This window comes from Olsenella phocaeensis (assembly GCF_048189965.1).
GTDB classification, from domain to species: domain Bacteria; phylum Actinomycetota; class Coriobacteriia; order Coriobacteriales; family Atopobiaceae; genus Olsenella_I; species Olsenella_I phocaeensis.
Genome location: NZ_DBEZHV010000005.1, coordinates 55553 through 113223, shown reverse-complemented (window position 1 = coordinate 113223; position 57671 = coordinate 55553). Strand labels below are relative to the sequence as shown.

Annotated in this window: 45 protein-coding genes and 1 pseudogene (1 of these 46 cut by a window edge); 37 read left to right on the top strand and 9 right to left on the bottom strand. The window is 68.3% G+C overall.

Annotated features, from left to right (window positions below; genetic code table 11):
* Positions 1-109: 109 nt before the first annotated feature.
* The 3 genes from ACMPH2_RS02030 to serC form a co-directional block, all read right to left on the bottom strand.
* Complete coding sequence (locus ACMPH2_RS02030; protein ID WP_417118485.1) at positions 110-1366, bottom strand: DUF1015 domain-containing protein; 1257 nt, start codon at positions 1364-1366, stop codon at positions 110-112.
* A 45-nt stretch (positions 1367-1411) separates the two neighbouring features.
* The gene (locus ACMPH2_RS02025) at positions 1412-2599 is read right to left on the bottom strand and encodes a phosphoglycerate dehydrogenase (RefSeq protein WP_062531355.1); all 1188 of its coding nucleotides are present in this window, start codon (positions 2597-2599) and stop codon (positions 1412-1414) included.
* 74 nt (positions 2600-2673) lie between these two features.
* Positions 2674-3774 (bottom strand): 3-phosphoserine/phosphohydroxythreonine transaminase, encoded by a 1101-nt coding sequence (serC, locus tag ACMPH2_RS02020; protein ID WP_417118484.1) that lies wholly within the window; start codon positions 3772-3774, stop codon positions 2674-2676.
* A gap of 190 nt (positions 3775-3964) precedes the next feature.
* On the opposite strand from serC, the gene ACMPH2_RS02015 reads away from it, so the two are divergent.
* The 3 genes from ACMPH2_RS02015 (at position 3965) to ACMPH2_RS02005 (ending at position 6916) form a co-directional block, all read left to right on the top strand.
* Positions 3965-4666, top strand: coding sequence for an HAD family hydrolase (locus ACMPH2_RS02015; protein ID WP_009279031.1), 702 nt, complete (start codon positions 3965-3967; stop codon positions 4664-4666).
* A gap of 101 nt (positions 4667-4767) precedes the next feature.
* Positions 4768-5157 (top strand): phasin family protein, encoded by a 390-nt coding sequence (locus ACMPH2_RS02010; RefSeq protein WP_009279032.1) that lies wholly within the window; start codon positions 4768-4770, stop codon positions 5155-5157.
* Between the two features lie 10 nt (positions 5158-5167).
* Complete coding sequence (locus ACMPH2_RS02005; RefSeq protein WP_417118483.1) at positions 5168-6916, top strand: ABC1 kinase family protein; 1749 nt, start codon at positions 5168-5170, stop codon at positions 6914-6916.
* A 385-nt stretch (positions 6917-7301) separates the two neighbouring features.
* Here the strand turns inward: ACMPH2_RS02005 and pflA are convergent, their stop codons facing one another.
* The 3 genes from pflA to pflB all read right to left on the bottom strand — a co-directional run bounded on the left by pflA (position 7302) and on the right by pflB (position 10576).
* A complete protein-coding gene (gene pflA, locus ACMPH2_RS02000) occupies positions 7302-8108 on the bottom strand; it encodes a pyruvate formate-lyase-activating protein (RefSeq protein WP_009279035.1) in 807 nt (268 codons plus the stop codon).
* A 3-nt stretch (positions 8109-8111) separates the two neighbouring features.
* Positions 8112-8363 carry an autonomous glycyl radical cofactor GrcA3 gene (gene grcA3, locus ACMPH2_RS01995; protein WP_009279036.1) on the bottom strand — a complete coding sequence of 84 codons (252 nt, stop codon included), beginning with the start codon at positions 8361-8363 and terminating at the stop codon, positions 8112-8114.
* Between the two features lie 62 nt (positions 8364-8425).
* Positions 8426-10576 (bottom strand): formate C-acetyltransferase, encoded by a 2151-nt coding sequence (gene pflB / locus ACMPH2_RS01990; RefSeq protein ID WP_072499507.1) that lies wholly within the window; start codon positions 10574-10576, stop codon positions 8426-8428.
* A gap of 349 nt (positions 10577-10925) precedes the next feature.
* On the opposite strand from pflB, the gene ACMPH2_RS01985 reads away from it, so the two are divergent.
* The 9 genes and pseudogenes from ACMPH2_RS01985 (at position 10926) to ACMPH2_RS01945 (ending at position 23963) form a co-directional block, all read left to right on the top strand.
* Positions 10926-14300: an ABC transporter ATP-binding protein/permease gene (locus tag ACMPH2_RS01985; RefSeq protein WP_417118482.1), complete on the top strand. Its 3375-nt coding sequence runs from the start codon at positions 10926-10928 to the stop codon at positions 14298-14300.
* Between the two features lie 174 nt (positions 14301-14474).
* Entirely contained in the window at positions 14475-15851 is a 1377-nt protein-coding gene (locus ACMPH2_RS01980; RefSeq protein ID WP_417118481.1) for an MATE family efflux transporter, read from the top strand.
* A gap of 76 nt (positions 15852-15927) precedes the next feature.
* A pseudogene (locus ACMPH2_RS01975) lies at positions 15928-16236 on the top strand (peptide chain release factor-like protein); the annotation flags it as partial.
* Between the two features lie 66 nt (positions 16237-16302).
* A complete protein-coding gene (locus tag ACMPH2_RS01970) occupies positions 16303-16884 on the top strand; it encodes a DJ-1 family glyoxalase III (protein ID WP_062531348.1) in 582 nt (193 codons plus the stop codon).
* A 5-nt stretch (positions 16885-16889) separates the two neighbouring features.
* A complete protein-coding gene (locus tag ACMPH2_RS01965; protein WP_417118480.1) occupies positions 16890-18278 on the top strand; it encodes a Y-family DNA polymerase in 1389 nt (462 codons plus the stop codon).
* A complete protein-coding gene (locus ACMPH2_RS01960; RefSeq protein WP_417118479.1) occupies positions 18271-18636 on the top strand; it encodes a hypothetical protein in 366 nt (121 codons plus the stop codon). Before ACMPH2_RS01965 ends, ACMPH2_RS01960 begins: the two co-directional genes overlap by 8 nt.
* Positions 18637-18755: 119 nt before the next feature.
* A complete protein-coding gene (locus tag ACMPH2_RS01955) occupies positions 18756-19520 on the top strand; it encodes an HAD family hydrolase (RefSeq protein WP_062531345.1) in 765 nt (254 codons plus the stop codon).
* Between the two features lie 92 nt (positions 19521-19612).
* On the top strand, positions 19613-20314 hold the full coding sequence (locus ACMPH2_RS01950) for an ABC transporter ATP-binding protein (protein WP_009279045.1): 702 nt from the start codon (positions 19613-19615) through the stop codon (positions 20312-20314).
* 4 nt (positions 20315-20318) lie between these two features.
* Positions 20319-23963: an FtsX-like permease family protein gene (locus tag ACMPH2_RS01945; protein WP_417118478.1), complete on the top strand. Its 3645-nt coding sequence runs from the start codon at positions 20319-20321 to the stop codon at positions 23961-23963.
* A 53-nt stretch (positions 23964-24016) separates the two neighbouring features.
* Here the strand turns inward: ACMPH2_RS01945 and ACMPH2_RS01940 are convergent, their stop codons facing one another.
* Entirely contained in the window at positions 24017-25546 is a 1530-nt protein-coding gene (locus ACMPH2_RS01940; protein WP_009279047.1) for an ATP-binding protein, read from the bottom strand.
* A gap of 70 nt (positions 25547-25616) precedes the next feature.
* Positions 25617-28409, bottom strand: a complete 2793-nt coding sequence (locus ACMPH2_RS01935; protein ID WP_417118477.1) for a DUF2201 family putative metallopeptidase — start codon at positions 28407-28409, stop codon at positions 25617-25619.
* Positions 28410-28489: 80 nt separating this feature from the next.
* Between ACMPH2_RS01935 and ACMPH2_RS01930 the strand changes: the two genes are divergently transcribed.
* From ACMPH2_RS01930 to ACMPH2_RS01920, 3 genes are all read left to right on the top strand, one after another.
* Positions 28490-29347 (top strand): HAD family hydrolase, encoded by an 858-nt coding sequence (locus ACMPH2_RS01930; RefSeq protein WP_417118476.1) that lies wholly within the window; start codon positions 28490-28492, stop codon positions 29345-29347.
* Positions 29348-29497: 150 nt separating this feature from the next.
* Complete coding sequence (locus ACMPH2_RS01925) at positions 29498-30202, top strand: DNA/RNA non-specific endonuclease (RefSeq protein ID WP_417118475.1); 705 nt, start codon at positions 29498-29500, stop codon at positions 30200-30202.
* Between the two features lie 471 nt (positions 30203-30673).
* Positions 30674-31366, top strand: coding sequence for a hypothetical protein (locus ACMPH2_RS01920; protein WP_417118474.1), 693 nt, complete (start codon positions 30674-30676; stop codon positions 31364-31366).
* Positions 31367-31744: 378 nt separating this feature from the next.
* Here the strand turns inward: ACMPH2_RS01920 and ACMPH2_RS01915 are convergent, their stop codons facing one another.
* Entirely contained in the window at positions 31745-32965 is a 1221-nt protein-coding gene (locus ACMPH2_RS01915; RefSeq protein WP_009279052.1) for an MFS transporter, read from the bottom strand.
* Positions 32966-33174: 209 nt separating this feature from the next.
* On the opposite strand from ACMPH2_RS01915, the gene ACMPH2_RS01910 reads away from it, so the two are divergent.
* From ACMPH2_RS01910 to ACMPH2_RS01805, 22 genes are all read left to right on the top strand, one after another.
* Complete coding sequence (locus tag ACMPH2_RS01910) at positions 33175-34146, top strand: hypothetical protein (protein ID WP_417118473.1); 972 nt, start codon at positions 33175-33177, stop codon at positions 34144-34146.
* A 21-nt stretch (positions 34147-34167) separates the two neighbouring features.
* Positions 34168-34680, top strand: coding sequence for a very short patch repair endonuclease (locus tag ACMPH2_RS01905; RefSeq protein ID WP_062531336.1), 513 nt, complete (start codon positions 34168-34170; stop codon positions 34678-34680).
* 69 nt (positions 34681-34749) lie between these two features.
* Positions 34750-35550, top strand: a complete 801-nt coding sequence (locus tag ACMPH2_RS01900) for a metallophosphoesterase family protein (RefSeq protein ID WP_062531335.1) — start codon at positions 34750-34752, stop codon at positions 35548-35550.
* Between the two features lies 1 nt (position 35551).
* Positions 35552-36127 carry a DNA-deoxyinosine glycosylase gene (locus ACMPH2_RS01895; RefSeq protein ID WP_009279056.1) on the top strand — a complete coding sequence of 192 codons (576 nt, stop codon included), beginning with the start codon at positions 35552-35554 and terminating at the stop codon, positions 36125-36127.
* Between the two features lie 108 nt (positions 36128-36235).
* Positions 36236-38230 (top strand): GNAT family N-acetyltransferase, encoded by a 1995-nt coding sequence (locus ACMPH2_RS01890; protein WP_417118472.1) that lies wholly within the window; start codon positions 36236-36238, stop codon positions 38228-38230.
* Positions 38231-38345: 115 nt separating this feature from the next.
* Positions 38346-39581: a deoxyguanosinetriphosphate triphosphohydrolase family protein gene (locus ACMPH2_RS01885; RefSeq protein WP_417118471.1), complete on the top strand. Its 1236-nt coding sequence runs from the start codon at positions 38346-38348 to the stop codon at positions 39579-39581.
* Positions 39582-39589: 8 nt separating this feature from the next.
* Positions 39590-40957, top strand: a complete 1368-nt coding sequence (locus ACMPH2_RS01880; protein ID WP_417118470.1) for a replication-associated recombination protein A — start codon at positions 39590-39592, stop codon at positions 40955-40957.
* 63 nt (positions 40958-41020) lie between these two features.
* Positions 41021-41635, top strand: coding sequence for a hypothetical protein (locus ACMPH2_RS01875; RefSeq protein ID WP_417118469.1), 615 nt, complete (start codon positions 41021-41023; stop codon positions 41633-41635).
* A gap of 78 nt (positions 41636-41713) precedes the next feature.
* Positions 41714-42097 carry an ATP-binding protein gene (locus ACMPH2_RS01870; RefSeq protein WP_009279061.1) on the top strand — a complete coding sequence of 128 codons (384 nt, stop codon included), beginning with the start codon at positions 41714-41716 and terminating at the stop codon, positions 42095-42097.
* Entirely contained in the window at positions 42090-42926 is an 837-nt protein-coding gene (locus tag ACMPH2_RS01865; RefSeq protein ID WP_417118468.1) for a SigB/SigF/SigG family RNA polymerase sigma factor, read from the top strand. The genes ACMPH2_RS01870 and ACMPH2_RS01865 overlap by 8 nt, the downstream gene beginning before the upstream one ends.
* A 17-nt stretch (positions 42927-42943) precedes the next feature.
* Positions 42944-44299, top strand: coding sequence for an AI-2E family transporter (locus ACMPH2_RS01860; protein ID WP_009279063.1), 1356 nt, complete (start codon positions 42944-42946; stop codon positions 44297-44299).
* A gap of 97 nt (positions 44300-44396) precedes the next feature.
* Positions 44397-47048, top strand: coding sequence for an alanine--tRNA ligase (alaS, locus tag ACMPH2_RS01855; RefSeq protein ID WP_417118467.1), 2652 nt, complete (start codon positions 44397-44399; stop codon positions 47046-47048).
* A gap of 4 nt (positions 47049-47052) precedes the next feature.
* On the top strand, positions 47053-47466 hold the full coding sequence (gene ruvX, locus ACMPH2_RS01850) for a Holliday junction resolvase RuvX (RefSeq protein WP_009279065.1): 414 nt from the start codon (positions 47053-47055) through the stop codon (positions 47464-47466).
* A gap of 7 nt (positions 47467-47473) precedes the next feature.
* Positions 47474-48736, top strand: a complete 1263-nt coding sequence (gene mltG / locus ACMPH2_RS01845) for an endolytic transglycosylase MltG (RefSeq protein WP_314638484.1) — start codon at positions 47474-47476, stop codon at positions 48734-48736.
* Entirely contained in the window at positions 48726-49232 is a 507-nt protein-coding gene (locus tag ACMPH2_RS01840) for a YqeG family HAD IIIA-type phosphatase (RefSeq protein ID WP_314638483.1), read from the top strand. The genes mltG and ACMPH2_RS01840 overlap by 11 nt, the downstream gene beginning before the upstream one ends.
* Before the next feature lie 57 nt (positions 49233-49289).
* Positions 49290-49835 (top strand): shikimate kinase, encoded by a 546-nt coding sequence (locus ACMPH2_RS01835; RefSeq protein WP_072499525.1) that lies wholly within the window; start codon positions 49290-49292, stop codon positions 49833-49835.
* The gene (locus ACMPH2_RS01830; protein WP_417118466.1) at positions 49832-50944 is read left to right on the top strand and encodes a 3-dehydroquinate synthase; all 1113 of its coding nucleotides are present in this window, start codon (positions 49832-49834) and stop codon (positions 50942-50944) included. The genes ACMPH2_RS01835 and ACMPH2_RS01830 overlap by 4 nt, the downstream gene beginning before the upstream one ends.
* A 72-nt stretch (positions 50945-51016) precedes the next feature.
* A complete protein-coding gene (locus ACMPH2_RS01825) occupies positions 51017-52138 on the top strand; it encodes a M24 family metallopeptidase (RefSeq protein WP_072499527.1) in 1122 nt (373 codons plus the stop codon).
* 187 nt (positions 52139-52325) lie between these two features.
* Positions 52326-55013, top strand: a complete 2688-nt coding sequence (locus tag ACMPH2_RS01820; protein ID WP_417118465.1) for a valine--tRNA ligase — start codon at positions 52326-52328, stop codon at positions 55011-55013.
* A gap of 150 nt (positions 55014-55163) precedes the next feature.
* Positions 55164-55778 carry a DUF47 domain-containing protein gene (locus ACMPH2_RS01815; RefSeq protein WP_417118464.1) on the top strand — a complete coding sequence of 205 codons (615 nt, stop codon included), beginning with the start codon at positions 55164-55166 and terminating at the stop codon, positions 55776-55778.
* Positions 55771-56760, top strand: a complete 990-nt coding sequence (locus ACMPH2_RS01810; protein WP_417118463.1) for an inorganic phosphate transporter — start codon at positions 55771-55773, stop codon at positions 56758-56760. The genes ACMPH2_RS01815 and ACMPH2_RS01810 overlap by 8 nt, the downstream gene beginning before the upstream one ends.
* A gap of 145 nt (positions 56761-56905) precedes the next feature.
* Positions 56906-57671, top strand: partial view of an ABC transporter substrate-binding protein gene (locus ACMPH2_RS01805; RefSeq protein WP_417118462.1) — the 5' portion only. The gene runs 200 nt beyond the window's last position; only the first 766 of its 966 coding nucleotides appear in the window; its start codon is at positions 56906-56908; the stop codon falls past the right edge of the window.

The window sequence follows — 57671 nt, the reverse complement described above, 5'->3', positions numbered from 1 at the left end:
CCCTACATGTTCAATCAATCTAACACGCAGAGCCCGCGCCTCTCCCCGGATTCGGTCGTTTTGGGGCGATTGCATAGGGTGCATACGGGGCGGCGGCTCTGGCCGGAGGCTAGATCCGGCGGATGAGGAGCCCGCTCCTGAGCTTGGGCTCGAACCAGGTCGACTTGGGGGGCATGAGGCGTCCCGCGTCGCTCACGGCCATGAGCTCGCCCACCGAGGTGGGGAAGAGCGAGAAGGCCGCCCCACCCGCGCCGGCGAGCTCCTCGAGCCTGCCCGTCCCCTCGACCCCGCCGACGAAGCGGATGCGTTCGCTCGTGCGCGGGTCGTCGATGCCCAGGAGCGGCCCCAGGACGCGGTCCTGGAGTATGCCGGCGTCGAGCCGCGCCACGGGGTCACCCTCCGGGAGCGTCTCGGGGTCCCTGAGCCTGAGGCCGTGCCAGGAGCCTCCCACGAAGAGGCCGAACTCGTGCCGCGCGCCCGGGACCGCGAAGGAGGGGCCCTCTCCCATGAGGTCGAAGCCGGCCTGGTCGAGGCCCCGGAGGAGGTCCTCCGGCGTGAGTCCGGCGGTGTCGAACAGGACGCGGTCGTAGGGAAGCACCCTGAGCTGGCTCGCGGGGAAGAGCACCGAGAGGAAGAGGTCGTAGGGCCTCTCGTCGCCCTTGGCGCAGGCACCCTCGGGGCGCCCGTCGGCGCGCCTGCGCTCGAGGCTCAGATGGACGGCGCTGGCGGCGCGGTGATGGCCGTCGGCGATGTAGGCGCAGGGCACGGTCTGGAAGCAGGCGCGCAGGGCCTCCACGGCAGCGGGCCGCGCGATGCGCCACATGGTCTGGCGGACGCCCTCTCCGTCCGTGAAGTCGTAGAGGGGGCTCGCCTGCGTGGCGGCGCGGACGAGGACGTCGATGGCGTAGTTGTCGCGATAGCAGAGGAAGATCGGCCCCGTCTGGGCGCCCGTCGCGCGGATGTGCTCGATGCGGTCCGCCTCCTTGGCGGCGGTCGTGCCCTCGTGCCGGCGGATGGTCCCATCGAGGTACTCGTCCACGGCGCACGCGCAGGCTATGCCGGTCTGCGCGTGCCCGCCCTGCTCCAGGCGCCAGACGTAGTAGCAGGGGGTCGCGTCGCGCAGGAGCGTGCCGTCCTGCGCGCGCGCCCTGAGGAGCTCGGCCGCCTTGGCGTAGACCTCGGGGGCGTACATGTCCTGGTCGGGCGGGAAGGCGGTCTCGGGCCTGTCGATGGCGAGGAAGGAGTCGGGGTGCGCCTCGACGTACGCCGCGGCGGACCTGCGGTCGAAGACGTCGTAGGGAAGGCTCGCGAAGCTGGCGGCGCGCTCCGGCGTGGGCCGCAGGCAGCTCATGGGCTCGGCTCTCATCTGCATTCCTCCTTGCAGCTCGTCAGGCGGTGCCCGCGTGGGCCGCTAGGCCTGGGCCGGCCTGATCACCCTGATGCGGTACACGCCGGGGATGGCGCGCAGGCGGTCGTAGGTCTGGCGGTCGAGGGGGGAGTCGGTGTCCACCAACGTGTACGCGTGCGCGCCCCGCGAGGCGTTGCTCATGCGCTGGATGTTGGTGCCCGTGCCAGCGAGCGCGGCGGTGAGCTGGCCGATCATGTTGGGGACGTTGGCGTGGAGCGCCGCGAAGCGCCCCTGGCCCTGGCAGGGGCCCATGTCGCAGTCGGGGTAGTTGACGGAGTTCCTGATGGTGCCGTCCTCGAGGTACGCCTTCATCTCGCCCACGGCCATGCGGGCGCAGTTCTCCTCTGCCTCGTCGGTGCAGGCCCCCATGTGGGGCGTGATGAGGGTGCGGGGCATCCGGGTGGTCTTGGGGGTCGCGAAGTCGCAGACGAAGCAGCCGAGCTTGCCCGACTCGAGGGACCTGGCCACGCCGTCCTCGTCCACGATGTCCGCGCGGGCGTAGTTGAGGAGCATCGCGCCGTCCGCCATGAGGGAGACCTGCTCCTCTCCCAGCATGTGGACGGTGTCCTCCTTCGAGGGGACGTGCAGCGTCACGTAGTCGGCCCCCTGGCAGAGCTCCTCGAGGCTGTCCACCCGCTTGACCTCGCGAGAGAGCTGCCAGGCGTGCTCGACGGAGAGGTAGGGGTCATAGCCGTAGACGTCCAGACCCAGGTTGATGAGGGCGTTGGCGACCTTGGAGCCCACGGCGCCCAGGCCCACGACGCCGGCCTTGCGCCCGATGGCCTCGTGGCCCACGAAGGCCTTCTTGCTGCGCTCGCTCGCCCTCACGATGTCCGGGTCGCCGGCGTTGCTGCGCACCCAGTCGATGCCGCCCGCGGTGCCGCGGGAGTTGACCAGGATCATGCCCACGACGAGCTCCTTCACGGCGTTGGAGTTGCCGCCGGGCGAGTTGAACACCACGATGCCGCGCTTGGCGCACTCCTCGAGCGGGATGTTGTTCACGCCGGCGCCCGAGCGCGCGACGCAGCGCACGGAGGGGCCGAAGTCGATGCCGTGGATGTCGCTGGCCCGCACCAGGATCGCGTCCGCCTGGCTTATGTCGTCGGTCTTCTGGTATCCCTCGCCAAGCTCCGCCTCGCCGTCACGGGTGATCCTCTTGGCTATGTTGTCCATCACCTTCACGTAGCGCATGCCTTCTCCTTTGGTCTGCGACCTTCTCCTTGGTGGGGGCGCGGGACGCCCCGCAGGTGCCGGGCACGTCCCGGCTAGATGGGCCGCGTGCGCGGCAGGTGCCTCGCCTCGAAGTCGGACATGTACGCGAGGAGCGCGTCGACGGCCTCCTGGGGGACGGCGTTGTAGCAGCTCGCGCGCATGCCACCGGCGAGGCGGTGCCCCTTGAGGTTCACGATGCCCCTCTCGGCCGCCCCCGTCACGAACTCCCCGTCCAGCGCCTCGTCGCCCGTCCTGAAGCAGACGTTCGCGATGGAGCGGTGCCCGGGAAGGACGCTGGGCGAGAAGAGCGCGCTGTGGTCGAGGTAGTCGTAGAGTGGTCCGACCTTGGCGAGGTTGCGGGCCTCCATGGCCTCGAGCCCGCCCTGCTCCTCGACCCAGCGGAAGACCTTGCCGCACACGTAGATGCCCCAGCAGTTTGGCGTGTTGAGCATGGATCCCCTCTCCGCCTCGAGGCGAAAGTCCATGTAGCTGGGGCAGACGCCGAGCGCGGGCCCGTCCTGGACGAGGTCGTCGCGCACGATGACCACGGTGACGCCCGCGGGGCCGGCGTTCTTCTGCACGCCCGCGTAGACGAGGCCGAAGCGGCTCACGTCCAGGGGGAGCGAGAGGAAGCAGCTCGAGACGTCGGCCACGAGCGGCACGGAGCCCGCGTCGGGGAAGTCGCGCATCATGTTGCCGAATACGGTCTCGTTCTGGCAGAGGTAGAGGTAGTCGAGGCTCTGGTCGAGGTCCGAGGGGAACTCGGGCACGCGGTCGAAGCCGGTGCCCTCGCTCGAGGCGACCACCTCGGCGCTGCCGTACCTCCGGGCCTCCTGGCACGCCTTCTGGGACCAGTTGCCGCTCACCACGTAGCCCGCCCTGCCGCGGCGCATGAGGTTGAGGGGGACGCCCGCGAACTGGAGGGTCGCGCCGCCCTGGAGGAAGAGAACGTGGTAGTTGGCGGGGATGCCCATGACGCGCCTGAGCGTCGCCTCGGCGTCGTCGATGATGGACTGGTAGAGCGGCGAGCGGTGGCTCATCTCCATGACGGACATGCCTGACCCCCGGTAGTCGAGCATCTCTTCCGCGCACTCGCGCAGAACGGGCTCGGGAAGGGCCGCGGGACCCGCAGAGAAGTTGAAGACGCGTGCCATCTGTCCTCCAGACCTGGACGCCAACGTGCGCACTCAGAGCCATCGTAGCGCGCCCGGCAGATGTCGCGCCACGCGCGGCCCAAGGCGACGGCAGCTTGTAACCTTGCGTGATGGCGGGCGCGAGGGGGCAGGTTGGGGCGGCCCAGACGCTATCATGGACGGGCGAACACGAGGAGAAGGGAACGCGCCCATGCAGGATCAAGAGGCCAGGTCGGTGGGGACTGCCATGGGAGGGGCCACCCTCGCCGAGCGCGGATGTGTCCTTTTCGACTTCGACGGGACGCTCGCGGACTCCAAGCCCCTCATCGTGGGGACGGCCACCAGGGTGCTGCGCGACTTCGGCATCCCCGAGCGTGAGCTCGAACGTGCGGGCGAGCTCGTGGGCCCGCCCTTCCCCCAGGCATTCAGCCTGGTCTTTGGCCTCTCGGAGGGGGACGCCGAGGAGGTGACGCGCAGGTATCGGGAGATATACGAGTCCCTGGGGCCTGCCGCCTGGCCCGTCTTCGGGGGCATTCCCGAGCTCCTCGGGTCGCTGCGCGCCGCGGGCAAGAGGCTGGGAATCGTCTCGTCCAAGAGGACCCGCCTGCTCAGGAGGGCCGTGGCGGACAACGGCATCTCCGACCTCTTCGACGTCATCGGGGGAAAGGACGCCGACCACGGCATCTCGAAGGCGCAGACGATGAGGGACGTCCTGGGCAGGATGGGGCTCGCCGCCGCCGACGCCGTCATGGTGGGCGACAGGCACTACGACGTGGAGGCCGCCAGCGCCTGCGGCGTGCCCTGCGTGGGCGTGGTGCTGGGCGGCACCGGGACCGTCGAGGAGCTCGAGGGGGCGGGTGCCGTGGCCGTGGCGCGGAGCGTGGCGGAGCTGTGTGGCCTGCTCTTGGGATAGACCGTCCGTCGACGGGACGCGTCTTGCCCGTCGACGTCTTGGGTACAAGGGCGGCATGTTGGAGGGGCGCACGGGCGCCCCGCGGCCGAAAGGGGTTCGCAATGGCAGGGATCGACGATTTTGGCGAGGTCGTTCGCAAGGCGTTTCTGGCCGGCGTCGGCGCCGTCGCCCTGGGGGCCGAGAAGTCCCAGGGCATGATCGAGGACCTGGTCAAGAAGGGCGAGCTCACCGTCGAGCAGGGCAAGGCCCTGAACGAGGAGCTCAAGCACAAGGTGAGCCAGGCGTCGAACGACACATCCGACGCCCTGCTCAGGGCGAAGCTGCGGTCCATGAGCCCCGAGGAGCGCGCGTCATGGCTGGCGCATGCCCAGGAGGTCGCGGACGACCTCGACGCCCAGCGCGTCGAGGTCGAGGTCGAGTCCGAGGAGGTCGTCGAGGACGACGCCGAGGATGATGCCGAGGCCGGCGGGGAGCCGCAGGACGCCGAGTAGGAAGGTCCCCATGGCTCAGGGCGAGAGGGACCAAGGCACGCAGGTCAAGGGGGCCACGGGAGGCCGTGGCCCCCTTGACGGCTGGGGGCCCTCCGAAAAGGGACCGTGGGCTCCCGTGCGCGACGACACCATCGGCCTTCTGGGGGGATTTCCCGGCGACGCCCGGAGGTACCGCATCTCCCGCCTGAGCAAGGCCGCCCGCCTGCGCGAGATTCTGGCCATCGCGAGCCACTACGACATCCTCCACGGCCTCACGCCGGTCAGCTTCCGGCAGCTCCTCGAGGAGCTGGGCCCCACCTTCGTGAAGGCGGGGCAGATCCTCTCCATGAGGTCGGAGATACTCCCCGAGAGCTTCTGCCAGGAGCTGACGCGCCTCAGGACCGACGTGGAGCCCATGGACCGCGAGCTCGTGCTCCAGACGCTGCGCGCGGAGTACGAGACCCCCATCGAGGAGATCTTCGACGCCATAGACGACGTGCCGCTGGGCTCCGCCTCCGTGGCGCAGGTCCACAAGGCGCGGCTGGTCAGCGGGGAGACGGTGGCCATCAAGCTGCAGCGGCCCCACGTCCAGGAGATCATGGCGCAGGACATCTCGATCATGCGCTCGCTCGCGCGCCGCGCGCAGGGCCTCATGGGCGACGACCAGTTCCTCGACCTGCAATCCGTGGTGGACGAGCTCTGGCAGTCCTTCCGCGAGGAGACGGACTTCCTGGTGGAGGCCCACAGCCTCGAGGAGTTCCGCCGGAACAACGCGAGCTGCCGCTTCGTGGACTGCCCGCGGCCCTTCCCCAGGCTCTGCACCGAGCACGTCGTGGTGATGGACTACATCGAGGGCATCCCCTTCGACGACCGCGAGGCGCTTCTCGCCCAGGGCTATGACCTGGAGGAGATAGGCACCAAGCTGGTCGACAACTACACCCAGCAGATGATCGACGACGGCTTCTTCCATGCGGACCCGCATCCCGGCAACCTCGTGGTGCGCGACGGGAAGATCGTCTACCTCGACCTGGGCATCATGGGAAGGCTCTCGTCCCACGACCGCTCCGCCATAGCAGACATGGTCTCTGCCGTCGCCGCCCGCGACAGCGCGGGCCTCAAGGCGGGGCTCCTGCGCTTCTCGGTGTCGGACCTGAGAGACGTCGACCACGCGAGCCTGCTCGCCGACCTCGACTCGATCATCGCGGACTTCGGCGAGGCGGACCTCGCGGAGCTGGACATCGGGGCCTTCCTCAACTCGCTCATAAGCATGGCGCGCAGGAACGGCATCGAGCTCCCCGGCACGGTCACCATGCTCGCGCGCTCCCTCGTCACCCTCGAGGGGACGGTGGACGGCTTCCTGCCGGACGCCAGCATGGTCGACATCGTGCGGGCCCACATCAAGGCCCACACCAGGCCACTCGACCTCGCCAAGGGCGAGCTGCGCTCGTATCTCCGGGAGTCCGCCTCGGCCTCGCACGGCCTGCTCAGGGCCGCGTCCCAGGCCGACACGGCCATGGAGATGCTCACCCGCGGCCAGCTGCGCATGAACCTCGACCTCCCCGGCACCGAGAACCCCATCAGCGACATGGCCCACGCCGCTGACCGCCTGACCATGGGCATCATCATCGCGGGCCTCTTCATAGGGTCCTCGGTGGTGTACTACGCGCGCATCCAGCCCGTCATCTTTGGCATACCGGTCATCGGCTTCGTGGGCTACGTGGTCGCCCTGGTGCTGGGGCTCTGGCTGGTGCGGCAGATCATGCGGGAGTCCAGGCGCTAGGCGGGAGGGCGCGACGTCCCTCGCCCCCGTCCAAGTGCTAGCCTTGCGAGGTCCTGCTTCCCCGTGGCTAGGCTGTGGTCTGCATGTCATCCGTCGTCGTGCTCGTCTCCCAGATACTCGTCATGTTCCTCCTCGTGGGGGTCGGCTTCTGGCTCTAATCGGGCGCCGCGGGGCTGCTGGCGGCACTGGGGTTGCGTTCCTCTCGCGCGACGGGGGGTGCCAGTCGGGGCGGAGCCGGCGCTCCTCGCGCACGGTGGGGCTGCGACTCGTCCTGTACTGCCCTTCTTTTTGGGGGAGGGCCAGGCACGCCGAGCAAAGGGCAGACCCAGCGGTCCGCGGACGCCGATGGATCACATGCTCCGTGGCGCAGCGAGCTCCGACGGACCTAGCGCACCCGCTCCGCCCTGCGCGCGGCGCGGGCCTCCATCACGATCGCCCTGAGCTCGGGCAGACGCGTGGGGTCCATTGCCGGCACGCCCTCGAGGCGGTAGGGAAGGCCGAGCCTCCCGTACTTATCCCTCCCCATGGTGTGGTAGGGGAGGAGGTCCAGGCCCACGACGTTGTCCCAGTTCCCCAGGAGCCTGCCCAGGCCCCTGAGCTCCTCCTCCACGTCGGTGATGCCAGGCACCACGACGTGCCGCACCACCGTGGGGATGCGCCTGCGCGCCAGCTCGTCGGCGAGCGCGAGGGGCGCCTCGGGCCCCGAGCCGCAGAGCCTGCGATGCCCTGCGGGGTCGCTGTGCTTGATGTCCAGGAGCACGAGGTCGCACTCGGCGAGCACGGGCGAGAAGGGCTCGGGACGCTTGGGGTCGAAGGTCGCCCCCGACGTGTCGAGGCAGCAGTGGATGCGGCCACGGGGGCTCCGGTGCGCCGCACGGAAGAGGTCCGCCACGAAGCGGGGCTGGGCCAGGGGCTCCCCTCCGCTCACGGTCATGCCGCCCCTCCGGTAGAAGGGGCGGTTCCTCTCGAAGCGCTCGAGGAGCTCGCCCACGCTGGCCTCGCTCCCGCCCGCGTAGTCCCAGCTGTCGGGGTTGTGGCAGTAGGCGCAGCGCAGGGGGCAGCCCTGGAGGAAGACGACCATGCGGCAGCCCGGTCCGTCCACCGTCCCCATGCTCTCGACGGAATGGACCCGCCCGCGGCTGGCGAGCGGGTCCGAGGCCTGGGGCAGCAGGGTCCTCTCGACCTCGTCCAAGGCCTAGAGCGCCTCGTGGAAGGTGCGGCCGATCACGTCGTCCTGCTGTTCGCGGGTGAGCGAGTTGAACTTCACCGCGTAGCCCGAGACGCGGATGGTGAGTTGTGGGTACCTCTCGGGGTGGGCCTGGGCGTCGAGGAGGGTCTCCTTGGTGAAGACGTTCACGTTGAGGTGGTGACCGCCCTCCTGCGCGTAGCCGTCGAGCAGCCCTACCAGGTTGTCCACCTGCTCCTCGGGGATGTCCGAGCACTTCATGGGAGTCCTTTCTTCGTGGTCTGTCGTGTGCGTTGGCTTGGGGCTCGCGGCGCCGCCTCGCCCTACGGACGGTCTGCCTGGCCCTCGCCGGCGGAGGCGTCGGCGGCGCAGGCGCAGTCGACGTGGGACTCAAGCGAGAAGTCGGCCTTGGAGAAGTCGATTCCCGCGATGTCCACGTCTCCCAGGTCGAGCTCGTCGGGCGAGAACATCACGCCCCCTCGCTTGCCCAGGGCGTCGGGAACGATGGAGAAGGTGTTGGAGATGCCGTCTTGGGCGTCCCGGAAGGGGAGCTTCGCCACGGACGCCAGCGAGGCGACCGCACCGTGGGTGTCCCTCCGGTGCATGGGGTTCGCGCCGGGCGCGAAGGGCTGCCCGGCCCTGCGTCCGTCCGGGGTGTTGCCCGTCGCGCTGCCGTAGACCACGTTGGAGGTGATGGTGAGGATCGAGGTCGTGGGGACGGCCCTGCGGTAGGTGTCGGTCTCGCGCACGTACTTCATGAACACCTCGACCACGTCATGGGCGATCTGGTCAACGCGGTCGTCGTCGTTTCCGTACTTGGGGAAGTCCCCCTCCACCTCGTAGTCGGTGACGAGGCCCGTCTGGTCGCGCAGCACGCGCACCTTGGCATACTTGATGGCGCTCAGCGAGTCCGCCACGACGGAGAGCCCGGCGATGCCCGTGGCGAACCAGCGATGCACGTGCTCGTCGTGCAGGGCCATCTGGAGCCGCTCGTAGCAGTACTTGTCGTGCATGTAGTGGATGATGTTGAGGGCGTTGACGTAGACGCCGGCGAGCCAGGCCATCATGTCGCGGTACTTCTCCACCACGTCGTCGTAGTCGAGGTACTCGCCCTCCACCGGACGGAACTTGGGGCCGATCTGCTCGCCCGTCTTCTCGTCGCGTCCGCCGTTGATGGCGTAGAGCAGGCACTTCGCGAGGTTCGCGCGGGCTCCGAAGAACTGCATCTCCTTGCCGATGCGCATCGAGCTCACGCAGCAGGCGATGGCGTAGTCGTCGCCGTGGTACACGCGCATGAGGTCGTCGTTCTCGTACTGGATGGAGCTGGTAGCGATGGAGATCCTGGCGCAGTAGCGCTTGAAAGGCTCGGGCAGGCGGGTGCTCCAAAGCACGGTGAGGTTGGGCTCGGGGCTGGTGCCCATGTTCTCGAGCGTGTGGAGGTAGCGGTAGCTCGTCTTGGTGACCATGGAGCGACCGTCCACGCCCATGCCGCCTATGGACTCCGTGACCCACTGGGGGTCACCGGAGAAGAGCTCGTTGTACTCCGGGGTGCGCGCGAACTTGACCATGCGCAGCTTCATGACCAGGTGGTCAATGATCTCCTGCACCTGGGACTCGTCCAAGAGGCCCTGGGCCAGGTCCCTCTCGGCATAGACGTCGAGGAAGGCGGAGTTGCGCCCGATGGACATTGCCGCGCCGTTCTGCTCCTTGACGGCGGCGAGGTAGCCCATGTAGAGCCACTGCACCGCCTCCTGGAAGTTCTGGGCGGGACGTCCCAGGTCGAGGCCGTAGACGCGTCCGAGCTCCCTGAGCTCCTCGAGGGCGCGCGCCTGCTCGGCCAGCTCCTCGCGGTGGCGTATCACGGCCTCCGTCATGTGCTTCTGGGTGCCCGCCTTCTCGGCCCTCTTCTCTGCGACGAGGAAGTCCACGCCATAGAGGGCGACGCGGCGGTAGTCGCCTATGATGCGCCCGCGCCCGTAGGCGTCGGGGAGCCCCGTGATGATGTGCGAGTGGCGGCAGGCGCGCATCTCGGGCGTGTAGACGTCGAAGACCCCGGCGTTGTGGGTCTTGCGGCGCTTGGTGTAGAAGTCGACGATCTGGGGGTCCACATGGTAGCCGTGGCTCTCGCAGGCGGCCACCGCCATGCGTATGCCGCCGTCCACCATGAGGGCGCGCTTGAGGGGGCGGTCGGTCTGCAGCCCCACGACCCTCTCGAGCGGGCGGTCTATGTAGCCGGGCCCGTGGCTCGTGATGGTGCTCACGACGTCGGTGTCCATGTCGAGCACGCCGTCGTGCGCACGCTCCTCCTCGAAGAGGTCCATGACCTCGTCCCAGAGCCTCCTCGTGGCCTCGGTGGGCCCTGCGAGGAACGACTCGTCGCCGTCGTAGGGCGTGTAGTTCCTCTGGATGAAGTCCCTGACGTCCACGTGGCGCTCCCAGTTGCCGCCGACGAAGCCTTCCCATGCCTTCTGCATCGCACGCTCCCAAGGGTCCGTTTGCGGGCGTCCCCTGCGGCGCCCGCACTGTTAGCTCTATCTAACCTACCAGAGTCCTTTGCGAGGGGTGAGACCCAGTCTAAACCAGTCCATCTGGGATTAGCACAACATATTGTTATTTAATTTCTGTGAAACACCACATATTGCATATAAATTAAACCAATTGCTTCAGAAGCAGATGAGGGGGAGAGAGGCGTCCCCTTCGATCCTCCCTCGTCTCGCACCAGGCGTCAGGTGTGCATGGGATGAATCTCCCCGTCCCCGCCTAGGTCGGGGCGTTCTGGGTAGAACCAGCAGGTGAAAAATCGCGCGCGAGGGATGGTTTGCCATGCTCCAGCTCAAGAACATACGCAAGGCCTACGTCACCGACTCCTTCACCCAGGTGGCCCTGGACGACGTGTCGGTGACCTTCAGGGACAACGAGTTCGTGGCCATCCTCGGGCCCTCGGGCTCGGGCAAGACCACCATGCTCAACATCCTGGGCGGCCTCGACCACGCCGACTCGGGCGACATCGTGGTCAACGGGACCTCCACCAAGGACTTCGGCTCGAAGGACTGGGACACCTACCGCAACCACCGCGTGGGCTTCGTCTTCCAGAGCTACAACCTCATCCCGCACCAGAGCATCCTCTCCAACGTCGAGCTCGCCCTCACGCTCTCGGGGGTGGGCCGCTCGGAGCGGCGCGCGCGGGCGAGGGAGGCCCTCGAGCGCGTGGGGCTCGGCGAGCACCTGCACAAGCGCCCGAGCCAGCTCTCCGGCGGGCAGATGCAGCGCGTGGCCATCGCACGCGCGCTGGTGAACGACCCCGACATCGTCCTCGCCGACGAGCCCACCGGCGCCTTGGACAGCGAGACCGGCGTGCAGGTCATGGACATCCTGAAGGGGGTGGCACGCGACCGCCTCGTCGTGATGGTCACGCACAATCCCGAGCTCGCCGAGGCCTACGCCACCCGCATCGTGCGCGTGCGCGATGGTCGCATAGAGGGTGACAGCGACCCCCTGCGCCCCGAGGGGCTGGGGACGGCGCGCGCGGGCGCGTCGGGAGCCATGGCCGGCGTGTCAGGTCCTGCCTCGGCCACCGCCGGACCAGGGGAGAGGGACGCCTCCAAGCCTGGCAGGCATGCCTCGATGTCGTTCGCGACGGCCCTCTCGCTCTCGTTCAACAACCTCATGACCAAGAAGGGGCGCACCTTCCTCACCGCCTTCGCGGGCTCCATCGGCATCATCGGAATCGCTGCCATCCTCGCCCTCTCGAACGGCGTGAACGGATACATCAAGGACACGGAGGAGAGCTCGCTGGCCTCCTATCCGCTCACCATCACCAAGAGCAGCTTCGACGTCTCGAGCCTGCTGGGCTCCGGCATCGCGGGCGGCAGCTTTGGCGGAGAGGCGCAGCAGGCCTCGGCAGACGCTGGCACCATCGGCCAGGACAAGGTCATGACCGACATGTTCGCCCAGGTCAAGAACAACGACCTCTCGTCCTTCAAGGCCTTCCTCGAGGGCGGGCAGAGCGGCATCGAGCCCTACGTCAACACGATCAAGTATTCCTACGGCGTGACGCCGCAGATCTACGAGGCCGACACGAGCGCGGGCATCACGCGACTCAACCCCTCGGAGGTGACCACCAAGATGGCGAGCGGGGTCATGGGCTCGGCCCTCACGGGCGGTACCACCAACTCCTCCTTCAACGAGCTTGTGAGCGACCAGAAGATGCTCGACGACCAGATGGAGGTCGTCGCCGGCAGCTGGCCCAAGGCGGCGGACGAGGCGGTCCTCGTGCTTGACGCCAACGGCAGGATCAGCGACTACACCCTCTACAGCCTGGGCTTCTATGACACCGAGGCCATGAACGACATGATGAGCCAGATGCTGGGCGGCAAGGAGGTGGAGGTGCCCGACGACTACCGCGACTTCAGCTACGACGACGCGATGGGCATGAGCTTCAAGGTCGTCCCCGCCACCGCCCTCTACCAGAGGAACGACAGCACGGGTGGATGGACGGACATGTCGGCCGACGACGGATTCTTGCGCTCCGCGGTGGACGAGGGGCTGGACCTGCGCGTCGTGGGGGTGGTCAAGCCCCGGAGCGTCAGCTCCTCGAGCCTCGTGCGTGAGGGCGTCGGCTACACCGCGGCCCTCACGAACGAGCTCATCCAGGAAGCCGCCGACTCCGACATCGTGAAGGAGCAGGTCGCCAAGCCCGACACCGACGTCTTCACCGGCAAGAGCTTCGAGGAGCTGCAGCAGAAGCAGGGCAAGGAGCTTGACATGGGCTCCCTCTTCACGGTCGACGAGTCGGCGCTCAAGAGCGCCTTCTCGTTTGACGCGAGCGCGATTTCGGGCCTCTCGTCCGGCATGGACCTGGGCTCGCTCGACCTCTCGGGGCTCGCGCCCGACGCCTCGGGCTTCGACATGAGCTCGGTGCGCCTGGACACCAGCCAGCTCTCCGGCGTGTTCAGCGCCCAGAGCATGGCCGCGCTCATGGCGGGGGCGCCCAGGTTCGACCTCGCCAAGAGCGGCATCACCGACGCGCTCTCGGGCCTCTCCGACGAGCAGCGCGCCCAGCTTGGGGACGAGGCCAACGAGCTCGGCTCGGGCTTCGCCGCCTGGGCGGGCAGCAGGCTCGTCCCCTCGGACGGGGCGCAGGTGGACTACGCCTCCCTCGTCCAGGAGTACCTGCAGACCGACGCCGCCAAGGCGACCATCGCCAAGCTCCAGGAGGGCTTCGGGTCGAGCATGGGCGACGTGGCTGGCCAGGCCATGCAGAAGTACCTCCAGGAGCAGCTCGCACCCTACTTCTCCAACGCGATGCAGGCCCTCGTGAGGCAGGCGGCGCAGGTCATGGCCACCCAGCTCGCGAGCCAGCTCCAGACCCAGATGGCGGCGGCCACCTCCAAGCTGGGGACACAGCTCTCCGACGCCATCGCGGGCAAGATCCAGAGCCAGATGTCGTCCCTCTCCTCCGCGCTCCAGAGCGGCTTCTCGGTGGACGCCGGCGCCTTCTCGCGCGCCATCAAGGTCAACATGAGCCAGGACGACCTGAGCTCCCTCCTGCAGAACTACATGAACGCGGAAGACCTGAGCTACGACGCCAACATGAGGAAGCTAGGCTACGCGAGGCTCGACGACCCCGAGTCGATCAGCATCTACCCCCGCGACTTCGACGCGAAGAAGTCGGTGGAGGGGGTCATCGACTCCTACAACCGAGGCGAGGAGGCCGCCGGCAAGCCCGACTCGACCATCCAGTACTCCGACCTCGTGGGCGCCCTCATGAGCTCCGTGACCGACATCGTCAACATGATCTCGACGGTGCTCATCGCCTTCGTGTCCATCTCGCTCGTGGTCAGCTCGGTGATGATCGCCATCATCACCTACATCTCGGTCCTCGAGCGCAAGAAGGAGATCGGCATCCTGCGCGCCATGGGCGCCTCCAGGCTCAACGTCGCCAACATCTTCAATGCCGAGACCGTGATCGAGGGGCTTCTCTCGGGCGTCTTCGCCGTCGGCCTCGTGTACCTGGCCTCGGTTCCCGTGAACGCCTTCGTGCTGGGCTGGAAGGGAGTGCCCAACATCATGGTCCTGCCCTGGCAGAGCGCCCTCGCGCTCGTCGCCATCAGCGTGGGACTCACCCTGGTCGCCGGGCTCATCCCCTCGAGCATGGCCGCCCGCCGCGACCCGGTGGAGGCGCTCAGGAGCGAGTAGCGCGTCACGGGCGTGGCCGGCGGCCTCGTGACGCCCCGTCGGGACGTCCATGCGTCGGGTCCTCCCTGCGTGCGGACGTTCCCTTCGACTGGTATTTTCTTGTTTGGGCATTGCGGGGCCGTCGCGCGGCCCACCTTGCCGATTCCAAGCACTTTTGCAGGCGAGAGGGGACGCATGGCGCAGATGCAGGAGGAGAGCGGCCTGGCGGCGGAGCGCGCCCGCAGGCTCTTCGTCGACACGCCTCCACTCAGGCTCTTCCTCGTGGCGGCGGTCCCGGGGGCGGCCAGCATGCTCGCGTCCGCCCTCTACAACCTTGCCGACGGCATCTTCGTGGGGCAGCTCCTGGGGCAGCAGGCCTTCGCCGCGGTCAACCTCGCCATGCCCTTCGTCATCCTCAACTTCGCCTTCGGCGACATGATCGGCGTGGGCTCGTCCGTTCCCATCTCGATCAGCATGGGAAGGGGTGACGACGAGCGGGCCAACAACATCTTCAGCTGCTCCGTCCTCCTCAACGTCCTGCTGGGTGCCGTCACGGGCGCGGCTCTCTTCCTCGCAGCCCCCGCCATCATGGCGGCCATGGGGGCGACGGGGGAGCTCGCCTCGATGGCGGTGGACTTCCTGCGCGTCTACGCGGCCTTCTCGCCCATCACGGTGGGGATGTTTGCGGTCGACAACTACCTCAAGGCCTGTGGGAGGATTCGCTCCTCCCTCGCCCTCAACGTCTTCATGGCGGTGTTCGGCGGCGTGGTGGAGTTCTCGCTCATGTACTTCCTGCACCTGGGGATCCTGGGGGCCGCCTTGGGCTACGCCCTCGCCATGGCGGTCTGCACCGTGCTCGCGCTTCTGCCCTTCGCCCTGGGGAGGATGCAGCTGCGCTTCGTGAGGCCTCGCCTGAGCTGGGCCCTCGTGCGGGAGATCGCGGCCTCTGGCATGCCTACCTTCCTCAACAACGTCGCCGGCCGCGTCACCTCGATCGCGCTCAACGCGGCCCTGCTCCTTCTGGGTGGGGAGTACGCGGTCTCTGCCTACGGCCTGCTCATGTACGTGGACGGCTTCGTGTTCCCGCTGATCTACGGAGTCTGCGACTCGCTGCAGCCCTCCGTGGGGTACAACTGGGGCGCTCGCCGCCAGGACCGCGTCGTCGCCATCGAGCGCTGCGTCTTCGCCGCCTGTGCCGCCATCTCGCTCGCCTCCGGCGTCGCGATGGCCCTTCTCCCGCGCGAGCTCACCCTGCTCTTCATCTCTGACCCGGCCCCCGAGCTCACGGCCCTCGCGACCGTCGCCTTCCGCGTGTTCGCCGTGTCGTTTACCGTGAGGTGGTTCTCGTTTGCCACCCAGGCCCTCATGACGGCCATCCAGATGTCGAAGCTGGCCTCGCTCCTCTCGGTGTGCAGCGCGCTCGTGTTCCCCCTCCTCGAGCTCCCGCTCCTCTGGCCCCTCGGCCTCACGGGGCTCTGGCTCAACTACCCGGTCATGTCGTTCCTCTCGCTCGTGCTCTCGCTGTGGGTGCTCCTGGCGTTCCGGCGCGAGCTCAGGCTGGAGGCGGCATAGCATGGACGCCAAGGGCGGCCTGGGACATTGCGACTACGCACGCTTCGCACGCAAGGGGATCGAGGAGCTTGCGGGTGAGTGTGCGGTGGACGCGTTCCGTGCCACGGGTCCCGGCGGGCAGGGCGTCAACACCACCGATTCCGCAGTCCGCATGAGGCACCTCCCCACGGGCATCGTGGTGACCAGCAGGGAGTCGCGCAGCCAGTACCAGAACCGCCTGCTCTGCCTCCAGAAGCTGAGGCGGGAGCTCCTGCGCCGGTCGGTCCCGCCCAAGCAGCGGCATGCCACCAAGCCCAGCCGTGCCGCCCGCCAGAGGAGGCTGGACGAGAAGCGGAGGCGCTCCCAGCTGAAGTCGCGCCGCCGCAAGCCCGGTCCCGACGACTGAGCTTCCAATATAGGAACACATGTTCTATACTCTTGTGGCATGGAAGGGCGAGAAGGGGAGGCTCACATGTTCAGGCAGTCCAGCGAGTACAGGGTGGCGGCGTTCCTTGCCGAGGGCTTCGAGGAGTGCGAGGCGCTCGTGGTTGCCGACCTGCTATTCAGGGCGGGCATCCCCTGCGATAAGGTCTCCGTCGCGCCCGGGCTCACGGTCGTCTCGAGCCATGGCGTGAGCGTGGGCTGCGATCGCAGCGTCTGCGACGAGGACTTCGACTTCTCTGGCTACGACCTGCTCTTCCTTCCCGGGGGCATGCCCGGGACGAAGAACCTGCGCGCCTGCGGGCCCCTGTGCCAGGCGCTCGTCGAGCACGTGGGACACGGCGGCGACGTCGCGGCGATCTGCGCGGCGCCCTCGGTGCTGGCCGAGCTCGGGCTTCTCGAGGGGCGCAGGGCCACGGGTAATCCCGGCTTCCAGGAGGTCCTCGTCGAGCACGGGGCGAAGCTTCTCCAGGACGCGGTCGTGGAGGACGGCAACGTCGTGACGAGCAAGGGGCTGGGTACGGCCATCGAGCTCGGGCTCGTCCTGGTCCGCCGAATCCTGGGCGACGAGGCCCAGGAGAGGGTCAAGGCCGGCATCGTGTACCAGGGCTAGGCCACATGCGGGCAAAGACGTGCCCGTGGCCCGATGGGGGAGGCGAGGCCGCCACCGGGTCACGTCGCCAGTACCTGGTCATCGACCTCAAGAGCTTCTATGCTTCGGTCGAGTGCGTCGAGCGCGGGCTTGACCCCATGACCACCAGGCTCGTGGTGGCCGACCCCACACGCACGAGCAAGACGATATGCCTGGCGGTCTCGCCCGCGCTCAAGGCCCTGGGCGTCCGCAACCGCTGCCGCGTGTTCCAGATTCCGCCCTCGATCGACTATCTCATGGCGCCGCCCCGGATGTCGCTCTACATCGAGCGCTCGGCTGACGTCTATGCCGTCTACCTGCGTTACCTCTCTCCCGACGACATCCATGTCTACTCCATAGACGAGGCCTTCCTGGACGTGACGGGCTACCTCGAGCTCTACGGCTGCAGCGCCCGCGAGCTGGGCGAGCGGATCCGCGCGGACGTCGTGAGGACGACGGGCATACCCGCCGCCTGTGGCCTGGGGACCAACCTCTACCTCGCCAAGGTCGCGCTGGACATCACGGCGAAGCATGACCCTGGCTTCTTCGGCGAGCTGGACGAGGAGGGCTACCGCGCCACGCTCTGGAACCACCGGCCTATCACCGACTTCTGGCGCGTGGGGGCGGGTACGGCCCGGCGGCTCTCCGAGCTGGGCATCCATACCATGGGGCAGGTCGCCAGTTACCCGCGTGAGCTTCTCTATCGCATCTTCGGCATAGACGCCGAGCTGCTCATAGACCATGCCTGGGGCAGGGAGCCCGTCACGATCGCGGACATAAAGGCCTATCGGTCCCAGAGCAAGAGCCTGAGCAGCGGGCAGGTCCTGGGCGACGACGTTGGCATCGAGGGCGGCTTGGTGATCGCGAAGGAGATGGCGGATGCCCTCGTCCTCGAGCTGGTAGAGAGGGGGCTTGTGGCCTCGTCCCTCTCTCTTGCCCTGGGGTATCGCCTTAACGGCAGGGAAAAGGCCGCCCTCACGTCCAGCCACGCCACGGCCGAGGGCGAGCACGGGCGGCGGGTGCGCTGGGGGGAGTTCGCGGATGGCGGCTCCGTCCGCCTTCCCGCCCCCACGAGCTCGCTGCACCAGGTTTGGGCTGCGCTCGAGCCGCTCTTTCGTCAGGTGGCAGACCCGGGTCGGCCCATACACCGGCTCACCCTGACCCTGGGTGACGTGCACGGGGCGGTCGAGCGCGGGCTCCAGCTGAGCCTCTTCCAGGGGGAGGGGGAGTCACCGCGCGAGCGGGCACGCCAGGAGGCGGTGAGCGCGGTCAAGCGGAGGTTCGGCAAGAACGCCCTTCTGAGGGGGCTCGACCTCCTGCCCGACGCGACGGCGCGCGAGAGAAACGCGCAGATAGGGGGCCATCGCAGTGGATGAGTTCTATCTGAGGCACCCGCGCATGCCGCTTTCCGAGCGTGCCAAGATCTTCATTCCCTTCGAGCCCCTCAAGGGCTTCAGGGAGGTCCTGGATGAGCGGGAGCGACGGCTCACCCTGAGCGTTCGGCCCGAGCTCTCGGACGAGCGGGGCGCGGAGCTCTCCCGCCGGCTTGTCGACCTGGGGAGGGGAGATGCCGTCGTCGTGCGCTATCACGCGGAGGGTGAGACCAGGTCGGCCGAGGGGCCCTTCCTCGGCCTCGACGAGGGGCATGGCCTCCTGCTGGTGGGAAGCCTCCGGGTCCCGCTCGCCTCGGTGGTGGGCATCGAGGGGGTGCGGGACCTTCCAGAGTCCCCATAGGTGGGGTTCCCGCACTTTGGAAGTCGGGGCGGTACGGCAGCAAGTGCGTGGGAATACTGGGTACAGGAATCGACGTGCGACGGAGCCGCCTTGGCGTGGTTCGCACGAGAGAGGGGGTCGTGACGTTGCTCAGGCTCGTTGCCATAGAGGCGGGAATGCTGGGGCCAACCAGGCAAGGCGTTGCGTCTGCGGAGGAGCTGGACGCCTTGGGACGCCTGGAGGCGCTTGGGGCTCGCGTCGTCCTCCTCTGCGGGGGTGGCAGGGAGGAGCTCTCTGCGCTCCTGGGCGGCAGCCGGGACCTGGCGCCCTTAGCCGTCCTGGACGGCGGCGCGATGGTTCTGGACGGGGGCCGCGCGTTCCCGCCTTCCGAGGCGCGGGGCTTCGAAGGCGCGGTGGGCTGCCTGCTCGCGACGCATGGGCTCGGCTGGGAGGACGCTGCCTTCCTGGGGGAGTCCGCCGCGGGGCTTGGCTGCATGCTCCGGGCGGGGTGCTCCGCCACCTGCGAGGACGCGCCGGGAGTGGCTCTGGAAGCAGCCCGCTACGTGATCGGCCCCCGGAGCGAGGGAAGCGTCGCCTCCGCCCTGGGGGAGTTCGCGGACGGCATCGAATGGGGAGAGGAGCCCTCGTTCGTGCGTCGCGAGAGGGAGGGACGCCCGGGCCTTGGCGACGGCGAACCACTGGGAGAGCCGCGACGCGGTGGGGTGGCCCTCCTCCTGCTGGGCCTCGTCGTTGCCCTGGCGGCCGGTAGGTTCATGCTCGTCTCGCTCGAGCGTGGGGTCGTTCTGGCCCTGTCGTCGGTGCTGCTTGCCCTTGTCGGAGTCGCCCTCTTCTACTTGGGCGTCGGTCGCATCCGGGATGCCAGGGGGCCTGGCGGCAGGGCCTGAGCCCCCTCTCGCCAAGAGGCGCGTCCCCATGGCCGAAAATGCGGCGGCCCTAAACCTCCCTGTGTCATGATGGGGCCGGGAAGGGGGTCCGTGTGGCATTCATCGAGTTCAGGGACGTATGCAAGACCTACAGGATGGGCGACGTGGAGGTGCGGGCCGTCGACGGGATGAGCTTCTCCATCGAGCGGGGCGAGCTCGTCGTCATCGTGGGACCCTCCGGCGCGGGCAAGACGACCGTCCTCAACATGCTGGGGGGCATGGACTCTTGCAGTTCTGGGACGATCGAGCTTGACGGACAGCTCGTGAGTGGCATGGGGGAGCGAGAGCTCACCCAGTACAGACGGCACGACATAGGCTTCGTCTTCCAGTTCTACAACCTGGTGCAGAACCTCACCGCCTTGGAGAACGTCGAGCTCGCCAGCCAGATCTGCCGCGACCCTCTGCCTGCGGCCAGGGTTCTCGAGCAGGTCGGCCTGGCAGGCCGCGCGGACAACTTCCCCTCACAGCTCTCTGGCGGCGAGCAGCAGCGCGTCGCCATCGCCCGTGCCCTGGCGAAGAACCCCAAGCTACTCCTCTGTGACGAGCCGACGGGCGCCTTGGACTTTCGGACGGGCAAGCAGGTCCTCAAGCTCCTGCAGGACAGCTGCAGGGTGGACGGGCGCACCGTCGCCATCGTGACGCACAACCTCGCTTTCACGGGCATCGCCGACCGCGTCATCCGCGTGCGCGAGGGGCGTGCCCAGAGCATAGAGACGAACGAGTGCCCTGTCGACGCGCTTACGGTGGAGTGGTAGCCCCATGCCGGGTGGGCCCGACAAGGCCAGGTCGACGCGCCGTGGGAGGCGCCTTGCCTTCTGGGTTGAGCTCGCGCGCGGCGTGAGGGGCTCCCTCGGCCGCTTCCTCGCCATCATGGGCATCGTCGCGCTGGGGTGCGGGTTCTTTGCCGGCCTGCAGGCGAGCGGTGCGGACATGAGGCTCGCCGCCGACCGTTACTACGACGAGACGAGGCTCTGGGACCTGCGAGTCATCAGCACGCTGGGGCTCGACGTCGCCGACCTCGAGCGTCTGGCGGAGGTCGACGGCGTCGAGGACGTCATGCCCTCGCGCTCCGTCGATGCCATGGCCCGCCTGGGCGACGAGCAGCTTGCCGTCCGGATCAGCTCGATTAGGACGGGAAGCGCGGAGTCATCGAGGCAGCTGGGCAGCGGCTCCGTCGAGTCGGACGACGACTCCTACCTGAACAGGCTCCTTCTGAGGAGCGGTCGCTGGCCCGAGGGTCCGGACGAGTGCGTCGTCTGCTCCGACGCCCCGGTGAAGGCAGGTGAGGGCCAAAAGGTCGACGTCCTCTACGGCGGCAAGGGCTTCGCGGACCTCTTCGAGGCGCGCAGGCTCGAAGTCGTGGGCACGGTCAGCTCCCCCGACCATCCCTACACGGGAAGCCTTGGGTCGACCAAGCTGGGAAACGGATCGATCGAGCAGCTCGTCTTCGTCGGCGAGGAGGCCTTCAAGGACGCGAGCCCCTACAGCGAGGCATATCTGACGGTGAGGGGCGCACGCGAGGAGCTGAGCGAGTCGGACGCCTACTTTGACGTCGTGGGCAGGGTGAAGGCGGCGCTCGAGGGGAAGGCCAGCGTTCTCGAGCGTGAGCGCCAGGAGGACCTCAGGACGAAGGCCCAGTCGGAGCTCGACGAGAAGTGGGCGGAATACGAGGAGCAGCACGGCGAGACCTACGGGAAGCTGGCTGAGGCGAAGGCGGAGCTCGACGATGCCGAGAAGAGCATGTCCAGCGGTCAGGCGTCGCTCGACGCGGGCCAGGCCGAGTACGAGGAGGGCCTCTCCACCTACCTCGACCAGAAGGCGGACGCCGAGCGACAGCTCGCGGACGCCCAGGAGCAGATAGACGAGCAGCGCGACCTCCTCGACCAGAAGGAGGCCGCGCTCGTGGCGGCAGAGTCCGAATGGAGGGAGGGCTACGACGCCCTGTCCTCAGCCCTTGCGCCACAGGGGATGGGCGGGAGCGCCTTGGAGCTCCTCGCGGCCCTCGACGACCGCCTTGCCCAGTTGGCCTCGGCACGCGAGCAGCTCGAGGCCTTGAAGGCCCAGAGGTCCCAGATCGAGGAGGCGGCCTCGCAGCGGGAGGCACTCGTGGGGGGCATAGCTCAGGCGAGATCTGCCGTGGAGCGGCTCGAGGAGGCCAAGGAGCTCCTGCAGGAGGGCTTCACGCCCCAGATGCAGGAGCAGCTCGACCAGGCGAGGACGCAGCTCGAACAGCTCGAGCAGAGTCTGGCCGGGCTCGATGCCAGCGTGGCGTACCTTCCGGAACTCGAGGCCGGCATCGCCACAATCGAGTCCCAACTTCCCTCGGAGCAGGAGCTCGAGGCACTTGCGGCCGCCCGCGAGTCTGCTGCGAAGCTCGTGGACTCCGAGTCCCGACTCGTCGAGGGGCGACGGCAGCTCGAGGACGGAAGGGCGCGCCTCGACGCCGGGCAGGCCGAGCTCGACCAGAAAAAACGTGATGCCAACGAGTCTTTGGCCAGCGCAAAGGACAAGCTCGACGCAGCGGCGCGGGAGCTGGCCTCCTCCCGCCAGAGGCTGGACGACGCGCGGGCGCGTTACGAGGAGGGGCTGGCGGAGTATCGCAGCGGTAAGGACAAGGCTGACAGGCGCTTCTTTGACGCCCGCAGGCAGCTCGAGGACGCGCAGGAGAAGATCGATTCCATCGAGCTGCCCGACTTCTACGTGCTCGACCGCGGCCAGAGCGAGGGGGCGGCGACCTACAACGCGGACAGCAAGCGCATCGACTCCATAGCCAACGTCTTCCCCCTCTTCTTCTTCCTCGTGGCGGCGCTGGTGTCGCTCACCACCATGACGCGCATGGTGGAGGACGAACGCATGCAGATTGGCAGCTACAAGGCCCTGGGGTACGGCAAGGCGCAGATCGCGCTCAGATACCTCCTCTATGCCGGGCTCGCGGCGGGGACGGGAGCCGTCCTGGGGATCGCGCTCCTCTCCCAGCTCCTGCCCCACATCATCATGAGCTCGTACTCGATCATCTACGCGCTACCGCCGCTGGGGTTCCCCCTGCCTGTCGAGCCGCGCTCCGCCCTCCTCGCGGGCGGCCTGGGCGTGGGCGTGACCCTCCTGGCGACCTGGGCGGCCGTCATCAGCAGCCTGCGCGAGACCCCGGCGTCTCTCCTCCTCCCGCGTGCCCCCAAGCCTGGCAAGCGCATCCTGCTCGAGCGCATGGGCCCCCTCTGGGCGCGCGTCTCGTTCTCGTGGAAGGTGACCCTGCGCAACCTCTTCCGCTACAAGCGCCGCCTGCTCATGACGGTGATCGGCATATCGGGGTGCGCCGCCCTCCTGCTCGTCGGGCTGGGACTGCACGACTCCATATGGGACATCATCGACAGGCAGTTTGGTCCCATCGTCCATTACGACACCACGGTGGGCCTGAGCGCCTCCGCCGACGAGCTGGACGTGAGCTCGGTCGTCGACTTCCTCGAGTCCACGGGCGAGGTGGAGGACCTCTGCCGCGTACAGGAAACGAACATGCAGGCTACGGGCCCCGGGGAGGGCAGCTCTGCCACCGACACCACGCGCGTGAGCGTGGTGGTCCCCCGCGCGTCCGCCGAGTTGCGCTCGCTCGTGAGCTTCAGGGAGCGTCTGGGCGGCGCGCGGGTCGACTTCACGGACGACTCCGTGCTGGTGAGCGAGAAGCTCGCCACCCTCTGCGGCGTCGGGGTGGGGGACCAGGTCACCGTCTACGAACAGGACGAGGTGGGCAACGCCGTGGGCGAGGGCCTGCGCCTCACGGTGACCGGCGTGGTCGAGAACTACGTCGGGAACTACGTCTACGTGGGGCGCGGTGCCTGGTGGCGCGCGCGGCAGGAGGTCCCCGCCTTCTCGACCATACTCGCCAACTGCACGAAGGACCCGGAGGCCCGCAGCCAGATCGCGCGCGAGCTGCACGGGTGGCACGAGGTCTCCACCGTGCTCTTCAGCGAGGAGACGATAGACACCTACCGGAGCATGCTGAGCGCGGTGAACGCCGTGGTCGTGGTGCTCGTCGTATCTGCGGCGGCCCTCGCCTTCATCGTGCTCTACAACCTGACCAACATCAACATCGGGGAGCGCGTGAGGGAGATCGCGAGCCTCAAGGTCCTGGGCTTCACCCGGCGCGAGGTATACGCCTACATCTTCCGCGAGATCTGGATCCTCTCGCTTCTGGGGGACGTCCTGGGGATGTTCCTCGGGGCCTGGCTCGAGAACTTCGTCGTCACCACCGCCGAGGTCGACTACGTCATGTTCGGCCGCGAGATACACCCGCAGAGCTTCGCCGTCGCCTTCGCGCTCACCCTGCTGTTCACGGGTCTGGTGCTCCTGGCGATGCGCCACAAGCTCGACGGCGTCGACATGGTCGAGTCGCTCAAGAGCGTCGAGTAGCCGAGGCCCCGCGCCCGCCCTGGGCAGGCGCGGGGTCCATTGCGGGGCAGTCCCTACCTGCCCAGGGCCTCGATCCTGCCCAGGAGTTCGCTCCCGCGCTCGTGGAGCATGAGGGCGCTGCCGTGGCGGGCGAGGGAATCGGACCCATGGTTGGCGACGAAGCCCATAAAGGTGGGGTCGACCGCCAGGTGGGTGACGAAGACTAGCAGCTCCTGGCCCTCGCCGAAGCAGCCGTCGAGGAAGTCGAGGGCGTGGTCGAGTCCCCGGGCGCAGCTCGTGGCCTCGGCCTCGAGCTCGCGTGCGTGCTCGTCGAGTCGGGACGACAGCCGCTCCGCCACGCGTTGCGCGTCCGTCTCGGGGCGCCGCTCGGACTCTATTCGGGCGAGAAGCGCCCGCAGCCCCTCGAGGAGCTCCTGGCGCCCGGCGAGCCTCAGGAGCCTTCCCTCGGGAACCCCTCCCTTGGAGCGTGCCTCCGCAAGCTCGTCCTGGGCCTTGGCCGCAAGCGCCGCCAGCCTCCCGGCTCCTCCCTGCGCGGCGGGCGTACCGGCGTCCCCCTCGCGCAGGCCGAGCTCCGATCTCACGTCGGAAAGGGCGAGCTCCCGGGCATCGACCGCGTGTGCCTGGGACACCAGCGCGTCCAGGAGGAGGTTCACCAGCGCGACGCGCTCGTCGAAGGGCGCCCTGGCCGCCCTACCGCAGATGTCCTCGCCCGCGCTTCCGGAAAGTATGTCCGCGACCTTGTAGTCGTCCTGGTACTTCTCGAAGAGCCTGAGGTAGAGCGAGAAGTCCTCGCTGACCTGCTTGTCCTGGAGGTACTGGGAGACGAGCTCCTGGCCCGTCTCGATTCCCTCGTGGGCGTAGGCGAGGAGCATGCGCGAGAGGTCCTCCCAGCCCCGTGCCGTGACCATGCGCGTCCCGTTCACGCTTGCGCGCACCTTGTAGAAGTTCGCGGGCTTGCTGGAGAGGTAGGTGGTGATGGCCGGGTGCACCCCATGGGTGACGGCGTAGTCCATCCACACCTCGAAGTCGGGCTCCACGTCGATGCGCTTGAGGCGGTCCATCATCGCGGGGTCGAACTCCCGCGCCGCCCGGTTGTACTCCGGTGGGTTGCCGGCGCAGACTATGGCCCAGCCCTCAGGCAGGCGATGCTGGCCGAAGGTCTTGTATTGGAGGAACTGCAGCATGGCGGGCATGAGCGTCTCGCTCGCGCAGTTGACCTCGTCCAGGAAGAGGATGCCCTCGTTGACGCCCGTGGCCTCGATGCTGTCGTATGCCGCCGCGACGATCTCGCTCATGGTGTAGCGGCTCACGCGGTAGGTCCTGCCCCCAAACTCCGCCTCGGCGATGTAGGGGAGCCCTAGGGCGCTCTGTCGCGTGTGGTGCGTGATGGAGTACGAGACGAAGTTGACGCCCAGCCTGTCGGCGACCTGGGCCACCACGGCGGTCTTGCCCACGCCGGGAGGGCCCATCACTATGATGGGCCGTTGCATCTGGGGTGGCACGAGATAGAGCCCGTGCTCGTCCTTTGCCAGGTAGGCCCTGACGGCACCCTCGATCTGTTCGGTCGCCGATCGTATGTTCACGTTTCTTCCTTCCTCGGAGCGCGTCTGGCTCCCTGTCGCGCGCTTGCCCGCCTGGTCGTGCTGGCGCTCGCTAGTAGATGGAGAGCGACTCGAACTCCCCGGGATGGAGCGTGATCTGCAACGCCCAAGGTGGCACCAGCTCGGGACGGTGGTCCTCGTCGTAGAAGACGAAGGTCGTCTTGTAGGGCGGCATCCGGTCGGGGTAGATGCCCCAGCCGTCGGTGAAGTAGATGAGGCCCTGCAGGTCGTCGAACTCCCCGTTGGCGAGGAGGTCGTTCACGTAGCGGAAGGCGGGGCGGAAGTCGGTGCCGCCGAAGCCCCTGAGCTTGATGTCGCGCCTCCAGCGGTCGAGGTCCGCGACGGAGGATATCCGCACGTCGCTCTGCACGCGCAGGTCCGCCTGGATGATGTGGATGTTGGTGCGGGCGGCCCAGCTTGACTCGCTGCTGAGGACGTCGAAGCTGGCATCGACGAACTGCTGCACCACCTCGCGCGTGACCGAGCTCGAGGTGTCTATGACCAGGGCGAAGTCGCGGATGCGCCGCTCGTCCCTGAACTCGAGTGGCTCGACGAGGGGCGTGTCTCCATAGAGTTCGAGTCCGTAGGTGTAGAAGACGTAGTCGAACTCGTCCTGCGAGAGGCGCATCTCCTCGTTCTGGACGGCGAACTGCCGCAGGAACTCGCGGTAGTCCACCCGTTCGTGGGAGGAGACCTCGAGCTCGCCGACGAGCCCTCCCACGCGCTGGCCGCTCTGCCTCGAGAGAGTCTGCAGGTCTACGCGGATCGACTTGTCCTGCTCCCTCCATTCCTGCTCCCGCGGTGCGCTCTCAGCGGCAGGGTCGCGGGCCGGTGCCTGCTGGGGGCGCGGGGAGCCGTGGGCAGGACCCTCGGCCTCGGAGGGCCCCTCTCCCTTGACGTCCCCCTCGTCCTCGTCCCAGATGCCGTCGCGGTAGTCGCCCCCGCTCCCGTGCCCGTCCGAGCCTGCGGAGCCCTGGTCCTGGCCCTGCGAGCTCCTGCGGCGTTGGGAATCCGCCTGGCCGTCGGAGGGGCCGTCCTGCGCGTCCGCCCCGTCGCCCTCGTCGGTGGGCTGGTCTGCCGCACGGGGGTGCCAGGGCGCGTGGTCGTCCACGCGGAAGAGCTCCTCCCAGACCTCGCGCATGTTGTCCCAGCAGTCCCTGCGCAGGCGCCCATAGAGCCTCTCGGTCGTGACGCGCCCTTCGAAGGCGTCGTGGAGCTGTTCCATCACCGCGGCGATTTTCTTCCCGCGCTCTCCCTCGCGCGGGCCCACCAGCTCGGTGGAGAGGCCCTCGGCCACGATGTCGGCGGCGAGGTCCCATGACCTTGCGTCCACGCTGGCGTCTACGAAGGGATGCAGGAGCAGGCAGTGCACGAAGAGGTGGGCGATCTCGTGGACGGGGGGCTCGTGCGTGGCGCGGAACTCGTCGAGGATGCGGGTGGGGTCGTACCAGAGCGTCCCGCCATCGGTCGAGAGGGACGTGCCCCCCAGCTCCCGGGGCGCCAGCTCGAGCAGGCCCATGCTGGAGGCGAGGAAGGGGTTCTGGGCGAGGAGGGCGTCTCGGGCGAGCGAGACCACCTCCAGCGCGAGGGCGTCCCTCTCGCCTTGGGCCCCATCGTCTTCCCCTGCGTCAGGGAGAGGCCCGGAAGGAGTCGAGACGATGTGGCTGGGCTGGGACGACGCAAGGCCCTTGACCCTTCGCGAGGGGTTTGGTCCCACGTCGTCCCCAAGGGCTTGCCTGGCGGCCGCGGGCCGCAGGGCCGCCGCGTCGCCCACCCCCTTGAGCCGTGCCAGCAGCCAGGCTACGGCCTCGGCGCGGCCCGCCTCGCTTGCCGCCCGGATGGCCTCCCGGAGGTTTCGCTCGGTCATGGTGCGCGGCCAGGATTCGAGCAGCCCGAGCTCGTCCAGGAACGAGTTTCTGGCGCAGCAGACCAGGACGGCACGGTTCTGCTCCTCGCTGCCCGCACTGAGCAGGGGCACCATCGAGCGCAGCAGCTCGCCGTCCTCGCGGAGCCACCCGAGGGCGACCAGCCTTCCCAGGAAGACCTGGGGTTCCGTTTTGCAGACGAAGGCGACGATGGCCGGGTCCGCCCGGGGGACTATGAGGTTTCCCAGGACGTGCTCGATGTTGGAGTCCCCCATGCCGCGCTCGCGATGGAGCTCGAGGAGCCTTTGCGCAAGCCCCAGGCAGGTTCCGGCCACATCCTCGTCGCGCCGGTCGGCATGGCGCAGGGCCTTCCAGGCCTTGACGGCGCTGGCGCGCAGCAGGTCGTCGAACACCGTGGCGTCAAAGAGCCCCTCCTCGGCCAGGCGTGCGACGAGCCCGCAGCTGGCGGCGAGGTCGACCTCTGGCGCATAGGGCGGCCCGGCGAGCTGCTCCCTGCCCGTGAAGGGCTCGAAGACCTCGGTCGAGACCGTGGGGTCCATGTTGTTCACGAAGAGGGTAGGACTCTCTCGCACGAGGTCGAAGCGGGTGAACACCCCCTCGTGGGGGAGGAGGGAGCGAATCGCGCGCGGGTGCCGGACGCCTCCCAGGAGGTCCACGCCCCGGGAGAGGAGCAGGCGAGCCACGTCCTCGCGGGCGCAGCGCAGGGCCAGCGCGAGCGCCCAGCCGCTGTAGGCGAAGTCTCCCGAGAAGGCCTGCCAAACTGCCTCCACCACGGAGGCGTCCGCCATGCAGCAGGCGCGCTCCAGGAGGTCCACCGCCTCTTGGGCGGAGAGCTCGCGCCGCACGTCGGCGAGGGCACGGCATGCCGTCGCCGCACGGGAGGAGTGACCGCTCCGGATGAGCTCGCGCACCTGCTCGAGCATGTCTCGTGCGTTGCGTTCCGCGCTCGCCTGGGCCATGTCCCTCCCTTTTTTGGCTTACTATCTCACACGAGACTCGCCCCGCGTCCGCGCGGTTGGCCGACGCTGGGAGAATTCGCATGATACGACTCGTTCTTTGCGACATGGACGGCACCTTGCTGCCCTTTGGGCATCAGGAGGTCTCCGCGCGGACGCTTGCGGCAATCGAGGCGCTGCGACGGGCGGGAATCGGCTTCGGCCCGGCAAGCGGGCGCGAGCTCGAGGACGTGATGGGCTTCTTCGGCAAGGGAAGCGTCACCATAGAGAACGGCATCCTCGCCAATGGCAAGTACGTCTTGGCGGGTGGCGAGGTGGTGTACAGGCGGGAGCTCGACCGCCATGCGCTCCAGAAGGTCGTCGACTACGCCGCGAGCCAGCGTGACTGCGGCCTGGTGACCCATGGGCCGGCCCGTTCCGACGGGAGCGCGGAGCGCCTGCTCCTGGGGGCGAGCGCCGAGGAGGCGGCGGGGATGCGCACCAGCGAGGGCGGGCGCGTGGACGTCACCCTTGCCCCCGAGCTGCCCGACTGCCCCATCCTCACGGTGGGCTTCCTCTGCAGCGGCTCCACCACGAGGTTTGCAGAGGTCCGCCAGGAGCTTGCCGTCGCGGCGCCGGAGTTCGACTTCGTCTCTCCCGCCCCCGGCTTCCTGGACGTCATGCCCCGCGGCTGGAACAAGGGCACGGCACTTGACCTCCTCCTCGAGGCCCTTGGGCTCGCGACGGACGAGGTGGCGTTCTTCGGGGACTCCGAGAACGACCTCGCCCTCATGCGTCGCCTTCCCAACTCGGTCTGCGTGGAGAACGGCAGCGACGAGGCGAAGCGAACGGCGAGCTTCCACATCGCCCGCGACCTCGACGACGCTCCGGCACGGGTCATGGAGGCCATCGCGCGGAGCGGAGGAGACCTGGCCATTCCCGACGAGGTCTCGAGGGACTAGGTGGCTCGCCCTCCCGTGGCGTTTGCAAAAGGCCCCTCTCCAAACAGGGCAGGCAGGAGGGCATGGCGCAACTTCCTTGTCGCCTGCGGCCTTGCCGTCGCCCTGGGCGTCCTGGCCACCGCCCCCTATGGGGTGCCCGGGGCGCAACCCATGGCAGCGAGGTCCCAGACGTCCCCCTCGGAGGACGGCGATCCGGGGACTTCCGTCGATGCCGCGGCGACGGAGCCGGGCGCTCTCGCCTACACCAGCTGGTCGGAGCAGGAGAGCCCCAACTACGTTCGCCTGGTCGGCACGGCCGAGGTCGCAGAGCCGCTCGAGCCGGGGAAGGTCGTCTACGAAGGACTGGACGCGCTGGGGAGGACGGGTCGCGTGCGCGCGTGCATCACGCGTCAGATGATGGACGAGGGTCGTGCCAGGGCGCGTTCGCGCTCCCTCCCAGACCCATCCGGGTGGCCCTCCCACAACGAGGAGGTATCCATCGAGCTCCCTGACGGGCGCATCTACCACGGCTGGTTCTGGAACCGCAGCCACCTGCTCGCCAAGTCCCTGGGCGGGAGCGACGAGCTGCAGAATCTGGTCTGCGGGACGAGGATGCAGAACGTCGGCGCCAACGACGGGCAGGGCGGAATGGACATGTTCGAGTCGGCCATCCGCAGCTGGCTGAAGGTGTATCCCGACGTGAGCGTCCAGTACGTGGCAACGCCCCTCTACGAGGGGGACGAGCCCATCTGCCGCTCGGTCATGGTGGACGTCCTCTCGTCTGACGGGCAGATCGACGAGCGTCTCGAGGTGTACAACGCCGCGAAGGGCTACCGGATCGACTACCACACGGGCGAGTTTGCCAGCGTCTCCTAGCTGGCGTACCCCGCTTGCCGCTCCCTTCTGCCGTCCGTGCATATCTTGTCCTGGAAGGCATCCGGAAACCTATCCCTGGACTCACGATCACACATTCCAGGTTCACTTCCTTGCAAGGGGGAGCTCATGCTGCGCAGGCTTTGGAAGGGCCGGGCGTTCGGCTTTGCGGGGAGCGTCTTTCGCTGGGCTTGTACGGGAGCCTGTCTCCTCTTCTCATTTTGCTTCCTTCCCAGTCTTGCCTCGCTGCTCTTCGTTTTGGCGGCGTTCTTCCTTGCTCCGGTGAAGCAGCTATCGAACCGGCTGCCTCACCTTCATCGAGGAGACTTCGACGCGCCCGCCTGGGCACGTAGGGCGGGACGCTACTGGCTACCGGCAGCCCTCGCCCTCTTCCTTACGGCCTGCTACTCCGCAGGGGCGAGCACTGTCCAAAACAGCGGGGAGGCTCCCTCGACGGAGGAGCGGACGGACGAAATGCAGGCAAGGCTAGATGCGGTGAATCTCACCCCTACGACTGGGGTGCTCGAGTACTCCGACCTTCCCGTTGATCCCCTGGCTCTCGTGAGATGCTCCGACAAGGGCGCGGAGGTCTCCGCCTCTGGCGGTATCGACCTTAGGAGGCTCGGGCGACAGGAGCTGAGCTATGTCATCCACCTGGGCGACAAGGCGAAGGAGCAGAACGTCGCCTTCGAGGTGCGTGACACCCGCGCTCCCAACATCACTCTCGCACAGGACGTGCTGGGGATTGTGCAGGGGGATGGCCTCGACGTGGCCTCCAACGTGAGTGTCACGGCAGATCCGGTGGATGGGGCTCTGCCACGCGTGGAGGAGGAGCCAGTCCCCAAGGGAAGCCAGGATGGGAAGAACTTCTACGAAGTGGGCTGGTACCTCATCGACGGGTCGGTTGACACCAACGTTCCGGGCAGCTACGAGCTCGTGGTCAGAGCTTGCGATGCAAGCGGAAACAGCGCCAAGAAGTCCTTCAGAGTCGAGGTGTCCTCCAAGCCAGAGGAGAAGTCCCCCGATGCCTCCACGGCCCAACAGGAGGTCTCATCAGCCCAGGAACCGACTTCGGTAGTTTCCGCGTCAGAGCCCCAGACCCAGACATACGTGCTCAACACCCATACCCACAAGTTTCATCGCGAGGGATGCCGCGACATTAGCTGAATGAAGGACAAGAACAAGAAAGTCGTGGAGTCGACGCGCGAGGAGCTCATCGCCCAGGGGTATAGCCCCTGCGGCCACTGCAACCCCTAGCGGAATCTCCCGCCTAGCTGTCGGCACATGGCTGCGTCTGAGAATGACCTGCCCTCTTCCCTTGTGGGGAGTTGCCACGTGCGCATTCTATTTTTAGAATGCGCACCCCCATATGCCGACCTGGCATTTTGAGACGAAGCGCGCATTCTAAAAATAGAATGCGCGCTTCGCTGGCAATCCGTGCGAGGCGCTCGAAGCGGGCGCCCCAGGGCAGCCGGGAATTGGCCAGTGGCTCGCGGCCCATAGTCCGCGGCCCGCCGTGGCCCGCGGGTTCGGCCGTCGCCGGCGCTACCTGCGCTCGGGCACGCGGGTCATCAGGACGAAGCCGATGACGAAGAGCACGACGATGGACAGCACGCCCAGAGACCCGCTTCCCGTGACCGCCGTCATGGTGCCCACGATGAAGGTTCCCAGGATGGCGGCGTACTTGCCGAAGATGTCGAAGAAGCCGAAGTACTCGTTGGCGTGGTCCTTGGGGCAGAGCTTTCCGAACTCGGAGCGCGAGAGCGCCTGAAGCCCGCCCTGGAAGAGCCCCACCATGATGGCGAGGAACCAGAATTCGGCGGCGCTGCGGAGGAAGAAGGCGGCAAAGAGCGTGATGAAGGTGTAGCCCGCGATGCCCACCAGGATCATCTTGCGGGTGCCCACCCGGCTGCCCAGCTTGCCGTAGGCGATGGCCGAGGGGAAGGCCACGAACTGCGTCACCAGCAGGGCGAGCACGAGCTGGGTGCCGTCGATCCCGAGGTCGGACCCATAGCTCGTGGAGAGCTTGATGATGGTGTGCACGCCGTCGATGTAGAAGAAGTATGCCAGCATGTAGGTGCGCAGGGCCTCGTCTCCGCCGATGCAGCGCAGGGTCGAGCCGATGCCCCGCACTGCCTTGGAGAGGGCGTGGCTCTCGAGCGGCTTGTAGTGGGTCTGCTCCACGTCGCGCAGCATCGGGATCGTGAAGGCGAGCCACCAGGCCGCGGTGACGGCGAACGAGATCTGCATGGAGGTCTGCAGCGCCAGGCCCAGCCGCTCGCGCAGGAGCACGACGGCGAGGCAGACCACGAAGGGCACGCAGCTGCCGATGTATCCCCAGGCGTAGCCCTGGCTCGAAACCTCGTCCATGTGCTCGTCGGTGGTCGCATCTACCAGGAGCGCGTCGTAGAACACGATCGACGAGTTGAGCATCACCGACGAGATGACGTACACGACCAGGAAGGCCATCGCGTTGGTGGGGAACCCCATTCCCACGGTGGCGACGACGCCCGTGAGCACCGTGCCCAGGACGAACTTCTTCTTCATGCCCTGCATGTCGGCTATGGAGCCGAGGATGGGCATGAGCAGGGCTATGACCAGGGAGGCGACGGTCTCCCCGTAGCTCCAGGCCACGAGCGCGGGCCCATCGGCCAGCGACTTGAAGTAGATGGGGATGACGCTCGTCGCGAGCAGCACGAGGGCCGAGTTGCCAACGTCGTACATGATCCAGCTCTTCTCGGCCTTCGTGAACCTGGTGCGTGCCATCTCTGCTCCCTCCCAGCAGGGCCCATCGCGCATTTCTTGCATATTGTATGTGCGCCCTCGTACGCGATCCCCGCCGCTCAGGCCCAACGGCCCCTCACCAGGGCTCTGCGGCGGGGCCGGGGCACCCGGTGGGCACGGGTCCAAGTGCCCCTTGCATCGCAAGGTGATAAACCGCACCATGGGTGGGACGACGGAAGGAAGGAGCCACCGTGCCCGCGATTCTCACCCACGACTTCTTTGGCAGGGACGCCTACGCCGACGTCTCCTCCCGCCTGGGCCTGCTCTCCGTCGAGGAGCACGATGCCTTCTTCCTGGGCAACCAGGGCCCGGACCCCCTCTTCTACCTGGTGGCCGACCCCCGCGTCTCCAAGGGCAACCGCGTGGGTGGCCTCATGCACCACGCCCGCCCTGCCAAGCTCCTGCTCTCGCTCCATGACGCGCTCTCGATGCTCACGCGCGAGGAGCGCCCCGTGGGTGAGGCCTACGCCGCTGGCTTTCTCTGCCACTACACGCTCGACCGGGCCATGCACCCCCTCGTGTTCTTTAACGAGTACGCCATCTGCGACGCCGGCGTGGACGGGCTCGACCGCTCCGACGGGGGAGAGGTGCACGCAGAGATCGAGCGCGACCTGGACGAGATGGTGCTCTATACCAAGACGGGCAAGACGGTCGCGGACTACAGGCCCTACGAGGAGGTGCTGCACGCCAGCGACCAGACCCTCGCCATCATCGACAAGCTGTACTTCTACATGGGCCTCTGGACCTACAGCCGCACCCTGGACCTCGACTGCTACACGCGCGCCGTCAAGGCATTCAGGCTCATGCAGCGCCTCTTCTACACCCCCCGCCAGGGCAAGGCCCGCGTCCTTGCGCCATTGGAGCGCCTCGTCGGCCACAAGCGCTACTCGCTCTATGGCGCCATGGCGCATCGCGTGCGGGCCGAGAGGACCTCGGCCTTCGACAATCACGACCACCATGTCTGGAGCCATCCCTTCGTGGAGGGCGTCTCGAGCACCGACAGCTTCTGGGACATATACGAGGACGCCCTGGAGGAGGTCTTCGACAACGTCACGACGTTCTTCTCGCCCTCGTTCGACTACGCGGCGAGCCTGCGCCTCTCCCGCGACCTCAACTTTTCGGGCATGCCGGTTGACCCGGACGACCCTGATGCCGGCGAGTAGGGAAGGCGGCGCTCCCGCAGCATGACCAGCCTTGCCACGCGCCATGTGATGCAGGCCAACAAGAGCGAGGACACCAAGCCCGAGCTCAGGGTGAGGGAGGCCCTGCGCGCCGCGGGCTACCCCGGCTATCGCCTGCACTGGAAGAAGGCGGCCGGGAGGCCCGACATCTGCTATCCCGGCCGCAAGGTGGCGATCTTCGTGAACGGCTGCTTCTGGCATCGCTGCCCCCACTGCGACCTGCGCATGCCCAAGTCCAACGTCGAGTTCTGGGAGGCGAAGTTCAACCGCAACAGGGCTCGTGACGAGCGTGACCAGGTCCTGCTCATGGAGGACGGCTGGACGGTGGTCGTGGTCTGGGAGTGCCACCTCAAGGGCGAGCGCTTCGAGTCCACGATGCGCGATGTGGTGACGCAGGTCGAGCGGGCGGGCGGTGCCGGAACGCACGCGGGGCGCATCGTGGAGGCCGGGTCCCTGCCGGGCTGGAGGCTCAGGACCATAAGGTCGGGCAGGCACGCGTCGGGGCACTACCGCTAGACTGTGAGACATTGCCAGGCAGCGCCGTAGCCAGAGGGGCGACGCACTGCCACCTGAGGAGGGACGCTCGTGTCAACCTACGTGTTCTCGGACGTGCATGGGCACCTTGCCCCCCTCGACCGCCTGCTGGAGCGCATCGCCCCCGGCGAGGGTGACAGCCTCTTCATGCTAGGCGACATGATCGACCGCGGGCCCGATCCCGTGGGGGTCATGCGCTGCTGTCGCGACCTCCCCGGCTGCACCGTCCTCATGGGCAACCACGAGGACCTCCTCCTCTCGTGCCTCGAGCAGCCCGACGACCCCATCCGCCAGTACAACTGGCAGACCAACGGCGCGGCGAGCACCCAGGCGGGCCTCGACGGGCTCGACGAGGCGTCGCGCACCGAGCTCCTCGGCTGGGTGGAGCAGCTTCCCGTCTGCGCCATCACCCAGGTGGGCGAGAGGCCCTACATCCTGGTGCACGCGGGCATCCGCGCCGACGGGCTCTCTCCCCGCGAGTCCTGGGACGCCCAGGCGCTGCTCGACCTCCTGGACCGGCAGCTCGTGGACGACCTTCTCTGGATCCGCGAGGACTTCTGGGGGCGGCCCACGAACCTCCTCGACGAGGCGGGGCGCGGTCCCATCGTGATCGCGGGCCACACGCCGACGGCGTACCTGGACGGCATGGCGGACCTGCCCGAGCGGCCCTCGAGGGCGGATGACGGGCTCTGCCAGATGGTCAGGGTCGGGGCCTGCGAGGCCACGGGCGGCGTCTCGGACCGCTGGGACATCGACTGCGGCGCCGCGGGCGGCGCGGGCTTCGGGAAGGTCTGCATGCTGCGTCTGGATGATGGCATGGAGTTCTACGAGCCCGTCCGCGAGGGAGAGTAGCGTGCCCTCCGGCCGTGACGCCGGGAGGGGCGCGACCCGGCCGCTGAGGCACGTCGAGTCCCCGCTTCCCGCCGTCTTCGACGCGGACTCCAGGGTGCTCGTCCTGGGGAGCCTCCCCAGCCCGCTCTCGCGCGAGAGGGGCTACCACTACGGGAACCCCCAGAACCGCTTCTGGCGCGTGCTCTCCGCCCTCTGGGATGAGGAGCCTCCCAACAGCGTCGAGGGTCGCCGGGACCTCCTGCGCCGCCATCGTCTTGCCCTGCATGACGTGCTGGCGAGCTGCGACATCGCGGGGGCATCAGACTCGTCCATCGCGAATCCCGTCCCCAACGACCTCGGGCCCATCCTCAGGGCAGCCCCCATCTGCCGCGTGTTCTGCACGGGCTCGACTGCGGCGCGGCTCTACCGCCGTCACGTCGAGCCCGTCCTGGGCGTGCCCTGCGTGGCGCTGCCCTCGACGAGCCCCGCCAACGCCCGGTGGCGCCTCGACGACCTGGTCCGGGCCTACGCCGTGGTGCGCGAGGCCGCGGAGGGGAGCGACCCGCCCTGCCTGTCCCGGGACGCGGTGGGCGGGTAGCGGCCCCGCTACTGGCTTTTTTGCGCCAACCTTGCCTGACGTCGGCACGCTCTGAGAGAATGTCAGTGCCCAACGGCGATGACCGCAGCTCAAACGAGAGAGACGTCGATGAGGCTTCGTGACATGGACATGACGCCCGGATCGCAGCGGACGCTTGCCTCGGCGAGCGCGCGCGAGCTCCTGCATGGCGCCCTGAGGACGAGCGACGAGGGAGAGGGCTGGGTGCGGCCCTGGCGCTTCTCGCCCATCCAGATGCGCGCCCTGGGGAGCTGCCAGGCCTGGCACCCCGGCCTGTACCGCCAGATGGCCCGCACGACCGCCGGCGTGACGCTCGAGTTCACGACGGACTCGTCAGAGGTCGCCCTCGAACTCCTGCTCGACGACGAGCCCCGGGGCACCCGTGCGGTGCTCGATTACGTGGACCCTGAGGGGGAGGCGTTCCCTCACGACGGCGTTTCCTGCGAGGTGGACGGCAGGCACCTGGGCCTGCGACAGCCCTCCGGCGACGACGACTGCGTGGTCTTCTCGCTCGACGACCCCGACGCCGCCCCGGCCGATGGCGTCATGCAGCTCCCCGGCATGGGAGACACGCACCACGTGCGCATCTGGCTTCCCTGCCTGCGCGGATGCCGGCTTCGCGACGTCGTGGGCAACGGGAGCTTCGTGAGGGGGGTCGCCGCCCGTCGGGAGCTCCTCGTCCTGGGGGACTCAATCGCCCAGGGGTTCGTCTCGGACGACCCCTCCCAGGCCTGGCCCGCCCTCCTGGCGTCCCGCCTGGACCTGGACCTCGTGAACCAGGGCATAGGTGGGCAGGTGTTCCAGCCGGGGACGCTCCTGGGGCTCGCCCAGGCGGTCGACCCCGCCTGCATCGTCGTGGAGCTGGGGGCAAACTATCGCTACGAGCCCTGCCGCGAGCGCCTGGTGACGCGCGACGTCAGGAGCTACCTGCTCGAGCTCTCGCGCCTCTGGCCCAGGGTCCCCATCTGGGTCATGTCGCCCCTCTGGCACGACGAGGAGGCCTACCCCTCCCACTCCATGAGCTGCTGGCGGAGCGTGCCCCTCTTCCTGGCGGCCCACTGCGCCCCGCACGACCAGATGACCCTCCTGGACGGGGGGCGGCTGCTGGACCACAGGGCCTCGCTCATGGCGGACGGCTTCGAGCATCCCAACGCAGAGGGCTCGCGCCAGCTCGCACGCAGGCTCTGGGTTCGCATGATGATGCGGCGAGGCGACGTGGAGGAGCGCCGCACGCGGGCGCAAACCCTGCTCGAGGGCGCGCCGCGGCGCTGCTTCCCCCTGCAGGAGGAGCTGAGGAGGGGCATCGGAGAGGTGCTGTTCGCGGAGGAGGGCTGCGTGGCCCTCTCGCTGGTGCCCGGCCAGGTCACCATCTGGGGCCGCGACCGGGAGCTCGCGCACGACGTCCTGCTCATGCTGGACGACGTCGAGCTCGTGTACTGCCTCGAGCCGGCGCTCGTTCGCGACGTGTGCCTCACCCTGGGGCTCGAGTCCGTGAGCCCCGTGAGCATCTGCGTGTGTCAGGGGCGGCCCAAGCCAGCGGCGAAGGGGCACCGTCCCTCTCGTCCGCGCGAGGTCCGTCCCCTTGACGCCTCCTTCGCGAGTGTCGTGAGGGAGCGCTACTCCCACCCGGAGTACCTGCGCCAAGGGGAGCTCGAGGGGCTGCTCAAGCAGGGACTCCTGCTGGGGGGCTTCGAGGGCGGCGAGCTGGTGGGGTTCGTGGGCGAGCACCCCGGTGGCTCCATGGGCATGCTGGAGGTCTTCCCCGAGCACAGGGGCAGGGGCTGGGGAGAGGCGCTCGAGCGCGCCAAGATCGAGGACCAGCTGGCGCGTGGCCTCAGGCCCTGGTGCGAGGTGTGGCCGGAGAACAGGGACTCCCTCAGGCTGCAGCGACGCCTTGGTCTCAAGGTCCAGGCTGCCAACGAGAGCTGCTACATATCCCGCGCTCCCGAGGCGGGGGAGGTGGTCGCGCCTGAGGGGGCCGGCGACGGCTGGGCCCACGGTGCGGGCGAGGAGCCCGCGCAAGGTGGAGATACCGCGCAGACGGACGAGCCACCGGCATGTGCGGGGGACGGCCCCAGGCACTAGGTCCCAGGCTGCTCCTATACTGGGCGTCAGAAGACAGCTATCACATGGCTGACGTCGCCCAGGTGCAGCGCGCAGGCTCGCGTCCCTGACGGTCGAGGCCATGCCGGGAGGGACCATGCAGACCAACAGGCTGGCGCCGCTGCTCACGGGGCGCCTTTCCGACGAGGCGGCCGCGCGCGTGCGCGAGCAGCGTGCGTCGGGCACGCTCTCGCACTACGCGACCTCGGACCTCGCGGCGATCCGCCGCGACGACGAGCGCGACCAGGACAGCGCCCTGCGCCCCGCCTTCGTGCGCGACACGGAGAAGATCCTCCACATCCCCGCCTACAACAGGCTCAACGGAAAGACCCAGGTCTTCTCGTTCAGGCCCAACGACGACCTCTGCCGCCGCGGCCTCCACGAGCAGCTCGTGGGCAGGGTCGCGCGGGACATCGGCCGCGCCCTGGGGCTCAACCTGGACCTCATCGAGGCCATAGCCCTGGGCCACGACCTGGGGCACACGCCCTTCGGCCACGTGGGCGAGAAGTGCCTCAACGACGTCTTCCACGAGCGCACGGGGCACTGGTTCTTCCACAACGTGCAGAGCGTGCGCGTGCTCGACCGCCTCTACGGGCGCAACCTCTCGCTCCAGACCCTCGACGGCGTGATCTGCCACAACGGCGAGTTCGAGCAGCAGCGGCTCGAGACCAGCGGGCTCACCAACTTCGACACCTTCGACCGCGTGGTGGCGGGCTGCTGGGAGACGGGCGAGGATGCCATCGGGCGCCTGCGCCCCATGACCCTCGAGGGCTGCGTCGTCCGCGTGTCGGACATCATCGCCTACGTGGGCAAGGACCGGCAGGACGCCATCCGCGCCGGCATCTGCGACGAGGACAGCTTCGACGACGGCCTGGGAGGCGCCTACAATGCGTGGGCGCTCTCGGCCTTCGTGGCCGACGTGGTCGAGAACAGCCTGGGCAAGGACCGCATCGCCCTGAGCGTGGAGGGGTTCGCCGAGCTCAGGCGCGCGAAGCGCGAGAACTACCAGAAGATCTACCGCTCGGCGGAGGTCAACGGCGACTTCTCGCGCGAGGTGGGGGAGTACTTCCACCGCCTCTACGAGCACGAGCTGGATGCCCTGGCCGAGGGTGACGAGGGCAGCGCCGTGTTCCAGCACCACGTGCTCCCGCTCCAGCGGCACCTGGGCCACTACGGGCGCGAGTACGACTGGGAGACGGACCCCGACCAGACCGTCTGCGACTTCATCAGCGCCATGACCGACGACTACTTCGTGGCGATCTGCCAGGAGACCTTCCCCGAGGCTAGGTCGCTCTTCCCCAGGCGGCGCTACTTCGACGGCGTGCGGGCGTAGAGGGCCACATGGACACCCTCTTCTCAAGCGTCGAGCGCTACAAGCGCAAGGCCAACGCCCCTCTCGCCGTGCGAATGCGGCCCCAGACCCTCGACGAGTTCGTGGGCCAGGAGCAGGCTGTGGGGGAGGGGTCGTGGCTGAGGCGGGCCATAGAGCACGACACGCTCTCGTCCGTCCTCCTCTACGGTCCCGCCGGCACGGGCAAGACCACGCTCGCGCGGATCATCGCCAATGGCACCCATGCCGAGTTCGTCGAGGTCTCGGCCGTGACGGGCACGGTGAAGGACCTCCGTCGCGAGGTGGACGCGGCGGAGAGCCGCCTACTCGTCCAGGGAAGGCGCACCATCCTCTTCGTGGACGAGATCCACCGCTTCAACCGCTCGCAGCAGGACGCGCTGCTGCACGCCGTGGAGGACCGCGTGGTCGTCCTCGTGGGTGCCACGACCGAGAACCCCTACTTCGAGGTCAACTCAGCGCTCATCAGCCGCTCGCGGGTGGTCGAGCTCCAGCCCCTCGACGACGAGTCGCTGCGCACGCTGGTCCTGCGGGCGGTGGCGGACCCCCAGGGCCTGGCCGGCGCCTTCGCCCTCGAGGACGAGGCGCTGCGCGACATCGTGACCCTGGCCGGGGGAGATGGCCGCGCCGCCCTCACCTCGCTCGAGCTCGCGAGCCAGATGGCCCTTCCCACCGGAGACCCCGCCGAGGCCGACCCCTCCCACCCCCTTGCCATCACCTCCGAGCACGTGCGCGAGGCGAACCCCCGCCGCGGCCTCAGCTACGACAAGTCCGGCGACATGCACTACGACGTCATCTCCGCCTTCATCAAGTCGATGCGCGGGAGCGACCCCGACGCGGCCCTCTACTGGCTCGCCCGCATGATCGACGCGGGCGAGGACCCCAAGTTCATCGCGCGCCGCATCTTCATCCTCGCCTCCGAGGACATAGGCAACGCCGACCCCCAGGCCCTCCTCGTGGCCGAGGCCGCCTTCAGGGCGACCGAGGTCATCGGATACCCGGAGTGCCGCATCAACCTGGCGCAGGCGGCCACCTACATGGCGCTCGCCCCGAAGTCCAACACCGCCGAGGCGGGCGTCGACGCCGCCCTGCGCGAGGTGCGCGAGGGGCCACGCCGGGAGGTGCCTAGCCACCTGCGCGACCGCCATCGCCCGGGTTCCGAGGGCTATGGCGCCTACCTGTACCCCCACGACTTCCCGGCGGGTTGGGTGCCCCAGCAGTACCTTCCCGACGGGCTCTCGCGGGGCGACTTCTACCATCCGGGGCCGAGGGGCTGGGAGGCCTGGCGCGTGGAGGCTGCGGGAAGGGACCATCTTGACGCGCAGGACGGCCGTCCTGGCCAGGACGGCACGAACGGCTAGAATTGGACCCGACCACGTGGCCGCGCCGTGCGTTGCGGCCCACGCACTAGGGAAGGGCAGGTCATGGACCTCACACCTCTTGGCATCTTGATCCTGGCACTCGTGGCCGCGGCGATATGGGCGGTCGTCGAGCTGGCGCTCACCCTCAGGAAGGCCCGCTCCTCCGTCGAGGAGGTGACGAGGTCTGCGAACGAGACGATCGAGCAGGTGCAGCCCATCATCTCGAAGCTGGACGGCGTCATGGACGAGCTGCAGCCCGCGCTGAAGCAGGCCGACCCCATCGCGGCGAAGCTCGACGTCGCCGTGACGCAGGCAAACGTCAGCCTCGAGCGCGTGAACGGCATCCTGGGCGACGTCTCCACCGTGTCCGGCACCGCCGTCGGCGTGACCGACGCCGTGACCAAGGTCGCCAACAACGCGGCGAACTCGGTGAACGGAATCGTCTCACGCCTCGCCCACGTGCCTGGCGAGCGCGGCTCGGCCAAGCTCGCCCCTGCGGACGACGCCTCCCTCGCGGGTGGCCCGGCCTCCTCTCCGCATCACGCCAAGGAGCCCACGGGGTACGTGACCTACGGCAGTCCCAAGGGTGACGACCCCAAGGATGGCAGCCCCAAGGTGGAAGAGGGGGCGGGCGAGGGCGGCGACGCCACCACGAACGAGGACGACGTCGAGGAGTAGCATCGGCCTCCTTCCCAGCCGAGGATCGACCACACACCACGCGGGCGTCGCCTGACAGCGCCCCTGACAAGGAGAGAAATGACCGAGAACATGGTTCGCCTGAGCGTTCCCGCCGAGGCGAAGTACGCGCGCGCCGTGCGCATGACCGCGGCGAGCCTCGCCGTCGCCTGCGACATGAGCGTGGACGACGTGGAGGACGTCCGCATGGCCGCCGAGGAGGGCTTCGTCTACTGCTGCGCGACCCGTCCCGAGTCCTGCGACATCAGCTTCCGCCTGGGCGAGCGTGCCGTGCGCATGGACTTCGTGCTGGGCGAGGGCGAGCCCGACGAGTCGGAGGGGGGCGCAGGGGAGGATGGCCTCGAGATGGTGGGCCTGCTCCTCTCGGCCATCTGCGACGAGTTCGACATCACCGAGGAGGGCGTCCTGCACCTCGCGAAGGGCACGGTCGTTGCCCATGCCTAGCCTCGACGCAACGTCCGCCTCGGCCGAGCGCCGCCGTCGCAGGAGCTCCGCGCGCCTCACCCACGGCAAGCTCGCCTGGGACAAGGGGCGCACGCGCGAGCTCTTCCGCCGCTACAAGGAGGAGGGCGACGAGGAGGCCCGCGAGCAGCTCATCGAGAGCCACCTGAACCTGGTCCGCTTCCTCGCGTCCAAGTTCAAGAACCGCGGCGAGCCGCTGGACGACCTCATCCAGGTGGGCTCCATCGGCCTCATCAAGGCCATCGACCGCTTCGACCCCGAGCGCGGCCTCGAGTTCACGACCTTCGCCACGCCCACCATCACGGGAGAGATCAAGCGCCACTTCCGCGACAAGGGCTGGTCGGTGCGCGTGCCCCGTCGCCTGCAGGAGCTCTCGGCCAAGGTCAACCAGGTGACCGACGAGCTCACGAAGGAGCTGCAGCACAGCCCCTCGGTGGAGGAGATAGCCCGCGAGCTCGACTCCACGGTGGACGAGGTGCTCGAGGCGATGGAGTCCTCCAGCGCCTACAGCTCGGTCTCGCTCGAGGCGCCGAGCTCGGGTGGGGACGACGACAGCCCCTCGGTCCTGGACCACTACGCCAGCGAGGACGAGGAGCTCGCCTCCTCTGACGACCGCATGGTCATCGAGGACACCATCCGCGACTTCTCTCCGCGCGAGCAGGAGATCATACGCATGCGCTTCATCGACGGCCTCACCCAGGTCGAGATAGCGAAGAAGCTCGGCATCTCCCAGGTGCAGGTGTCGCGCCTCCTGAGGCGCACGCTCAAGAAGGTCCAGGAGAAGATTGACCCCGAGGGGCTCATGCGCTAGGCCGGAAGGGAGCCCTCATGCCCCAGACCGACGCCCACGACCGTGGCGCCAGCGACGAAAGGGCCCGCAGGGTCGCCCTGCGGGCCTGGGCGACCGTGGGCTGCCTGCTCGCCGTCTGGCTGGCCAGCCGCGCGCTCGTGATCGTGTGGCCCGCGGTGGAGCTCCTCATCGTGGGGGTGGTCGTCGGCTTCGTCTGCAGCCCCATCACCAACTGGCTCGAGGGGAGGGGAGTGGGCCGCGCGCTCGCCGCGCTCGCCTCCCTCCTGCTCGTGCTCCTCGTCGCGTCCCTCGTCTTCGTCCTGCTGGGACCGCCCTTCATGAGCCAGCTGCTCGAGGTCCTGCAGAGGACGCCCGTGTACGTCTCGCAGCTGCGCGCGACCATGGGCGGGTTCTGGGAGTCCTTTGGCAGCGACAAGACCGTAGAGGTCCAGCAGAGCCTCGACCAGTTCGTGACCGCCATATCCAACCTGGGCCTCAACACCTCCTCCGAGCTGGTGGAGCGGCTCTCCAGCGGCATCGTGCGCAACGCCGTCTCTGCCGTGGGAGGGCTTTTCACCCTCTTCCTCGGCCTCGTCCTGGGCTACTGGTTCGCGAAGGACTACCCAAGGATTGCGCGCGAGCTCATGGTCATCGCCGGCCCCGCGCACGGCAGGGACCTCTCGGTGCTCCTCGCCGTGATGAGCCGGTCCGTGGGCGGCTACATGAGGGGCGTCACCATCACCTCGCTCGTGGGCGGGCTCCTCGCCTTCGTGGGCTACGCGCTCATGGGACACCCCTACGCGGGGCTCATGGCCATCGCGATGGGCGTGTTCCACTTCGTGCCCGTGGTGGGGCCTTGGATCGCCTCCGCCCTCGCCGTGCTGCTCGCGCTCTCGGTGAGCCCCGTGCTCGCCCTCGAGGCCCTGCTCGTGTCGGTGGTGGTGCAGAACCTGACGGACAACGTGGTTTCTCCCCTGGTCATGCAGTCGTCGGTCAAGGTGCATCCGGCGCTCTCGCTTCTGGGCATCGTGATAGGCAACGCCTTGGGCGGCGTGCTGGGCATGGCGCTCGCCATTCCCCTCACGGCCGCCGCCCGCAGCGTCTTCGTCTACTTCTTCGAGTCCAAGAGCGGACGGCAGCTCGTCTCGTACGACGGGGCGCTGTTCAGGAGCACCCCCTTCCGCGACGAGGAGGGGCGCATCGAGCCCTCCTTCGACGCCCTGGACGACGACCGCTTCTTCGAGAGCACGCGGCTGGTGAGCCCCGAGGGCCTGCATGCGGTGCGGCCCGAGCCCCGGCCGGACGCGGCCGGGGTCGGCCTGGGGGCGCGGGTGCAAAACGTCGCGCGGCATGCCATGCGCGGCAGGTCTGGCGCAGACGATGAAGAGAAGTAGCTGAGTGGCAATTCCCAGCCGCGCTCGAAGGGCGCGCCACGTATGATATATGGGTTGGCTCGGCGCCACCGCCGCAAGTAAGACCACAAGGAGAAGCATGAGCAGCTCTGACTACAAGACCATGACCACCGCGCAGATTCGCAGCGACTTCCTGCGCTTCTTCGAGGAGAAGGGCTGCAAGCTCTATCCGTCCTCCTCGCTCGTCCCCGAGGACCCCTCGCTCCTCCTCGCCAACGCCGGCATGAACCAGTTCAAGGAGTACTACCAGGGCACCAAGACCATGAGGGAGATAGGTGCCACCTCCTGCCAGAAGTGCCTGCGCACGAACGACATCGACAACATCGGCGACTCCCGCCACCTCTCGTTCTTCGAGATGCTGGGCAACTTCTCGTTCGGCGGCTACACCAAGGCCGATGCCATCGCCTGGGCCTGGGAGTTCATCACCAGCCCCGAGCACCTCGGCCTTCCCGCGGACCGCCTCTACATGACCGTCTTCGAGGACGACGACGAGGCGATCGAGCTCTGGCACGCCCAGGGCGTCGCCTATGACCACATCTCGCGTCTGGGCGAGGAGGACAACTTCTGGGCCGCCGGCCCCACCGGTCCCTGCGGTCCCTGCTCCGAGATCTACTTCGACCAGGGCCCCGACTTCGAGGGAGAGGCGCCCGGCGACGACGGCGACCGCTACCTCGAGTTCTGGAACCTCGTCTTCACCCAGTACGACCGCCAGGAGGACGGCTCGATGCCTGAGCTGCCCCATCGCAACATCGACACCGGCATGGGCCTGGAGCGCATCGCCGCGATCATGCAGCACGAGGGCTCCAACTACGAGGGCGACGTGCTGCGCACGCTCATCGGCGTGGGCGAGCGGCTCGCAGGCGTGACCTATCACGAGTCCGGCTCCGTGGACAAGAGCCTGCGCATCGTCGCGGACCACAGCCGCGCCGTCTCGTTCATGATCGGCGACGGCATCCTGCCCTCCAACGAGGGACGCGGCTACGTCCTGCGCCGCCTGCTGCGCCGCGCCGTCTACCACGGACGCCTCCTGGGCATCCAGGGCCGCTTCCTCTCCAACTACGTCCACGAGGTCACGAGCCTCATGGCGGACGTGTACCCGCAGCTGGTGGAGAACGGCGCCCTCATCGACGGCATCGTGAACGCCGAGGAGGAGCGCTTCGGCGCAACCCTGGACGCCGGCGAGACCATGCTCAAGGCCGAGCTCGAGTCCCTGGGCGAGGGGGAGGACCTCTCGGGCGCCGTGGCCTTCAAGCTGCATGACACCTATGGCTTCCCCATCGACCTCACGCGCGAGATCTGCGCCAACTCCGGCCATGGCATCGACATGGGCGCCTTCGACAACGCCATGGAGGCCCAGCGCGAGCGCGCCCGCGCCACGGCCAACCGCGACGCCTGGGGCAAGGCCAACAACGTGTGGGTCTCCCTCTCCGACCGCATCGCCCAGACCGAGTTCGTGGGCTACGACAGCGACGAGCTCGAGGGCGCCCGGGTGCTGGCCCTCGTCCGCGACGGCGAGGAGGTCCCCTCCGCCACCCTGGGGCAGAGGGTCGAGGTCGTCCTCGACCGCACTCCCTTCTACGCCGAGATGGGCGGCCAGGTGGGCGACACCGGCAGGCTCCTGGCAAAGGGCCTGAGCCTGCAGGTCACTGACACACGCCACCACGAGGGTGGTCTTGTGGGGCATGTGGCGGAGGTCGTCGCGGGTGAGGTGGCCCAGGGCCGCGAGCTCCGTGCCGTGGTCGACCACGGCCGCCGCGAGCTCATCCGACGCAACCACACCGCGACCCACCTCCTGGACGCCGCGCTCAAGCAGGTCCTGGGCGAGCACGTGAGCCAGGCGGGCTCCCTCGTCGCCCCCGACCGCCTGCGCTTCGACTTCACGCACTTCGAGGCCATGACCAAGGACGAGGTCGAGCGCGTCGAGGGGCTGGTCAACGCGCAGATTTTCGCCGCCGAGCCCATCGTGACCAGGATCATGGGCATCGAGGAGGCCAAGGCGTCCGGTGCAGTCGCCCTCTTCGGCGAGAAGTACGGCGACGTCGTGCGCGTGGTCTCGACCGGCGAGTCCGAGAGGCCCTTCTCCCGCGAGCTCTGCGGCGGCACCCACGCCCGCAACACCGCCGACCTCGGCTTCTTCAAGATCGTGAGCGAGAGCTCCGTGGGGTCCAACGCCCGCAGGCTCGAGGCCGTGACCTCCGCCGGCGCCATAGAGTACGTGGACGAGCGCCTGCAGCTCCTGGAAGACGTCGCGGCGTCGCTCAAGTGCCGCCCGTCCGACCTCAAGGCGCGCGTCGAGGCCCTGGAGGCGGAGCTCCGCGAGGCGCGCAAGAGCCTGGACGCGGCCAAGGTGGGTGCCTCCAGCGACCAGCTGGCGCAGGCTATCTCCTCCGCGGTCGACCTGGGCGGCTACCGCTGCGCCATCGCCCGCGTCGAGGGCCTCTCGGGCAAGGAGCTCCGCAGCGCCTGGGACACCATCCGCGACGGCATGGGCGGGCAGAAGGCCGCCTGCGTCATCGCCTCCGCCACGCCAGACGGCAAGGTCGCCCTGCTCGCGGCAGCGACCGACGACGCCGTCGCCCTGGGCTTCTCCGCCGGTGCATTGGTCAAGGAGGCCTCGCAGCTGGTGGGTGGCCGCGGTGGCGGAAGGCCCAACATGGCCCAGGCAGGCGGCACCGACGCCTCCGGAATCGACGCGGCGCTGAGGGCCGTCCGAGAGATGCTGGGCGCCTAGCGGCATGCGGGTCCTCGCCCTCGACATAGGGGAGGTGCGCATCGGCGTCGCGGCGAGCGACGCGAGCGGAAGCATCGCCTCTCCCGTCAAGGTGCTCCCGGCCCAGGAGGTCCTCCAGAACGCGCGCAGCTTCAGGCGCATCCTGGAGGACTACGAGCCCGAGCTCCTGCTGTGCGGCCGCCCCCTCACCCTTGCGGGCGAGGAGGGTCCCCAGGCCGAGCGCGTCATGGAGCAGGCGAGGGGGGTCGCGGCTTCCTGCGGCCTTCCTCTGGAGTTTGCCGACGAGCGCCTCTCGTCCAGGGAGGCCAAGCGTATCCTTCGTGAGCAGGGGTACGACGAGCGCTCGATGCGCGGGCGCGTCGACATGGTGGCGGCGTCCCTGTTCCTGCAGGCCTGGCTAGACGCCCGAGTAGATTAGGTCCCTGATGTCTGACAACCCGACCCGCAACGGATCGCACTTCTCGCCCGAGCCCTCGAGTCGCGGCTCCCGGCCCGTCCGCGGCGGCGACACGCGTCGCTCGCGCGGGTCCTCCACGCCCGACCGCAGGGCGGGCTATGCGGGAGGGGTCTCGCAGCGGAGCGTCCGCGCGACCCGTCGAGCCGCCGGAAACGCCGGCTCGCATGCCCGTGGCGAGAGGCCCGGCGGCCCGCGCCGTCGCTGGCCCAAGGTCGCCTTCATGCTCCTGGTGGTCTGCGGCCTGCTCGTGGGCGCGGGCACCCTCGCCTGGTGCCACTTCTCGCCCTCGGGCAAGGCGGGCGGTTCCGTCGCCGCCGGGCAGAGGGTCACCGTGACCATCCCGGAGGGCTCGGGCGGCAGCCAGATAGCCCAGATCCTCCTCGACGCCGGCGTCATCAGCGACAGCGGGGAGTTCTTCAAGGCCGTCCAGGCCCAGGGCGCGGAGTCGAGCATGAAGAGCGGCTCCTACGACTTCTTCACCGGCGCCAACGTGTCCGAGGTCGTGAGGCAGCTCGTGAGCGGGCCCAACTCCGCGGCGGGCAAGCTGACCATAGCCGAGGGCCTCACCCTCCAGAAGACGGCGGAGGCCGTCGGCTCGAGCGGCATCGGCGTGTCGGCCGAGGACTTCCTCAACCAGGCAAAGGCCTCCAACTACGTCGCCGACTACCCCTTCCTCGCACGGGCCGCCAACGACTCGCTCGAGGGCTTCCTCTTCCCCAAGACCTACGACTTCGGCGGCACTCCTGCGACGGCGGACTCCGTCATCCGCGCCATGCTCGACCAATATGGGCAGGAGGTCGCGAGCCTCGACCTCGCCTCGGCGGAGGCGAGAATCAAGGAGACCTACGGCATCGACATGAGCGACTACGGCATCCTCACCCTCGCCTCCATCATCGAGAAGGAGGCCCTGAACGACGAGGACCGCAGCAACATCTCGTCCGTGATGTACAACCGCATGAGGGAGGGCATGGCCCTGCAGAGCGATGCCACGATGGGCTACGTGACGGGCGGTGCCGTGAGCGCCGACGACCTCAAGACCCAGAGCCCCTACAACACCTACCTCAACGCGGGACTGACCCCGACTCCCATCTGCTCGCCCAGCCTTGCCTCCATCCAGGCCGCGATGGACCCGCCCAGCACCAACTACCTCTACTTCTGGATCACCCAGAGCGAGCACGTCTTCTCCGAGACCTACGACCAGCACCTGCAGGCGATCTCCAATGCCTCGTAGTCCCTTCGAGGCAACGGCCTACGTCGCCTCCGTTGACCTCGTCGACGTCGGGCGCCTCGCCTCCGAGGGGGTGCGCTGCGTGCTCCTGGACCGTGACAACACCTGCGTGCCCCGCGACGCGAAGGTCGCGCCCCCGCAGGTCCTCGACTGGCTCGGGCGGGTGCGGGAGGCGGGAATGGCGACCTGCGTCGTCTCGAACAACTTCCATTCCGCCGAGGTCGAGCGCTCGGCCCGCGAGCTGGGCTGCGAGGTCGTGCATCACGCCATGAAGCCCCTGCCCTTCGCCGTCCATGCCGCGCTGCGCAAGGTGGGCGTCCCCGCCGAGCAGGCCGTGCTCGTGGGCGACCAGGTGTTCACCGACGTCGTGGCGGGGAACCTCGCGGGCGTGCGCACCGTGCTGGTCCGGCCCCAGTCCACCCAGGACCTCTGGTACACGCAGCTCCTGCGCGTCGCGGAGCGCGTCGTGCTGGGAGACCGCCGGTTCAGGGGGGAATAGCCCGGGACTCGGATGCTAGAATCGTCACGAAAGACATCTTTCCTCTCGAGAGGCTCTATGGCATCGGCTGGCGGGTACGTGGTCCACGAGGGCTGCGACCACATCTTCTTCGTGGGCTTTCACGGAGCGGGCAAGTCCACCTTGGCGCGCAACCTGGGTGGGCTCTTCCGTCGTGACTACGTGGACACCGACCGCATGGTCGAGCGCATGCGCGGCCTCAGCGTCTGCCAGATCTTTGAGCGGGAGGGCGAGGAGGCGTTTCGACGCGACGAGGCGAAGGTCCTCAGGGGCCTCCTCTCGCGCAAGTCCCTGCTCGTGAGCTGCGGGGGCGGCATCGTGGAGGGGCGGGAGAGCTGCGAGCTCATGCACCGCATGGGCACGGTGGTCTACCTCGACGGGGACGTCGAGGACTCCCTTCGCCAGCTCAGGCATCCCGAGCTCAGGCCCGACTTCGCCACGGTGGACTGCGCCAGGAGCCTCCACGTCCGGAGGCGGCCCCTCTACGAGGCGACCTCCGACTACACGATAGACATCAGGAACAGGACGTTCGAGCAGGTCTGTGCCGATGCGGCCCAGCTGCTCTGGGAGAAGGGTCTGCTATGAGCGAAGAGGTGCCCGAGCTGGTCAGACAGTGGGTCTCGGTGCCCGGGGGCTCCTGCGACGTGCGCGTGGGCCGCGACCTCGTCGAGGGGCTGGGGTCCGTCCTCAAGACGGTGGCCGGAAGGCCCGAGGTCTGCGCCATCGTGGTCCCGGCGGGCTCCGACGAGGGGCTGGTCGAGCGTCTGCGCAGGCAGGTCACCGACGCCGGATTCAGGGCCGCGCGCGTGGACGCCCCCTCGGGCGGGTCGGCCCGTGACGTCGGAGCCCTCTGCGAGCTCATGGCGGCGCTGGGCAGGGCGGGAGTCACCTCGGACGACCTCGTGCTCGCCCTGGGGGATGCCGACGAGCTCTCGCTCGCCCAGGCGGCCTGCTCGGTCTGGTGCGGCGGGGTCCCCCTGGCCGCCGTGGCGCTCGACCTCGCGGGCATGCTCCTGGTGCCTGCCTCGCCCCGCGCGCTCGACGTGGACGGCAGGGAGGAGGTCGCCAGCTTCAGGCTGGGCATCCGCTACCTCTTCTGCGATCCCCTCGTGATGGACCTCTCGCTCGACTCGGAGGCCACGCGCCTCTCGCTCGCGCTGATGGTCGCCACGGCCGTCGCGGACTCGAGGCCGACGCTCGAGCACCTCTGGGACGCCACGCCCCAGATCATGGAGGGCGACGAGGACGTCCTCCTCGACCAAGCCATGGCCCTGCTCAAGGCCCGCGGTAAGCTCGCCTCCTCGACGGCCGTCGCCGTGCGACAGTCGCTCTTCTATGGGCAGGACTTCGTGCGCGCCCTGCGCCCGCTGGTCCCCGCGGCATCCGAGGCGGAGCTCCTGGGGGAGGCCCTTCGCTTCTCCGCCCGCATCTCGGCCGGCGAGGGCAAGCTCGACGTGGACGACGTGCTGGTGCAGGACGAGCTGCTCGAGCGCCTGGGCGTCGAGCCCATAGAGTGCGAGCTCGAGCCGGGGGCCATGGTGGAGGCCCTGAGGAGGGAGCGCTTCGCGCGCAGCAACCGCTTCCTCCTGGCGCTGCCCCAGGCCGTGGGGCGCGTGAGGCTCTCCTCCGTCGACGAGGACCTGCTCGCCGAGCATGCCGCCGCCTGGTGCGACGCCCACCTGCCCGAGGAATAGAAGGATCGAACTGCCGACGCGGGGCAGGACCCCGCACCCACGCGGCAGAGGATGGCCAGAGAGGAACAGAACATGGCAGACGCAAAGGCCTGCGCGGGACGCGTCGAGCGCTTCCGCGCGCTCATGGGGGAGCGTGGCTACGACGCCGCGATCCTGAGGAACAACCCCGACCTGCGCTGGCTCACGGGTGCCGAGCGCACCTTCGACGGCGAGGTGGCGCACACGGCCGTCGTCACGGCCGACGGGCTCTGGCTCCATACCGACTCCCGCTACTTCAACACCTTCCAGGAGCGCCTGGGCGCCGACACACCCTGGCAGATCGACATGGAGCTCGTCGACCCCGCGGAGTGGGCGGCGCGCGTTGTCTCGATGGCGCACGCCCGCGTCGTGGCCATCGAGGACAGCTGCAGCCTCGCCTTCTTCGACGCCTTCAACGTTGCCTGCGCCAAGCAGTCGACCGCCTGCCTCGTCCCGCGCATGCACGGCGACATCGTCGGCCTGCGCATCGTGAAAGACGCCGAGGAGGTCGAGCTCATGCGCCACGCCCAGCGCATCACCGATGCGGCCTTCGAGCACATCTGCGGCTTCGTCAAGGCGGGCGTGACCGAGCAGGAGATCAAGGTCGAGCTCGAGAACTACATGCTCACGCATGGTGCGGACGCGCTCTCGTTTGACACCATCGTCGCCGCGGGGCCCAACGGCGCCAACCCGCACGCCCAGCCGGGCGAGTACGTGGTCCGGGAGGGCGACATGGTCGTCATGGACTACGGTGCCGGCTACCACGACTACCACTCCGACATGACGCGCACCGTGTGCGTGGGCGAACCGGGGGAGGAGCAGCGCCGGGTCTACGACGTGGTTCGTCTCGCCCACGAGACCTGCGCCCGCGAGGCAAGGCCCGGCTGCATCGGCAGCGACATCCACAACTTGGCCGTCGAGGTCATCACCGACGCCGGCTACGGCGACTACTTCAAGCATGGCCTGGGCCACGGCGTGGGGCTCGAGATCCACGAGCAGCCCAGCTTCGGCAGGCTCTACGACAAGCCCGTCCCCGTCGGCTCCGTGATAACCATCGAGCCGGGCATCTACCTGCCCGGTCGCTTCGGAGTGCGCCTCGAGGACTTCGGCATCATGGGGGAGGACGGCTACCATCCCTTCACCAAGTCCGGCCACGAGCTCCGCGTGGTGGGGTAGCGCACGACAGGGCAACCTGACGCGCGGCGGGTCGATCCGGCAGGGGAGGCCCCACCCGCTGCGTGCTATTCTTCTTTGCTAGCCGCGAGGGCATGGCCCCTCGCGCAGACCTGACCAGCCCGAAGGTCGCGCGCGCTCAAGACACGAGTGCCAACGCGTGCCCCGGGCCAGACGAGAGGAAGTACCTGTGGAAGAGATGCCCAAGACCTACGACCCCCAGGCCAGCGAGCCCGCTCTCATCGACCGCTGGGTCTCTGCAGGCTGCTACCAGCGCAGCAAGGGCGTGGGAGACTGCACCGTCGTGATCCCGCCCCCCAACGTCACGGGCATCCTGCACATGGGGCACGCCATGGACGACGCCATCCAGGACGCGTTCGTGCGCTACAACCGCATGAGGGGCCGCTCCACCCGCTGGATCCTGGGAACTGACCATGCCGGCATCGCCACGCAGACCAAGGTGGACAAGAAGCTCAAGTCCGAGGGCGTCTCTCGCCTCGAGATCGGACGCGAGAGGTTCCTCGACGCCTGCTGGGACTGGACGCACGAGTACGGCGGGACCATCGTGAGCCAGATTCGCCGCATGGGCTGCTCGATCGACTTCGACGACGAGAAGTTCACCATGAGTCCCGAGTTCTCGAAGGCCGTGCGCAAGGTCTTCGTCGACTGGTACCACGACGGGCTGATCTACCGCGGCAAGCGCATCGTCAACTGGTGCCCCAGCTGCCGCACCGCGATCTCGGACGACGAGGCGGAGTACCAGGACGAGAAGGGTCACCTCTGGTACCTGCGCTACCCCCTGGCGGAGCCCGTGGACGGCGTCGAGTACGTGACCGTGGCCACCACCCGTCCCGAGACCATGCTGGGCGACACCGGCATCGCCGTGAGCCCATCCGACCCCAAGAAGGCGGGGCTCGTGGGCAAGACGGTCATCCTGCCCATCATGGACCGCGAGATCCCCATCTTCTCGGACTGGCACGTCGACGCCGGCTTCGGCACCGGATTTGTCAAGGTGACCCCCGCGCATGACCCCAACGACTACGCCATGGGCCAGGCCCACGGCCTCGAGCAGATCAACATCTTCGACGAGACCGCGCACGTGGTGGAGGGCTACGGCGAGTTCAGCGGCATGGACCGCGACGAGTGCCGCAAGGCCATCGTGGCCTGGTTCGAGGAGCATGGGCTGCTCGACCACGTCGAGGAGCTGGACCACTCCGTCATGCACTGCTACCGCTGCGGCACCGCCCTCGAGCCTTGGCTCAGCGAGCAGTGGTTCGTGGCCGTGGACAAGCTCAAGGAGCGTGCCTGCGAGGTCGTGAGGGACGGCGAGGTCACGTTCCACCCTGACCGCTGGACCCAGACCTACCTCACCTGGATGGAGAACCTCAAGGACTGGTGCATCAGCCGCCAGCTCTGGTGGGGCCACCGCATCCCCGTCTTCTACTGCGACGACTGCGGCTGGCAGGACGCCCTCATGGAGGACGTGGACGTGTGCCCCCACTGCGGCGGCCACCACGTGCACCAGGACGAGGACGTGCTCGACACCTGGTTCAGCTCGCAGCTCTGGACCTTCGCCACGCAGGGCTGGCCCGACCACCCGGAGCAGATGGAGGGGCACCACCCCACCAAGGTGCTGGTCACCGCGCGTGACATCATCGCCCTCTGGGTGGCGCGCATGGTCATGAGCTCCCTCTACTTCACGGGAGAGGTGCCCTTCCACGACGTGTACATCTACGCGACGATCCTGGCCAAGGACGGCAGCCGCATGTCCAAGTCCAAGGGCAACGGCGTCAACCCCATGGAGCTCATGGAGAAGTACGGCGCCGACGCCATGCGCTTCAACCTGCTGACGCTCATCACCAACAACCAGGACGTCAAGTTCGACGCGAACATCGACAAGAAGACTAAGGCGCTCATAGACAGCCCCCGGACCGAGCAGGCGCGCGGGTTCGTGACCAAGATCTGGAATGCGAGCCGCTTCGTCCAGATGAACCTCGACGGCTACGAGCCGGGCCCCGCGCTCGCGCAGACCCCCGAGGACGCCTGGATGCTCAGCCGCCTCGCTCGCGCCGTGCGCACGGCGACCTCGCAGCTCGAGGCCTACGAGTTCGGCGACTACGCCCGTGACATCCAGTCCTTCTTCTGGAACGAGGTCTGCGACTGGTACATCGAGCTCTGCAAGGGCCGCCTCCTGGACGGTGTCGCCGCGGAGCGCCTGCAGGTCCAGCGCAACCTGGTCTTCGTCCTCGACGTGAGCATGCGCCTGCTCCACCCGGTGATGCCCTTCGTGACCGAGAGCGTGTGGGACATGCTTCCCGCCTCCGCCCTGGACGACCATTCGAGCGAGTTCCTCATGACGGCCGCCTGGCCCGAGCCCGAGGCCTTCGAGGGCTTCGTCAACGAGCGCGCCGAGGGCGACTTCGAGCTCGCCAAGCGCCTCATCTCCGTCGTGCGCTCTACCCGGGCCCGCTACCGCCTCTCGCCCAAGGCCGAGCTTGCCGTGGCGGTGCGCGCCAGCGAACCAGAGCTCGCGGTCCTCTCCTCGCAGGAGGGCTTCATCCGCAAGGTGGGCCGCGTGAGCGAGCTCATGCTCGACGCCGGGCAGGAGCGCCCGGTGGGCTCCGTCTCGGTTGCCGACGGCGGCCTCGAGGCCTTCGTCGTGGTGGGCGAGCTCGTGGACCTCGCCGCAGAGTCCAGGCGCCTCCAGAAGGAGCTTGCCAAGGCGGAGAAAGACCTCGCGTCCGTCGTTCGCACCCTCTCAAACGAGGGCTTCGTGGCCAAGGCGGCACCCGAGGTCATCGAGAAGAAACGCCAGCAGCAGGAGGAGCTCGACCTGGCGGTTGAGCAGCTCAGGAGCCAGATTGCCGACTTCGCATAGGCCTGCCGCCCGCGGCCCCCGCCCGCCACAGACGGATTCGAGTGCCCTGACGCCCTGCGGTGGCAGGGCACTCTGCTACGGGTGTAGAATTCAACGGTTCGTCAAAAAACGAGATGGGCACGCGCCCTGGAAGAGGGGCCTATGAGCCGCGTGAGTCGCAAGGAAGCCGTCTTCTACGACCACTTCAGGGCGTCGTCGAAGATGATCGTCGAAGCCGCGGAGCTCTTCGTGAGGATCGTGGGGGAGTGGCCGAGCTCCAAGCCCCTCATCCCCCTGATGAAGGAGTTCGAGAGCAGGCACGACGAGCTCACCGGACAGGCGATGGACGAGCTCAACCGCTCCTTCATCACGCCCTTCGACCGCGACGACGTATTCCAGCTCATCACCCTCCTGGACGACATCGTGGACGGCATGGAGGGGGTCTCGGCGCGCTTCTCGATCTACGACGTAAACGTGATGATCGCCCCCGCCAAGGACATGGCGGACCTCACCCTCGCATCCGCCCGCGAGCTCCAGACGCTCTTCGACCACTTCGACAAGTTCAAGAGGGACCCCGTGGTGGCCCAGCAGATGCGCCGCATCAACGAGCTCGAGGACCAGGGCGACGTCGTCTACCGCGAGGCGCTCGGCGCCGTGTTCGCCGCCCACGACGACCCGATTCACACTCTCAAGTGGAAGAGCCTGCTCGACAAGATGGAGGATGCGCTCGACAACTGCAAGCACGTCTCCAACGTCGCCCATAGCGTGGTAATGAAGAATGCCTAGCCCGCTGCTCGTCGCCGTGCTCGTCATAGCGTTCGCCTTCGAGTTCATCAACGGCTTCCATGACACCGCGAACGCCATCGCGACCACGGTCTACACCCGTGCCCTCTCGCCGCGCGTCGCCATCCTGAGCTCGGCCGCGATGAACTTCGTGGGGGCGCTCACGAGCGAGAAGGTCGCCATGACCATAGCCACGGGCCTGGTGAGCGTGCAGCTCGGCCTCCACGTCATCCTCGCCGCCCTGCTGGGCGCCGTGGCCTGGGACCTCTTCACCTGGTGGTTCTCGATCCCCTCGAGTTCGAGCCACGCCCTCATAGGCAGCCTCATCGGTGCGACCATGGTCTTCACGGGGGGACCCCAGGACGTCATCTGGGAGGGGGTGCTCGACAAGGTCGTGATCCCGCTCTTCACCTCCCCGCTCATTGGCCTCGCCCTGGGCTTCGTGTTCATGAACCTCGCCTTCGAGGCCTTTGCCGACGTCACGGCCCATAACGCGAACTCCTTCTTCCACAAGGCCCAGGTCGCCTCGTCGATGTTCATGGCCTACAGCCACGGCAACAACGACGCGCAGAAGACCATGGGCATCATCACCATCGCCCTTGTCTCGGCGGGGATGCTCGATGCCGGGGCCGGCGTGCCCCTCTGGGTGAAGGTGCTCTGCGCGGCGATGATGGCCCTGGGGACCGCCATCGGCGGGCAGCGCATCATGAAGACGGTGGGCCAGGGCGTCACTAAGCTCGAGCCCGCCATCGGCTTCGTCTGCCAGACGGCGTCCGCCATCGCCATCGAGGCGATGACCGCCCTGGGCGCACCCGTCTCCACCACGCAGGTGCTCACCACCTCGATCATGGGTGCGGGCAGTGCCAAGGGCATCAAGAACGTGCGCTGGGGGGTCGCCGGCAGCATCGTGACCGCCTGGGTCGTGACCCTTCCGGCTACCATGTGCCTGGGCGCCCTCTTCGCCCTCGTGGCGGAGCGCTTCTAGGGCTCTCGGGCGAATTGCACGGCATCCCGAGCCTTCCCATAAATAACTTAATACGCAGGAAACCATCGGCGCCCGCCCAACTGATATAACCAACAGCATCGAGACGCCTGCCGCATCCTGCGGTGCATTCAGAGAGGGGATTGCCATGAACAGCCTCAGCAGAAGGTCCTTTCTCGCCGTGGCACTGGGAGGATGCTCCTCCTTTGCACTTGCTGCCTGCGGAAACGTCGGCACGGGCTCCAAGGGGGGCTACAAGATCGGCGTGCTGCAGCTCACCGAGCACGCCGCCCTCGACGCCGCGAACGCCGGCTTCGTCCGCGCGCTCGACGAGTCCGGACTGAGCTACACGATCGACCAGCAGAACGCCCAGAACGACCAGTCGGCCTGCCAGACCATCGCCTCCAAGCTGGTCAACGACGGGGACGACCTCATCCTCGCCATCGGCACGCCGGCCGCGCAGGCGGTCGCAGGCGCCACCGACCAGATTCCCGTCATCGGTACGGCCATCACTGACTTCGCGGCCTCCGGTCTCGTCGCCTCCAACGACGCCCCGGGCGGCAACGTAACGGGCAGCTCCGACCTCACGCCGGTCGAGGACCAGTTCGACCTTCTGGTCAGGCTCATCCCCTCCGCGAAGAAGGTCGGCCTGCTCTACTGCACCGCCGAGTCGAACTCCGACGTCCAGGTCGCGCTCGCCGAGGCTGCCGCCTCCGCCCGTGGCCTAGAGGCCGTCCGCTTCTCGGTCTCGAGCTCCAACGAGATCCAGCAGGTCGTCGAGTCGATGGTGGGCAAGGTGGACGTCGCCTACGCGCCGACCGACAACACGATCGCCGCAGGCATGTCCACGGTCTCGATGGTGGCGATCGAGCACAAGCTCCCGGTCATCGTGGGCGAGCAGGGCATGGTCGACA

Bases quoted from the DNA above. Each gene is read 5' to 3' on its own strand.
- ACMPH2_RS02030 (WP_417118485.1), bottom strand. From the start codon at position 1,366: ATGAGAGCCGAGCCCATGAGCTGCCTGCGGCCCACGCCGGAGCGCGCC.
- ACMPH2_RS02025 (WP_062531355.1), bottom strand. From the start codon at position 2,599: ATGCGCTACGTGAAGGTGATGGACAACATAGCCAAGAGGATCACCCGT.
- serC (WP_417118484.1), bottom strand. From the start codon at position 3,774: ATGGCACGCGTCTTCAACTTCTCTGCGGGTCCCGCGGCCCTTCCCGAG.
- ACMPH2_RS02015 (WP_009279031.1), top strand. From the start codon at position 3,965: ATGCAGGATCAAGAGGCCAGGTCGGTGGGGACTGCCATGGGAGGGGCC.
- ACMPH2_RS02010 (WP_009279032.1), top strand. From the start codon at position 4,768: ATGGCAGGGATCGACGATTTTGGCGAGGTCGTTCGCAAGGCGTTTCTG.
- ACMPH2_RS02005 (WP_417118483.1), top strand. From the start codon at position 5,168: ATGGCTCAGGGCGAGAGGGACCAAGGCACGCAGGTCAAGGGGGCCACG.
- grcA3 (WP_009279036.1), bottom strand. From the start codon at position 8,363: ATGAAGTGCTCGGACATCCCCGAGGAGCAGGTGGACAACCTGGTAGGG.
- pflB (WP_072499507.1), bottom strand. From the start codon at position 10,576: ATGCAGAAGGCATGGGAAGGCTTCGTCGGCGGCAACTGGGAGCGCCAC.
- ACMPH2_RS01985 (WP_417118482.1), top strand. From the start codon at position 10,926: ATGCTCCAGCTCAAGAACATACGCAAGGCCTACGTCACCGACTCCTTC.
- ACMPH2_RS01980 (WP_417118481.1), top strand. From the start codon at position 14,475: ATGGCGCAGATGCAGGAGGAGAGCGGCCTGGCGGCGGAGCGCGCCCGC.
- ACMPH2_RS01970 (WP_062531348.1), top strand. From the start codon at position 16,303: ATGTTCAGGCAGTCCAGCGAGTACAGGGTGGCGGCGTTCCTTGCCGAG.
- ACMPH2_RS01965 (WP_417118480.1), top strand. From the start codon at position 16,890: ATGCGGGCAAAGACGTGCCCGTGGCCCGATGGGGGAGGCGAGGCCGCC.
- ACMPH2_RS01945 (WP_417118478.1), top strand. From the start codon at position 20,319: ATGCCGGGTGGGCCCGACAAGGCCAGGTCGACGCGCCGTGGGAGGCGC.
- ACMPH2_RS01935 (WP_417118477.1), bottom strand. From the start codon at position 28,409: ATGGCCCAGGCGAGCGCGGAACGCAACGCACGAGACATGCTCGAGCAG.
- ACMPH2_RS01930 (WP_417118476.1), top strand. From the start codon at position 28,490: ATGATACGACTCGTTCTTTGCGACATGGACGGCACCTTGCTGCCCTTT.
- ACMPH2_RS01925 (WP_417118475.1), top strand. From the start codon at position 29,498: ATGGCAGCGAGGTCCCAGACGTCCCCCTCGGAGGACGGCGATCCGGGG.
- ACMPH2_RS01920 (WP_417118474.1), top strand. From the start codon at position 30,674: ATGCAGGCAAGGCTAGATGCGGTGAATCTCACCCCTACGACTGGGGTG.
- ACMPH2_RS01915 (WP_009279052.1), bottom strand. From the start codon at position 32,965: ATGGCACGCACCAGGTTCACGAAGGCCGAGAAGAGCTGGATCATGTAC.
- ACMPH2_RS01905 (WP_062531336.1), top strand. From the start codon at position 34,168: ATGACCAGCCTTGCCACGCGCCATGTGATGCAGGCCAACAAGAGCGAG.
- ACMPH2_RS01890 (WP_417118472.1), top strand. From the start codon at position 36,236: ATGAGGCTTCGTGACATGGACATGACGCCCGGATCGCAGCGGACGCTT.
- ACMPH2_RS01885 (WP_417118471.1), top strand. From the start codon at position 38,346: ATGCAGACCAACAGGCTGGCGCCGCTGCTCACGGGGCGCCTTTCCGAC.
- ACMPH2_RS01880 (WP_417118470.1), top strand. From the start codon at position 39,590: ATGGACACCCTCTTCTCAAGCGTCGAGCGCTACAAGCGCAAGGCCAAC.
- ACMPH2_RS01875 (WP_417118469.1), top strand. From the start codon at position 41,021: ATGGACCTCACACCTCTTGGCATCTTGATCCTGGCACTCGTGGCCGCG.
- ACMPH2_RS01870 (WP_009279061.1), top strand. From the start codon at position 41,714: ATGACCGAGAACATGGTTCGCCTGAGCGTTCCCGCCGAGGCGAAGTAC.
- ACMPH2_RS01865 (WP_417118468.1), top strand. From the start codon at position 42,090: ATGCCTAGCCTCGACGCAACGTCCGCCTCGGCCGAGCGCCGCCGTCGC.
- ACMPH2_RS01860 (WP_009279063.1), top strand. From the start codon at position 42,944: ATGCCCCAGACCGACGCCCACGACCGTGGCGCCAGCGACGAAAGGGCC.
- alaS (WP_417118467.1), top strand. From the start codon at position 44,397: ATGAGCAGCTCTGACTACAAGACCATGACCACCGCGCAGATTCGCAGC.
- ruvX (WP_009279065.1), top strand. From the start codon at position 47,053: ATGCGGGTCCTCGCCCTCGACATAGGGGAGGTGCGCATCGGCGTCGCG.
- mltG (WP_314638484.1), top strand. From the start codon at position 47,474: ATGTCTGACAACCCGACCCGCAACGGATCGCACTTCTCGCCCGAGCCC.
- ACMPH2_RS01840 (WP_314638483.1), top strand. From the start codon at position 48,726: ATGCCTCGTAGTCCCTTCGAGGCAACGGCCTACGTCGCCTCCGTTGAC.
- ACMPH2_RS01835 (WP_072499525.1), top strand. From the start codon at position 49,290: ATGGCATCGGCTGGCGGGTACGTGGTCCACGAGGGCTGCGACCACATC.
- ACMPH2_RS01830 (WP_417118466.1), top strand. From the start codon at position 49,832: ATGAGCGAAGAGGTGCCCGAGCTGGTCAGACAGTGGGTCTCGGTGCCC.
- ACMPH2_RS01825 (WP_072499527.1), top strand. From the start codon at position 51,017: ATGGCAGACGCAAAGGCCTGCGCGGGACGCGTCGAGCGCTTCCGCGCG.
- ACMPH2_RS01810 (WP_417118463.1), top strand. From the start codon at position 55,771: ATGCCTAGCCCGCTGCTCGTCGCCGTGCTCGTCATAGCGTTCGCCTTC.